Origin of the sequence: Baaleninema simplex PCC 7105 (assembly GCF_000332355.1) — a bacterium.
GTDB classification, from domain to species: Bacteria; Cyanobacteriota; Cyanobacteriia; order Cyanobacteriales; family Geitlerinemataceae; genus Baaleninema; species Baaleninema simplex.
Window position 1 is genome coordinate 1,906,272 of the sequence record NZ_KB235958.1, and the last position, 57,671, is coordinate 1,963,942.

The 57,671-nt window shown below is 52.0% G+C and carries 41 protein-coding genes and 1 pseudogene (1 of these 42 only partly in view); 19 read left to right on the forward strand and 23 right to left on the reverse strand.

Going from position 1 to position 57,671, the window contains the following annotated elements; translation table 11 throughout:
- Positions 1-258: pseudogene (locus GEI7105_RS37100) on the forward strand (ISKra4 family transposase); the annotation flags it as partial.
- 173 nt (positions 259-431) lie between these two features.
- On the opposite strand, the gene GEI7105_RS0110590 reads toward GEI7105_RS37100, so the two are convergent.
- Positions 432-3,839 (reverse strand): ATP-binding protein, encoded by a 3,408-nt coding sequence (locus GEI7105_RS0110590; RefSeq protein ID WP_017660438.1) that lies wholly within the window; start codon positions 3,837-3,839, stop codon positions 432-434.
- A 187-nt stretch (positions 3,840-4,026) separates the two neighbouring features.
- Between GEI7105_RS0110590 and GEI7105_RS0110595 the strand changes: the two genes are divergently transcribed.
- The 5 genes from GEI7105_RS0110595 (at position 4,027) to ybiA (ending at position 12,314) form a co-directional block, all read left to right on the forward strand.
- Positions 4,027-5,199 (forward strand): pyridoxal phosphate-dependent aminotransferase, encoded by a 1,173-nt coding sequence (locus GEI7105_RS0110595; RefSeq protein WP_026097574.1) that lies wholly within the window; start codon positions 4,027-4,029, stop codon positions 5,197-5,199.
- 302 nt (positions 5,200-5,501) lie between these two features.
- Positions 5,502-7,940 (forward strand): Calx-beta domain-containing protein, encoded by a 2,439-nt coding sequence (locus tag GEI7105_RS0110600; protein WP_017660440.1) that lies wholly within the window; start codon positions 5,502-5,504, stop codon positions 7,938-7,940.
- 306 nt (positions 7,941-8,246) lie between these two features.
- Positions 8,247-8,936 carry a Crp/Fnr family transcriptional regulator gene (locus GEI7105_RS0110610; RefSeq protein ID WP_035492940.1) on the forward strand — a complete coding sequence of 230 codons (690 nt, stop codon included), beginning with the start codon at positions 8,247-8,249 and terminating at the stop codon, positions 8,934-8,936.
- 418 nt (positions 8,937-9,354) lie between these two features.
- A complete protein-coding gene (locus tag GEI7105_RS0110615) occupies positions 9,355-11,157 on the forward strand; it encodes a M61 family metallopeptidase (protein ID WP_017660443.1) in 1,803 nt (600 codons plus the stop codon).
- 665 nt (positions 11,158-11,822) lie between these two features.
- Positions 11,823-12,314, forward strand: coding sequence for a riboflavin biosynthesis intermediates N-glycosidase (gene ybiA, locus GEI7105_RS0110620; protein WP_017660444.1), 492 nt, complete (start codon positions 11,823-11,825; stop codon positions 12,312-12,314).
- A gap of 45 nt (positions 12,315-12,359) precedes the next feature.
- Here ybiA and GEI7105_RS0110625 read toward each other — a convergent pair whose 3' ends face one another.
- Positions 12,360-13,397: an RNA-guided endonuclease InsQ/TnpB family protein gene (locus GEI7105_RS0110625; RefSeq protein WP_245555398.1), complete on the reverse strand. Its 1,038-nt coding sequence runs from the start codon at positions 13,395-13,397 to the stop codon at positions 12,360-12,362.
- A 215-nt stretch (positions 13,398-13,612) separates the two neighbouring features.
- Between GEI7105_RS0110625 and GEI7105_RS0110630 the strand changes: the two genes are divergently transcribed.
- Positions 13,613-14,332, forward strand: a complete 720-nt coding sequence (locus GEI7105_RS0110630) for a response regulator (RefSeq protein WP_017660446.1) — start codon at positions 13,613-13,615, stop codon at positions 14,330-14,332.
- Between the two features lie 49 nt (positions 14,333-14,381).
- On the opposite strand, the gene GEI7105_RS0110635 is transcribed toward GEI7105_RS0110630, so the two are convergent.
- The 4 genes from GEI7105_RS0110635 to GEI7105_RS0110655 all read right to left on the reverse strand — a co-directional run bounded on the left by GEI7105_RS0110635 (position 14,382) and on the right by GEI7105_RS0110655 (position 24,438).
- The gene (locus tag GEI7105_RS0110635) at positions 14,382-19,841 is read right to left on the reverse strand and encodes a trifunctional serine/threonine-protein kinase/ATP-binding protein/sensor histidine kinase (protein ID WP_017660447.1); all 5,460 of its coding nucleotides are present in this window, start codon (positions 19,839-19,841) and stop codon (positions 14,382-14,384) included.
- A 1,142-nt stretch (positions 19,842-20,983) separates the two neighbouring features.
- Positions 20,984-22,384, reverse strand: coding sequence for a (Fe-S)-binding protein (locus GEI7105_RS0110645; protein WP_017660449.1), 1,401 nt, complete (start codon positions 22,382-22,384; stop codon positions 20,984-20,986).
- Positions 22,385-22,581: 197 nt separating this feature from the next.
- Positions 22,582-23,067 (reverse strand): hypothetical protein, encoded by a 486-nt coding sequence (locus tag GEI7105_RS0110650; protein WP_017660450.1) that lies wholly within the window; start codon positions 23,065-23,067, stop codon positions 22,582-22,584.
- A gap of 51 nt (positions 23,068-23,118) precedes the next feature.
- Entirely contained in the window at positions 23,119-24,438 is a 1,320-nt protein-coding gene (locus GEI7105_RS0110655) for an FAD-binding oxidoreductase (RefSeq protein WP_017660451.1), read from the reverse strand.
- 33 nt (positions 24,439-24,471) lie between these two features.
- Here GEI7105_RS0110655 and hppD point away from each other — a divergent pair, with 33 nt between their 5' ends.
- Both hppD and GEI7105_RS0110665 read left to right on the forward strand, forming a co-directional pair.
- A complete protein-coding gene (gene hppD / locus GEI7105_RS0110660) occupies positions 24,472-25,524 on the forward strand; it encodes a 4-hydroxyphenylpyruvate dioxygenase (protein ID WP_017660452.1) in 1,053 nt (350 codons plus the stop codon).
- Between the two features lie 309 nt (positions 25,525-25,833).
- Entirely contained in the window at positions 25,834-27,828 is a 1,995-nt protein-coding gene (locus GEI7105_RS0110665) for a potassium channel family protein (protein ID WP_017660453.1), read from the forward strand.
- A 283-nt stretch (positions 27,829-28,111) separates the two neighbouring features.
- On the opposite strand, the gene GEI7105_RS0110670 is transcribed toward GEI7105_RS0110665, so the two are convergent.
- From GEI7105_RS0110670 to tyrS, 3 genes are all read right to left on the reverse strand, one after another.
- Positions 28,112-29,902 carry a DMT family transporter gene (locus tag GEI7105_RS0110670; RefSeq protein ID WP_017660454.1) on the reverse strand — a complete coding sequence of 597 codons (1,791 nt, stop codon included), beginning with the start codon at positions 29,900-29,902 and terminating at the stop codon, positions 28,112-28,114.
- Between the two features lie 453 nt (positions 29,903-30,355).
- Positions 30,356-31,321, reverse strand: coding sequence for a thermonuclease family protein (locus GEI7105_RS0110680; RefSeq protein WP_017660456.1), 966 nt, complete (start codon positions 31,319-31,321; stop codon positions 30,356-30,358).
- Between the two features lie 22 nt (positions 31,322-31,343).
- Positions 31,344-32,555: a tyrosine--tRNA ligase gene (tyrS, locus tag GEI7105_RS0110685; protein WP_017660457.1), complete on the reverse strand. Its 1,212-nt coding sequence runs from the start codon at positions 32,553-32,555 to the stop codon at positions 31,344-31,346.
- Between the two features lie 285 nt (positions 32,556-32,840).
- On the opposite strand from tyrS, the gene GEI7105_RS0110690 reads away from it, so the two are divergent.
- Positions 32,841-34,763, forward strand: a complete 1,923-nt coding sequence (locus GEI7105_RS0110690; protein ID WP_017660458.1) for a transglycosylase domain-containing protein — start codon at positions 32,841-32,843, stop codon at positions 34,761-34,763.
- Positions 34,764-34,787: 24 nt separating this feature from the next.
- Here GEI7105_RS0110690 and GEI7105_RS0110695 read toward each other — a convergent pair whose 3' ends face one another.
- Complete coding sequence (locus tag GEI7105_RS0110695) at positions 34,788-35,114, reverse strand: DUF1825 family protein (protein ID WP_017660459.1); 327 nt, start codon at positions 35,112-35,114, stop codon at positions 34,788-34,790.
- A gap of 282 nt (positions 35,115-35,396) precedes the next feature.
- On the opposite strand from GEI7105_RS0110695, the gene tsaB reads away from it, so the two are divergent.
- Positions 35,397-36,038, forward strand: a complete 642-nt coding sequence (tsaB, locus tag GEI7105_RS0110700; RefSeq protein ID WP_017660460.1) for a tRNA (adenosine(37)-N6)-threonylcarbamoyltransferase complex dimerization subunit type 1 TsaB — start codon at positions 35,397-35,399, stop codon at positions 36,036-36,038.
- A 9-nt stretch (positions 36,039-36,047) separates the two neighbouring features.
- Here tsaB and GEI7105_RS0110705 read toward each other — a convergent pair whose 3' ends face one another.
- The 3 genes from GEI7105_RS0110705 to GEI7105_RS0110715 form a co-directional block, all read right to left on the reverse strand.
- On the reverse strand, positions 36,048-36,533 hold the full coding sequence (locus GEI7105_RS0110705; RefSeq protein WP_017660461.1) for a VOC family protein: 486 nt from the start codon (positions 36,531-36,533) through the stop codon (positions 36,048-36,050).
- Between the two features lie 61 nt (positions 36,534-36,594).
- Positions 36,595-37,782 (reverse strand): TRC40/GET3/ArsA family transport-energizing ATPase, encoded by a 1,188-nt coding sequence (locus tag GEI7105_RS0110710; RefSeq protein WP_026097577.1) that lies wholly within the window; start codon positions 37,780-37,782, stop codon positions 36,595-36,597.
- A gap of 77 nt (positions 37,783-37,859) precedes the next feature.
- Positions 37,860-38,246 carry a C6orf136 family protein gene (locus tag GEI7105_RS0110715; RefSeq protein WP_017660463.1) on the reverse strand — a complete coding sequence of 129 codons (387 nt, stop codon included), beginning with the start codon at positions 38,244-38,246 and terminating at the stop codon, positions 37,860-37,862.
- Positions 38,247-38,626: 380 nt separating this feature from the next.
- Here GEI7105_RS0110715 and GEI7105_RS0110725 point away from each other — a divergent pair, with 380 nt between their 5' ends.
- Positions 38,627-39,226 carry a peroxiredoxin gene (locus tag GEI7105_RS0110725; protein ID WP_017660465.1) on the forward strand — a complete coding sequence of 200 codons (600 nt, stop codon included), beginning with the start codon at positions 38,627-38,629 and terminating at the stop codon, positions 39,224-39,226.
- Positions 39,227-39,796: 570 nt separating this feature from the next.
- Positions 39,797-39,964, forward strand: coding sequence for a hypothetical protein (locus GEI7105_RS38375; RefSeq protein ID WP_158413189.1), 168 nt, complete (start codon positions 39,797-39,799; stop codon positions 39,962-39,964).
- Positions 39,965-39,979: 15 nt separating this feature from the next.
- Here the strand turns inward: GEI7105_RS38375 and GEI7105_RS34755 are convergent, their stop codons facing one another.
- Both GEI7105_RS34755 and lepB read right to left on the reverse strand, forming a co-directional pair.
- A complete protein-coding gene (locus tag GEI7105_RS34755; RefSeq protein WP_342662820.1) occupies positions 39,980-40,111 on the reverse strand; it encodes a transposase in 132 nt (43 codons plus the stop codon).
- Positions 40,112-40,132: 21 nt separating this feature from the next.
- Entirely contained in the window at positions 40,133-40,720 is a 588-nt protein-coding gene (lepB, locus tag GEI7105_RS0110730) for a signal peptidase I (RefSeq protein ID WP_017660466.1), read from the reverse strand.
- Between the two features lie 113 nt (positions 40,721-40,833).
- Here lepB and GEI7105_RS0110735 point away from each other — a divergent pair, with 113 nt between their 5' ends.
- Entirely contained in the window at positions 40,834-42,153 is a 1,320-nt protein-coding gene (locus tag GEI7105_RS0110735) for a dihydroorotase (RefSeq protein ID WP_017660467.1), read from the forward strand.
- 157 nt (positions 42,154-42,310) lie between these two features.
- Here GEI7105_RS0110735 and GEI7105_RS29995 read toward each other — a convergent pair whose 3' ends face one another.
- The 3 genes from GEI7105_RS29995 to GEI7105_RS0110745 all read right to left on the reverse strand — a co-directional run bounded on the left by GEI7105_RS29995 (position 42,311) and on the right by GEI7105_RS0110745 (position 43,565).
- On the reverse strand, positions 42,311-42,589 hold the full coding sequence (locus tag GEI7105_RS29995) for a hypothetical protein (protein WP_017660468.1): 279 nt from the start codon (positions 42,587-42,589) through the stop codon (positions 42,311-42,313).
- A 171-nt stretch (positions 42,590-42,760) separates the two neighbouring features.
- On the reverse strand, positions 42,761-43,285 hold the full coding sequence (locus GEI7105_RS30000) for a hypothetical protein (protein ID WP_144053751.1): 525 nt from the start codon (positions 43,283-43,285) through the stop codon (positions 42,761-42,763).
- A 91-nt stretch (positions 43,286-43,376) separates the two neighbouring features.
- The gene (locus GEI7105_RS0110745) at positions 43,377-43,565 is read right to left on the reverse strand and encodes a hypothetical protein (RefSeq protein ID WP_017659702.1); all 189 of its coding nucleotides are present in this window, start codon (positions 43,563-43,565) and stop codon (positions 43,377-43,379) included.
- 404 nt (positions 43,566-43,969) lie between these two features.
- On the opposite strand from GEI7105_RS0110745, the gene GEI7105_RS0110750 reads away from it, so the two are divergent.
- From GEI7105_RS0110750 to GEI7105_RS0110770, 5 genes are all read left to right on the forward strand, one after another.
- Entirely contained in the window at positions 43,970-45,145 is a 1,176-nt protein-coding gene (locus GEI7105_RS0110750; RefSeq protein ID WP_017660470.1) for a response regulator, read from the forward strand.
- Between the two features lie 354 nt (positions 45,146-45,499).
- Complete coding sequence (locus GEI7105_RS0110755; protein ID WP_017660471.1) at positions 45,500-45,865, forward strand: response regulator transcription factor; 366 nt, start codon at positions 45,500-45,502, stop codon at positions 45,863-45,865.
- Positions 45,866-45,918: 53 nt separating this feature from the next.
- Positions 45,919-46,476, forward strand: coding sequence for a chemotaxis protein CheW (locus GEI7105_RS0110760; protein ID WP_017660472.1), 558 nt, complete (start codon positions 45,919-45,921; stop codon positions 46,474-46,476).
- Positions 46,477-46,779: 303 nt separating this feature from the next.
- Positions 46,780-50,322: a GAF domain-containing protein gene (locus GEI7105_RS0110765; protein WP_017660473.1), complete on the forward strand. Its 3,543-nt coding sequence runs from the start codon at positions 46,780-46,782 to the stop codon at positions 50,320-50,322.
- Between the two features lie 280 nt (positions 50,323-50,602).
- Positions 50,603-54,244 carry a hybrid sensor histidine kinase/response regulator gene (locus tag GEI7105_RS0110770; protein WP_017660474.1) on the forward strand — a complete coding sequence of 1,214 codons (3,642 nt, stop codon included), beginning with the start codon at positions 50,603-50,605 and terminating at the stop codon, positions 54,242-54,244.
- 115 nt (positions 54,245-54,359) lie between these two features.
- On the opposite strand, the gene GEI7105_RS38380 is transcribed toward GEI7105_RS0110770, so the two are convergent.
- The 5 genes from GEI7105_RS38380 to GEI7105_RS0110795 form a co-directional block, all read right to left on the reverse strand.
- Entirely contained in the window at positions 54,360-55,025 is a 666-nt protein-coding gene (locus GEI7105_RS38380; protein WP_017660475.1) for a hypothetical protein, read from the reverse strand.
- A 51-nt stretch (positions 55,026-55,076) separates the two neighbouring features.
- Complete coding sequence (locus tag GEI7105_RS0110780) at positions 55,077-55,421, reverse strand: HepT-like ribonuclease domain-containing protein (protein WP_017660476.1); 345 nt, start codon at positions 55,419-55,421, stop codon at positions 55,077-55,079.
- Entirely contained in the window at positions 55,418-55,708 is a 291-nt protein-coding gene (locus GEI7105_RS0110785; RefSeq protein WP_017660477.1) for a nucleotidyltransferase family protein, read from the reverse strand. Before GEI7105_RS0110785 ends, GEI7105_RS0110780 begins: the two co-directional genes overlap by 4 nt.
- Before the next feature lie 75 nt (positions 55,709-55,783).
- Positions 55,784-56,707, reverse strand: a complete 924-nt coding sequence (locus GEI7105_RS0110790) for a DUF4351 domain-containing protein (RefSeq protein ID WP_017660478.1) — start codon at positions 56,705-56,707, stop codon at positions 55,784-55,786.
- A gap of 207 nt (positions 56,708-56,914) precedes the next feature.
- On the reverse strand, positions 56,915-57,671 hold the 3' portion of the coding sequence (locus GEI7105_RS0110795; RefSeq protein WP_144053753.1) for a hypothetical protein. The gene runs 674 nt beyond the window's last position; 757 of the gene's 1,431 nt are visible here — the last part of the coding sequence; its start codon lies beyond the right edge, outside the window — the gene reads right to left on this strand; it ends in the stop codon at positions 56,915-56,917.

The following is a 57,671-nucleotide window of genomic DNA, read 5'->3' on the forward strand; positions in this document are numbered from 1 at the left end:
GTCGCTGGCTCAGTTCGAGGATTGGTCACACCCGCGCGTCACCAAGTTGGTGGCTTACGTGCAAAACATCGACACCGCATCGTCAACTACAGCTATTACCAGTGTGAAGGGATTTCTATCGGCTCTGGAGCCATTGAATCGACGGTCAAGCAGATTGGTCGGCGTCTCAAGATTTCCGGCGCTCAGTGGGAACGTCAGAACGTTCCACAAGTCCTCAAGCAACGCTGTGCTTATCTCAATGGAGACTTTTACGCCTAACACTTGCAAAACTGGGATGCACCCTCGACTGAGCGCTCGCCGAACGTCCTTCGGCACCTCCCCTTACTAAGGGGAGGATGGGTGGGGTTCCGGGTGCAAAAGTGAGATGCACCCTTCCCGTTCCCTGCTCCCGATTTTGTTACACAACTGATTTAGGGTTGCTATATCCCCCTTTAACTCAGATTAAACTTTTGACTGTGACAGCGTTGCATATAAATTTTAGTCACAGTATCGTTAGGATTGCGCTGCAAACAGTCAGCAAACAGTTTTTCAGCTTCTTCGTATTGTTTCAACTCAAACAATACTAACGCCTGCTCGAAATGAGTTCTCGTTTTAGATTTACTCTCACGAATTCCGGGGGGATCGGCATCGAACACTTCAAAAACTGGCGTCCGATCGCTTTTTCCTTTAACCGCTACGCGATCGATGAGTCGGATATGATAATCTTGAGAAGACTGTAACCTGCAAAACGTGCGATCGGTAATTAACAAAGACACTCCGTACAATTTCGTCAATCCTTCGACGCGAGACGCTAAATTAACGGCATCGCTAATCGCCGTACTGTCCATCCGTTTCTGTCCGCCTACCGTTCCCAACATTAACATTCCAGTATTAATCCCGATACCAATTTTTAACGACGGACGTTCGGGACGTTGTCGCGTTTTATTATATCGATTGAGCCGTTTCAACATACTAATCCCCCCTCGAACGGCATCGTCAGCACTTCCTTGAAACAATGCCATTATCGCATCGCCAATATATTTATCGATAAATCCATTATTTTCTAAAATTGCCGGTTCCATGCGCGATAAATAACCGTTGATAAATTTAAAATTATCCTCCGGCGTCATATCTTCGCTCAACCGAGTAAAATCGCGAATATCGGAAAACAACACTGACATTTCTTGACGTACCGTATCGCCGAGCTTAACCTCTAAAATACTTTCTTTATTGAGCAATTTTAAAAATTGATGGGGAACGAATTTCGCATAGGCCATACTTAAATGAGATAGGCGCAAGTGAGTTTGCAGGCGAGCGAGGAGTTCCTTTTTATTGATCGGTTTAGTCAAATAGTCGTTCGCCCCTAAATTGAGTCCTTGAACGATATCTTCTGCTTGCGTTTTCGCTGTAAGCATCAAAATGGGGAGTTCGTGTGCGGAGTATTTTTCCCGTAGCTTTGCCGTCACCTCGTAGCCCGTCATTTTGGGCATCATGACATCGAGCAGGATCAAATCGGGTTTTAAACCGTTTTCGATCGATTTAAGGGCTTCGAGACCGTTGGAGGCTTGGGTAATTTGATAGTGTTCTGGGGAGAGGTGATTGATGAGAACCTGAAGGTTGATCGGTTCGTCGTCCACGATGAGAATACTAAAGCGTCGTTCGGGTCGGGGGAGATCGGTTCTCAAGCTCTGTCCGTAACGGTCGATCTCGATCGCCCCGTTCAGCGGCCGTTCGACAAAAGACCGATCTGTTGCGTCGAGATCGAGGGTTTGGGGTAACGCCAACACCGGAAGCAAACAGGAAGACGAATCCTCGCGGCGTTCCTGAGCTTGGCGATCGGCTACCGGAAGGGTAAACGTAAATTGCGAGCCTTTCCCCGCAATCGATTTGACAGAGATCGTCCCCCCGTGCAGTTCCACGAGTTGCTTCGTCACCGCCAACCCCAGCCCCGTTCCCCCATATTCGCGAGCGGTAGAACCGTCGGCTTGCTCGAAGGACTCGAAAATGCGATCGAGTTGTTCCTCCTTCATTCCGATTCCCGTATCGGAAACAGTCACGGCTAAATGGGTCGCTTCCTCAGCGGTACTGTTGGGGACGCACTCGGCGGAAATCCCCACAAATCCCTCATCGGTGAATTTAATCGCGTTACCGACGAGGTTGTAGAGAATTTGCTGCAAGCGGTTTTCGTCAGCGTAAGCCAGCGGGAGCTGGGGAGAAATGGCGTTGACGAGTTGGACGTTTTTCCGCGTCACCAGCGACTGACAGAGACTGAGAATGGCTTCGGCAATTTCGCGCACGCCGACGGGTTTGCGTTGCAGTTCGATCTCTTTGTGTTTGAGTTTGGAAAAGTCGAGAATATCGTTGACTAACGCCGTTAACCGATAGCAACTTTGGACGATCAGGGTGAGGTTTTTCTGTTGCGTGGGGTTGAGGGGGCCGGTAACGCCGTCGAGCATCGATTCGGCGATACCGATGGTGCCGTTGAGGGGGGTTCGTAGTTCGTGGGAGGTATTGGCGAGAAATTCGTCTTTGAGGCGATCGAGTCGTTCCATTTGCTCGTTCTTCGCTTGTAGGGAGGCGAAGGAGGCTTGGAGTTGTTGCGCCATGCGATCGAACGATCGCCCCAGTTCGCCGATTTCGTCCGCTCGCTTGAGAGTTCGGCGATCGTGGGTTTGTGCGTCCCAATTCCCCTGAGAGAGAGACTTGGCCGACTGGTTGAGGCGTTGGATCGGTCGAACCACCCATCGCGCCGTCACGATACCGATTCCCGTCGAGACTCCGAGGGCGATCGCGCAGAGGACGATGGTATTGCGGGTGTTGGCGTGGATGCGAGCCATAAAGTCCGACTCGGGAACCGCCACCACGATCGCCCAGTTCAACCCCCACTCGTCGCGAAACGGCGTCACCTGTACTAACTGTCGGTTTCCGTTCCAGTCAAAGGTGCGTTGGATGCGGGTGTCGATCGCCTCGAAGCTGCCGAATTCCGTCAGTAAGTAGGTAGCCGTGGCGCTGACGAGGCCGTTTTGGCTGGCCGTGGCGTACAGGCGTTCGGGGGTGTCGCCTTTTTGCGAAAAGGGTTGTTCGTCGACGGAGGTGGCGACGAGTTGTCCGTGGCGATCGACAATAAATGTCTGGCCGGTTTGTCCGATGTCGAGGGTGCGTAAAAAGTTGCTGATGTCGAGCAGCGAGATATCGACAGCGAACACGCCGAGGAGTTCGTCGTCGTCGTACAGGGGTAACGCTGCCGGAAGTGCTAAGTTCGGATAGGGAGCTGCCCAAACGTAAATTTCTCCCCAAATGGCGGTTTCGGCGTTGACGGCGTCGACGTACCACGGCCGCGTCAGCAAGTCGTACCCCGGAACGGCCGAGAGCTGTTCTCCTCGGTTTCCCCCGCCGTCGGTGGCGTAAGTGTAGAAATTATCGTCGTTCGGGGTTTTCCGGCCTGAGGTGCCAATGCGAATCGAGCCGTCGGGGACGCGCTCGACGCCGCTAAACTCTCCTTTGGGGTTGCCGAAGTAAACATAGGTGACGTTGTCGAACAGGCGAATCCGCTGGGCGAGGTGGCGATCGAGTTGGGATAAGTTTTGTAAGTCTAGCTGTCCTAATTGAAAGGCTTGGGCGTTAAGCTGGTTGATGAGATGGGGCGCTTCGAGGTAGCGATCGAGCCGTTCTTCGATGCGATCGGTCAGCTCGTCTCGCAACTGGGTCGAGATGTCGTCGATGGCTTTTTGACCGTTGCGAAACGATAAATATCCCGTCAGTCCCACCGCCGCGAAAATTTGGAGGGCGAAGGGGACGATTAAAACCGTTCGTAACGGAATGCGATGTGAAATTTCGTTAGCCAAGCGGCGCAAAACCATATCGGCGAACGTTCCCTCCTACCCTCATCCCCTGCTCCGACGATTGTATGGGTGTTTTTCCCATCATCGCTTCAATGGTGGAGGATGTCACCGTCGTCTGACCGAAAGGATACTCTTCGATCGAGACGTTAGCGGTAAAATTCCCCTAATTACCACTTGCAGGGTATTCAACAGCGTATTAATCTCGATGAAAATATCAGCACGAGTCGGTCAAGTTCCTCCTTCGATGACCCTGGCGATTTCCGCCAAAGCGAAAGCTATGAAAGCCCAGGGGATCGATGTGTGCAGCTTCAGTGCGGGAGAACCGGATTTCGGAACGCCCCAACACGTCGTCGAAGCAGCCAAACGGGCGCTGGACGAGGGGAAAACTCGCTACGGACCGGTTGCTGGGGAACCGCAACTGCGCCAGGCGATCGCCTATAAGTTACAGACGGAAAATCAACTCGATTACGCCGCCGAAAACGTTCAGGTGACGAACGGGGGGAAACAATCGCTGTTCAATGCGATTTTAGCGCTCGTCGATCCCGGTGACGAGGTTATCGTTCCCGCTCCCTACTGGGTGAGTTACCCGGAAATGGTGAAGCTGGCGCAAGGGGTTCCGGTTATCGTGTCCACCACAGCCCAGACGCAGTTTAAGATTACGCCGGAACGGTTGAAAGCGGCGATTAGTCCGAAAACGAAGCTGTTCGTCCTCAATTCTCCCTCGAACCCGACGGGGGTGGTGTATACGCCGGACGAAATTCGCGCTTTGGCGGAGGTGGTTCTCGAGGCGGGAATTTGGGTGATTTCAGATGAGATTTACGAGAAAATTCTTTACGATGGTGCCGAGCATTTGAGCATCGGTTCGGTCAGTCCGCAAGTGCGCGATCGCACGATTACGAGTAACGGCTTCGCCAAAGCGTTTTCGATGACGGGATGGCGCGTGGGGTATTTGGCGGCGCCGGTGGAGTTGATTAAAGCCACGAGTACGCTACAAAGTCACAGTACTTCCAATGTTTGCACCTTCGCTCAGTACGGGGCGATCGCGGCGTTGCAATCTCCCGAGTCCCCCGGATGTATCGAGGAGATGCGATCGAGTTTTGCCAAACGTCGCGCTTACGTTCTCGATCGTATCCACAGTATTCCCGGTTTGAGCGCTCCGACTCCGAACGGCGCGTTCTACGTGTTTGTGGATATCGCCAGTATGGGGTTGTCGTCTCTGGAGTTTTGCGATCGCTTGCTCGAAGAGTATCACGTGGCAGCAGTACCCGGCATTGCCTTCGGAACCGATACCTGTTTGCGATTGTCTTACGCGACGGAGATGTCCGCGATCGAAAAAGGGATGGATCGGTTAGAAAAGTTCGTGCGATCGCTCCAATAGTGTTGGAAATCGCAACCTCGCAACGCGGGTAGAGGCGTGCAGTTCGGGCGTCTCTACTCCCCCCTCGCGACGCCGTCTTAACTTATTGTTTTAAAGTTGGAAATTTGGAACCCCAGTCGCTCTAAACTCGTCAGAAACAAACAAGCGATCGCTCCCCTCTTGCCCTCCACAGACAGGAGGTTTCTCGTTCGTGCGATCGAACCGGAGACACGCTCTCAATTTTGGTATAGTCTTTAACAGATAGGGCAGCATCTCCACGACGCGCGATCGTACATTTCTAACCCTTAGCGAGTCAGAGGACTATGGCCGTCATCCAAGACACCCTTTCCGCCGGTGGCAACTTCCTCCCCGGAACCTCAGAAGACGACATCATCTCCGGTTTAGACGGAGACGATACCCTTCTCGGCCTCGATGGCGACGATCTCCTCCGAGGAGACCTCGACAACGACAGCCTCGACGGAGGCGACGGCGACGACATCCTTCGCGGCGGAAGCGGACAAGATACCCTCCTCGGACAAGACGGAGACGATATCCTCAGCGGTGATGGCGGACGCGATCTGATTTTTACAGGGGACGGCGATGACATCGTCCTCCTGCAACCGTTTTTCGACCCCGACGACGAACCGACCGACCAAACGATCGACGTCGATCCGCGTTTAGAAAACTTCGATGTGGTTCTCGATTTCGATCCCGATCGCGATCGCCTCGGAATCGTCGGAGATCTGACCGCTGACGACTTAGAACTGATTCCCCCCGACGACGATAACTTCGCAACGGTCGTGCGCGTCCGAGACACGCAAGAAATCCTCGTGCGCCTGCTGTCTGAAGACGAGGTGTCCGGGCCTATCGACGAAACCCTGGTCGTCAAACTCGATGTGGTGGAATTCGCCGACTCGACGTTTCGGGTCACAGAAGACGGAACGGCCGTGATGGCGGTAACGTTGACGCGCAACATCAGCAGCGGAAACACGATCGGAGTCACGGTCACGCCGAGTGCGGACTCGGCGACGATGGGAGATTTCGACCCGTCTCCGATCGCGGTCTTTTTCGACCCCACGGAAACCACCAAAATCGTCGAGATTCCCATTATCGACGACGACATTATCGAAGAGACGGAAACCCTCAATTTGACCTTGAGCGATCCCCTCGGCGGCGCGAGTTTGGGAGACCGTCAGACGGCGGTGTTGGAGATTGCCGACAACGACATCGTCGTTCAGTTTCAAGAGACAATTTTTCCCACCCAGGAGGAAAACGAAGGGGTCGAGGTAACGCTGTTGCGATCGGGGGTTACAGAAGTTCCCGTGAATCTGGTCGTTCAGGTGACAGACGGAACGGGGACGTTTCCCGACGATTTTCCGCTGCAACAGATTCCCGTCGAATTCGAGGCGGGTGAAACGAAAAAAACCGTCACCGTTCCTATTATCGACGATGACATTCCCGAACCCCTCGAAACAGTCAACCTGCAACTGGTAGATTTGCCAGAAAACGTGACCGCCGGAAGCGACGATCGCGCTCAAATTGTCATTACCGATGACGATACGCTATTAGCATTTTCCGAGTCGATTTTCGAGGTCAACGAAGACGGAACGGCCGTGATGGCGGTAACGGTGGTGCGATCGGGAAATTTAGACAAAACCTCGACGGCGACCGTGGTTCTCAACGACGGAACGGCAACGTTTCCCGCTGATTACGACAATACGCCGATCGAAATTAGCTTCGCCCCCAACGAAACCGAGAAAACCATCAACGTTCCGATTTCTGAAGACATTGAAGTCGAAAGTGCTGAAACCATCAACCTCGCCCTGACAAACCCCAGTGCGGGAACGATGCTGGGAACCCAAGCTACGGCGATTTTGGTGGTGTTCGATAACGATACGGAACCCCCCGAACCCCCCGAACCTCCCGAACCTCCCGAAGCAGCGGGAACTCTAGTTTTCGGCAGTTCCAACTTTTTCGTCGCCGAAGATGGAAACACCTTTGCCGAAATTCAGATTTTGCGGGAAGGGGGCAGTACTGGAGCAGTCAGCGTCACGCTCGTCGCACGGGATGGAACGGCTGAAAGCCCTGGAGATTTCGATCCGACGCCGATTCAGGTGACGTTCGCCGATGGGGAAACCGAACAAATCGCGCGATTGCCGATTTCGGACGATTTGCTCGTCGAACCCCCCGAAACGGTAATCTTGGAACTGACCGACCCGACCAACGGGGCGATGTTGGGAGACGAAGATTCGGCAACGCTGACGATCGATCGCAGCGATTTACCGAGTTTGTTGAACTTTGAGGGAATCGATAATTTAACGTCGGTGGGAAATTTTTACGGCGATCGCGGCATTTCGTTTTCAGAGAACGCCTTGGGGATTATGAGTGCCTGCGGTTTGAAAAAAATGGGTGTCGATGACGGGTTCGGCGGTAATTTCGAGGAAGCCCCCAGCGGCGTGACTGCTTTGACTTACGGAGAAGGAGAGGCGATCGTCGTCGATGTCGCCCAAGGGTTTACGGGACAGGTGGCGTTATCCTACGCGTCACCGTTCCGCGACCACACGATCGCCATTTTCGACGGGGCGAACGGAACGGGAAACCAACTGGCAACGGCAACGTTAGAACCGACGACCCCAGGGGAGTTTCCCCAAGCGTACGATGTCTTTGAAACGGCTGTCGTTCCGTTTTCAGGGGTGGCGAGATCGATTGCGATCGGTTCTCAAAGCAACAAGCTCGTCCTCGATGACCTATTCCTGGGGTGATGCTTTACAGTCACCAGTCACCAGTCACCAGTCACCAGTGAAGAGTTAAGAGTTAAGACAGTTTCTTGCTTGTCCCCCCTACTCCCTTGCTCCCCCTCTCCCCTGCTCCCCCTCTCCCCCCTCTCCCCCCTCTCCCCCTCTCCCCCTCTCCCCCTCCCCCGTTCCCCGAAGAATCTAACAGAGTTGCTCTCGATCGCGGTTCGTCGCATTATCATCAAGTAGGGGTTGAGGTTTTTCGATCGCCGGGAGACATCCCTGGCATCTGTTGCAGTGACCCCTGATATTGGCTATCTCTCGATCGAGTTCATGCAAAGCGAAGCCTTTAGCGAGCTGTTCCCCCTGTTCAACGCGGCAAATCCCGAAACGGTCGATTGGCTGCTGTCAGTGGCTGACGAACACGAGTATCCCCCTGGTCGTGCCGTGTTGATGGAAGACGCCTGGGGGAACGCTGTTTATTTTGTCATGTCGGGTTGGGTGAAAGTCCGACGCCTCTCTGGAGAAGATGCCGTGACTCTCGCCGTTCTCGGACAGGGCGACTTCTTCGGCGAAATGGCGATTTTGGACGAATCACCGCGATCGAGCGACGCGATCGCCCTCTCCAGTGTGAAGTTACTCAGCGTTTCGGCGCAACGCTTCATTCAAACACTGTTTAAGGACGCGCAATTACATCACCGGATGTTGCAGTTGATGGTGCGTCGCCTGCGTCAAACCAACGCGCGTTTTCAAATACGGAACCGTCCTCCAGCCATTAAGTTAGCCCGAACCTTGGTCTCTCTGGCTGAAAGCTACGGCGAAGCGACGGAAAAGGGAACCAAAATTTACAACCTCGATTTGAAAGATTTGGCAGACGTGGCCGACATTACGGCCGACGACGCCCGTAAAATTATGGAAAAGCTCGTCAGCAAGGGTTGGGTCGAAATCGACGAAGCCAGCCAAGCGATGTATTTGGTCAACCTCAAGCAACTTACCCACCTCGCCGGACATATGGGCAATTGAGGTGTCGAGCGGATGGGGAGCCAGGGAGAGGGGGAGAAGGGGAGAGGGGGAGCAGGGGAGAAACAGTTATCTGTTTGCTGTCTTCACTGTTGCCTGTTGCCTGTTCCCCGTTCCCTGTCTTCACTGGTGACTGGTGACTGGTGACTGTCTTCACTGTTCCCCGTTCCCTGTCTTCACTGGTGACTGGTGACTGGTGACTGTCTTCACTGTTCCCCGTTCCCTGTCTTCACTGGTGACTGGTGACTGGTGACTGTCTTCACTGTTCCCCGTTCCCTGTCTTCACTGGTGACTGGTGACTGGTGACTGTAAAAAGCCTCTTCGCCGTAAAACCCGATCTACCCTAGAAGGAAGGCAACGTCAGCTTGCTTGTGGTGGGTTGGCGGCGTTGCCGGTACAGTGATGAGAGTATAGAGCGATCGTGACTCAAGTAATTCCGATTCGACCGAACACTTCCGAAACCACTCCAAACGCGATCTTGCGGTACACCGTGGCGATGTCCAAACCCGAATCTCATCTGTTTGAGATTCGCTTGCAGGTGTCGCAATGGCAGGCGAAACACTTAGATTTGACGTTTCCGGTATGGACGCCAGGATCGTATTTAGTACGAGAATACGCTCGCAACGTACAGGATTTTGCCGCGCAAACCCCAGAAGGCACGACACTGGCTTGGCGTAAAGTCTCGAAACACCAGTGGCAAATCGAAACGGATACCACGGAAGAGATTGTGGTGTCTTATCGGTTGTTCGCCAACGAACTGACGGTTCGTACCAACCATCTCGACGGAACGCACGGGTATTTTAACGGGGCGGCGACGTTCTTTTTTATACCAGGATTTGAGGATCGACCCATTGAAGTGGCGATCGCACTTCCTCATTCCGATTGGCAAATTGCCACGACACTTTCTCCGGTTCCCGAGGTCGAAAATACGTTTGTTGCGGAGGATTTCGACACGTTAGTCGATAGTCCGTTTGAAATCGGCATTCAAGAACGCCGCGAGTTCGAGATTTTTGGTAAATCCCACGAACTGGTGGTTTGGGGACGGGGTAACCTCGATCTCGATCGCCTGGTCGAAGAAATCGATCGCATCGTGCGCGTCGAAGCTCAACTGTTTGGCGGTTTGCCGTACGATCGCTATCTCTTTATTTTACACCTATCCGGCAGCGGTTTCGGTGGCTTAGAACACAAAAATTCCTGTTCTTTAAACTACCCTCGACTGGGGTTCCAAAAAGCCGATTCTTACAATCGTTTTCTGCAACTGGTCGCTCACGAGTTCTTCCATTTGTGGAACGTCAAACGCATTCGTCCCAAAGCGTTAGAACGTTTTGACTACACTGCCGAAAACTATACGCCATCTCTGTGGTTCTGCGAAGGCGTTACGAGCTATTACGATATGCTACTGCCGTTGTGGGCGAACCTTTACGATGCGAAATCGTTTTTGAAGATTTTCTCGAAAGATGTTACCCGATTTTTTACAACGCCGGGGCGTTTCGTACAACCCCTATCTGAATCGAGTTGGGACGCTTGGATCAAGCTGTATCGACGCGATGCCAACAGCGACAATTCACAAATTTCCTATTATTTGAAAGGGGAACTCGTGTCGTTGATGTTGGATTTGACGATTCGCCAAAAGAGCGACAACACTCGCTCGATCGACGATGTTATGAAACAGGTTTGGCAGCAGTTTGGAAAAGATGAAATTGGCTATACCCCAGAACAGCTTCAAGAGGCGTTCGAGTTAGTTGCCGGTTGCCAGTTAGACAACTTTTTCGATCGCTATATTCATGGAACTGAAGAATTGCCTCTAGCTGAGTTTCTCGAACCTTTCGGGTTGAGTTTAAAAACGGATACTGACAAACAACCGCCGTTTTGGGGTGTGCGAGTCAGTGGAAACGGGAACGGAAACGGGAACGGTACGACGATTCAATTTGTGGAAATCGACTCTCCCGCACAACAGGCGGGATTGGATGCTGGTGACGAACTACTGGCGATCGATGGTTTCCGCGTCAGTTCCGATGCGATCGCCGATCGCTTGAAAGACTATAAGCCTGGGGATACGATTTCAGTCAGCGTTTTCCATCAAGACGAACTGAAAACGGTATCTGTCACCCTCGCCAAACCTCAGCCAAGTAACTATCGCGTAGTTCCGGTGAAAAATCCGACGTTGACGCAGGCGAAAAACTTCCAAGCGTGGCTGGGAGCCGATATTACGACGGTTTCGTAAAAAAGGTAAATCATACGGAATCCGTTGGGTGCATCTCAAAAATGTAAATTCATCGAATTGGGCGCACTCAATTTCCAGATCCCCGGCATCTCCAAGATGCCGGGGATCTTATACCGGAAGTGCTAATCGGGAATTTTGCCACCCCAAACTGATGTTTTTGCAAAAGTGAGATGCACCCAACACGAAGCTCCGGGTAGGTTGGACTTCGGCAACGCTGCCGTCCATGGGTGGAACGAAGTGGAACCCAACAACCGCTCGTCCGAGCAGGTCAGCTTGTCTCCGATGAATTGACATTTTTGAGATGTACCCAATCCGTTTCCGATAAGCTAGGTGTCAAGAAGTCTTCACCACATCCCTCTAACCCCCCTTACAAAGGGAGGCTAAGGGGGGATGGAGGGACTGGTCGGATCGCTCAAAACCAGTATTTGGCTACCTCGATTAATTCAAGCTTATTGAGTCCTCGACTCCGCTCGGACTCAACGACGTTCGGTGAGCGCTCAGTCGAGCCGCTGAGCGGAGTCGAAGCGTTGAGAAAAAGGCTCTACTATCGAGAACCGAGAACGAGATTTGAAGGGGTTCGGGCGGTGAGGATGTCAAAGGCAGTCGTGTACACTGAGAGCGGATGGATTTGGGTAGTCGATCGCGGATTTCCTCATCTAGACGACATGACCATTTATTTTTATAAAGTCGATCGCGAATACGGTTGTTTTTCCAATTTTTCGCCTCACAGCATCGAATTGGAGGGGCGCGTTTGGCGAACGGTCGAGCATTACTACCAAGCTCACAAGTACGTGGGAACGAAGGACGAATCGGTCGTGGAGGAGATTCGCACGGCTGAAACGGCAGAAGAAGCGGCGCGATTGGGGCGCGATCGCTCGCGTCGGTGTCGCTGTGATTGGGACGAGGTCAAAACGACCGTCATGTACGAAGCGGTACGCACGAAGTTTCTCACCCACGAGGACGTGAGACAAATCCTGCTCGAGACGGGAGACGAGCGGTTAGTCGAAGATTCCCCCGTCGATTATTTTTGGGGCTGCGGTGCCGATCGCACGGGAGAAAACCATTTGGGTAAAATCTTGATGAGCGTTCGCGAGGAATTACGACAACAGCGCGATCGCGGAGAACGTCCGTCATTGCCCTCGAAACAACAGCGGTAACTATTCCCACCGAATCGCCTAACGGCTATAGCGGGGGCTTTATCCCTAACCCGTACCTGCCGGGAACAAACTCAGTTGCCCTTCTAACTGGCAAGCGTAGGTCGAGATTTCAGGCTGAGTTACAACAGCCCCCAGTTGAGCGATATTTAACGCTCCGTTTACATCAGCATCATGTTCAAAGCCACAAAAGCCACACTTAAACCGCTTGCCGTTGCGATAGGATTTACCTCGTTCGGGGTGAACGTGGTGGCATCGAGAACAAGCTTGAGAAGTATAGCGAGGATCGACAGTAACAACCTCGACTCCTGCGATGTTTGCCTTGTACTCGGTAAACAATTGCAATTGGTGGAACGCCCATCGGTGAATTTCGGTTCGGGTCTTTTTCCTGAGCTTGACGTTCAGTCGAATCCCCGTCAAATCCTCGAAGGCAATTACAGACTCGGTAGCTTTGGCTTCTCGAACGAGTTCCTTGCTGATGTTGTGATTGACCCAACTTTGAAACCTCGATTCACGCCCAGAGAGCCTTCTCAAGAGGCGTTTCGCCCCTTTCGTGCGTTTGGCTTGAATCGAGGCTCGAACACGAACGTACTTTTCGCGAGTCGCCCTCAATTTCTCTCCCTCCCAGGATTTCCCGGTGGAGGTGGTGGCGATATCTCGCAATCCCCGATCGACTCCCAAAACCTTGGGGGTTCTCCCCTTCGGTTGGGTGAGGACTTCCACAACGATGTTGATGTAGTAATCCCCTTGTCGGGTTTTCTTCAGCGTTGCACTGGTGGGGCTTTGACCTCGCAACAGCGCAATTTGATAGCCACCCATCTTGAGATCGAAGTTGACTCGTCCCGACTTCAGTGTTACACAGACCTGTTGTTTGGACTCGATATATTTGAACGTCCGAACGTCGAGACCGACGCTGGTGGGGCGAAACTTGTGGATTTGTTGGGTGGCTTTTCGTTGATTGACAACGCGGCGAATTGCCTGACAAACGTGATTGGCTTTGAGTTCGGTGGCTTCTCGAACTGGCTTATACGTCAGGTGATGCAGCTTGGTCGTGTTCCAGACATTGTGTTCTTTAGCTGTTTGCAATATTTGGTTGCAAGCCTCAGCAAAGCCCACCAGAGTCTCATCGATCTTTTCGGTCAACTCGGCTGGAACTATCAGCTTGCATTTAACCGTTATTGCTTGAGTCATGTTCCCATTTTAATTCATCCAAAAAACGGTGTAAACCTAACATTGGAGGCGGCACTTCCTCCCACCGCTAACCCTTACGGGTATAGCGGGGGTCTCCGTGCCGAAGAAAGATGAAAATTTTAATTGTTGAAGACGATTGGGAGATCGCTCGATTGCTGCAACAAACCCTCGAACCCGAAGGGTTTTCTTGTCATCTGGCCGGTGACGGTTGGGCGGCGATCGATGCGTTTCGCCAACAACAACCGGATTTAATCGTGTTGGATTTGATGTTGCCGGGGTTGGATGGATTGGAAGTGTGCGCCCGCATCCGACAGCAAACCGGTATCAAAGATCCCTATATTTTAATGTTGACGGCCAAAGGCGAAGAGATCGATCGCGTCATTGGGTTATCGACTGGAGCCGACGACTATCTCGTCAAACCCTTTAGCCCTCGGGAGTTAGTCGCGAGAGTTCGAGCGTTATTGCGCCGTAGTTTGCGCCAGGGAGGACAAGAACAGGAGCGGATTCATCAGAGCGCCTCTTTTACGGTCAATCTCGATCGCCGAACGGCTCACCGCCATCTCGATCGCGACGGAGAAGAACCCTTAGATTTAACGGCCTTGGAATTTAATTTGTTGGCAACGTTGATGAGCTATCCGGGGCGCGTCTGGAGTCGGGCGCAGTTGATCGATCGCCTCTGGGGAGAAGATTTTTTTGGAGACGAGCGAGTCGTCGATACCCACGTGGCGCGATTGCGAAAGAAAGTCGAAGCCGATCCGACTCACCCTCAGTTTATCAAAACCGTCGTCGGCGTCGGCTATAAATTCACCGATGCACCATCAGACCCCTAAGTAATGTCCCGCGATGTCGTCTGTCGTGGCAAGGACGAGTCGGCAGTTTTCAAGAGCTGGCGTTTGACAGTTTCCGTTGTCGCACGGGAACCTGAATTTGAAATTCCGTTCCGCCATCGGGTCTCGAGATGCAGGAAATTTTTCCGCCGTGTTTGTCGACAATAATTTGATAGCTAATTGACAGCCCCAACCCCGTACCCGAACCGACGGGTTTGGTGGTGAAGAACGGGTCGAACAAACGGCTGCGAACGGTTTCGGTCATTCCCGGTCCGTTGTCGGCGATCGCGACCTCGACCCAATCGCGATCGATGGCAGCGGTGCGAATCCAGATCGTACTGGGGTTCTGCTCGATTTGCGATCGCACGAGATCGCGATCGCGGCTTTCTAGCACGTCGATGGCATTGTCAATAATATTGAGGAACGCTTGGTTGAGTTCTCCGGCATAGCATTCGACCAGGGGTAAGTTGCCGTATTCTTCGACCGTGCGAATTTCGGGGCGATCGGGTTTCTCCACCAGGCGATCGTGCAACACGAACAGCGTACTCTTGAGACCTTCATGCAAGTCGACCGGCTTTAAGCTCGCTTCCTGCAAGCGAGAGAAGTTGCGGAGGGACAAGACAATTTGACGAATGCGATCGGCACCCGTCTGCATCGAACGCACCAAATCGTGTAGGTCGCGCTCTAAAAAGTCCAACTCGACGCGATCGAGTTCTATTTGAATTTTGGGGGTTGGATTGGGATATTCTTCCCGATACAGCTGAATCAAATTTAACAGATCTCGACTGTATTCTTCGGCGTGGATTAAGTTCCCATGAATGAAGCTAATCGGGTTGTTGATCTCGTGCGCGACCCCCGCAACTAAATTTCCCAAACTCGACATTTTTTCGGTTTGAATCAATTGCATTTGAGTTTTCTTGAGTTCGGAGAGCGTCTGTTCGAGTTGAGTCGATTGTTCCTTCAAACGTTGATTTTTTTGAATCAACTCTAGGGTGCGATCTTCCACCTTCTGCTCTAAGGTGCTGTTGTACTCTTCGAGTTGAGATTTCGTCCGTTTGAGATCTTCTGTCGTCGCTTCTACATTGGCATAGAGCAGAGCGTTTTCTAAGGAGATCGCGATCTGTGAAGACAGGAGGTTGAGAATTTCGAGTTGTTCGGCTTTAAACGCTCCGATGGTGAGATTGTTTTCTAAATAAAGCAGACCGATAAATTTCCCTTGATTCACGATCGGCGTACAGAGAACTGATTTCGGTTGCGTCCGTACCATATAGGGATCGCTAGCAAATTTGCTATCGCGGGTCGCGTCGTTCAAAACGACCCCTTCTTTCGTTCGCGCGACGTAATTGAGGACAGACAAAGGCAACGGCAGCTCTGAATTCGTCGAAAGAGACGGCAACAATAACACTTCGTCTTTATCTAAATTTCCCGTCGCTTCGATGCGGAGCTGACCGTCCTTTTCTAACAGTAAACAGCTCGTTTGGGCGGCGGCATTTTCCATCACGATTCTGAGCAGTTTATCGAGCAACTGACTCAGGACGATCTCGCCAGCGAGGGCTTGTGAGGCTTTGACGACGGTAATTAAATCGAGAACGTTGACGTTTTCGCTGGCCGAGGTGGAGGTGGCCGTCGAGAGTCGTTCGGCGATCGTTGCCGGTACGACCCGTGAAATTAAGTGGGGAACGGTCGCCTCGAGACGGTTCGCTTTGACCGTCGCGCCCCAGCGAATATAGCCGTAGTAGGCTTCTGTGAAGTAGGTACGAGCCACTTTCTCGCGATCGCAGGCGAGATAGAACTCTGCCGCTCGTTCGTTCGCGAGGGATTCTTCTTGGACGAATCCTCCATCGATCGCTCCCCGAACGGCGCGATCGTAATACTCCATCGCCTCGAGGGTTTGCCCCAACACCCGAGCTTTTTCGGCTTCGACCAATAGATATTTATGCTGGTAGTTTTCGGGAGCGTGAAACGCCCAATTTTTCAGTTTTTCCTGGTTCGACGCCACGAGATCGAGAATGTCTCGTCGTTCGGGCGACTCTTGGCGGGGACATTGTGCTAAGAGAATTAAGGAATAGTAGAAGTGATGGACGGGCGTGTGCATCAAACCCAGCAAAAAGCCGGAGTAGCGATCGGACAGGCGAGCCATGTCTAACGCTGCCTCGTAGTCGTTGAGGGAGTACAGCAGCATGGCTTTGGCGAGATAGACCGTAAACAGCAAAGCGCCGTTATTCGTCTCGACGAACTTTGGAAGCATCGCGTCTTCGTCAAAACTTTTTCCCGCGAGGCGTTGGGGATTTTCGGTGTCGCCGGTTAAGTTCAGCACCCACTGACGCCAGATGGCAATGTAGGAACTGAAATAGGGTTGGTTGAGGTCTATCAGTAAGTCGATGTAATGCTGCTGCTGTTGTTGCACCACCTCCAGAGATTCGCCCATGAATAAGGGGTAGATCGAGGCATACATGGCAGCGTATCCGGCGTATTCGATGTCGCCGGTTTCGAGTCCGATCTGAACGGCTTCTTTTAAGGGTTCGAGGGTCGCTCCGACTGGCTCTTTCCAATGGCGGATGTGGGCGTTGAACAGTTCGTAGATCTTGCACTGATACTCTCGGGTCTCGAAGCGATCGAGAATTTCGATGGCCAAGCGACCGAACTGATAGCCTTTTTCGATGTCGCCTAACGCACCGCACAGCATGAGTCCGTAAAAGGCATAGGCATAGGCTGCCAGGGGAGAATTGCCGTATTGGACGCACAAGCAAACCATTTTCTGGGCGATCGCCGGTAACAGGTCCGCAGCGGCGACGTAAGCCGGTGGCATGGCGTTCATCAAGGTCTGCAAAGCGGCTAGCTTCACCGGGTCTTTCATCTCTGGCAGGTCGCTCGAAGCGTTCGGACTCAGATCGTCGGCGGAGGCGGACGTTAAAGGTTCTCCCAACATCTCGAGAACGAACAGAGCCACGTCCAACGCTGCCTGCATCTGGTTCTGGGAAATATGAGATTGAATTTGGATCTGGTAAACCTCGACTTTATCGAGTAACGTCTTGGCACGTTGCTGGACGACTTCAGCTAGCTGGGTGGCGCGATCGAAGCGTGCGCTGAGATATTCTACTTCGACGGCTTCGACGTATAACTTCAGCGTCAGGTCGTACAGGGTATCCCAACTGTCGGGGGCGAGCAACTCTACCCCCAGGGTTAAATATTTGGCAGCCGTTTCGTAGGCGGTGGAGATTTTCGCTTTGTGTCCGGCGATCGCGTTGAGTCGGGCTAGATTGTCTTTTTCGGAGCGATCGACGATCGACTCGACACCGAGGTTGAGGTGATTGACGATCTCGAAAATGTTTTCTTCGATCTCTTGGGGTGGGGTATGTCGTAACAACAGCCGACCGACTTTGAGATGGATCGCTTTCTTGTCGGCCTCGGAGATCGAGCTATAGGTCGCCTGCTGCACGCGATCGTGCAAAAATCGATAGGTAATCTGGTATTCGCCGTCCGTCCAGTTCGGCGTTTTGTCTAGCTCGTCGAGCAGGAACACGTTATAAGCGTCGCTGGTGGGGAGAACGAGTTCTTCTTGAAGGGCGTCTTGCAACTCGGAAGCGGTCTGGAACGGAGATTTTTCGTTGACGATCGCCAAAACGTTCAAGTCGAAGGTATTGCCGATACAGGCGGCCAATTTCAGGACGTGCTGCGTGGTGTCGCCGAGCTTTTGAATTTTGCTCACCATCAGTTCCACGACGTTGTCGGTGACGTCGCGGGTTCGGATCTGTTCGTTGTCCCACCGCCAGCATCCCCCGGTGGCGTCGAAGGTTAAAAGCTCCTCTTGGTATAAAGAAATTAGTAACTGAGTTAAGAAAAAGGGATTGCCTGCGGTTTTGTTGAAGACTAACTCAGCCAGCGATCGCGATTTTTCCACCGGGCAGTGCAATGTATCGGCCACGAGCCGTTCGGTGCAAGTTCTATCTAATGGTTGTATGTTAAGGTCGCTGACGCGAGTGCCGTTGTTTCGGACGTTCTCTAAGGTGGTTGTTAAAAGATGGGTGGCACCGACTTCGTTATTCCGGTAGGCTCCCACCACCAGCAACGACTGATGGCTGAACTCCGTCGCGAAGATTTCGAGCGATTTTAACGTCGCCGAATCTGCCCATTGCAAATCGTCTAAAAAGATGACGAGGGGATGGTCTTTCTGTGCGAAAACTTCGATAAATTTCCGAAAAACTAGGTTGAAGCGATTTTGCGTTTCGATCGTTCCCAGCGATAAGACTTCTGCTTGTTTGCCGACGATCGATTCGACTTCGGGGATCGCGTCTATAATAACTTGACCGTTCGTCCCCAAGGCATCTAGAAGTTTTTGCCGCCAAACGGCGATCTTTTCTGCACTCTCGGTCAGCAGTTGTCGGATTAAGTCTTGGAATGCCTGAATGAGAGACGCGTAGGGAACGTTTTTCCGGTACTGGTCGCATTTACCGGAAATAAAGTATCCGCCCCGCTGGACGATCGGCTTGTGAATTTCGTGAATGAGTGCGGTTTTACCAATACCGGAGTAGCCGGAGACGAGGACGAGTTCGGTGGTTGCCCGACAAACTCGCTCGAAAGCAGAGGTGAGGATTGCAATTTCTCGCTCCCGGCCGTAGAGTTTTTGCGGGATTTGAAATTTTGCAGAAACATCGTACTGACCGAGGGTAAACTTGCTAACGATCCCCGAGGTTTGTAGTTGCGTCAAGCAGGTAGTTAAATCGGCTCGAATGCCATAAGCACTTTGATATCGGTCTTCTGCGATTTTCTCCAACAACTTCATGACGATGTCAGAGACGGCTACGGGAACGGTCGGATCGATCCCGTGAGGTGGAACGGGCTTTTTCGCCATGTGGCAATATACCAATTCCATGGGATCGGAGGCTGAAAATGGCAATCGACCCGTTAAGAGTTCGTAGAACGTCGCACCCAAGGAATAAAAATCTGTACGGTAGTCGATCGCGCGATTCATCCGACCGGTTTGTTCGGGCGACATATAGGCGAGCGTGCCTTCGAGGAGGTTGGGATTGCGGACGGATTGACTTTCTCGCGAGAGGGAAGAGGCGATCGAAAAATCGGTCAGCTTCGTCTGGCCGGTTTGGGGATTAAAAATAATGTTGAGGGGTTTTATATCTTTGTGAATGACGTTTTTTTCGTGGAGTTTGCCGAGCGTATCGACAAGCTGAGCGACGATCTTCAAGACAGCGATCGTGTCGAGTTTGTTTTGAATAATAAAATCACCCAGCGAAATGCCACCGATGTCTTCTAAAACTAAGGTCAATCCGTTATATTTTTCGAGTCCGTAGCAATGAATGATGCCGTCAATTTTTAAGTTTTTTGTAATTTCGCATTCGTGTCGAATTTTAGCAACTTCTTTAGGGGTTGGATAGTTAGTTCTTAAAACCTTGAGGATGACTGGCTTGCCATCTGAATTTCTCTGAGCGCGATAGACAATATTTTTTTGGCTTTCGTAGAGTTGCTCTACAATGTGATAGCCTGTAATGGAGAGCATGATGTACCTTCCTTCTCGTAAGTTTAGAGTCAGATGAGATGACTCGATTTTCAGTTGTCAGTATGGAAGTGTCAGTATGGAAGTAAGCCACCTTATTTTTTGAGCGATACGCTTTAAATTCTTACCCGCACGTCGCTCGATCGAGTTTACAGTTCGATGTAAGACGTAGATTTCTGGCTGATTTGCTGAGTTTCACTGAGGACTTCAGCGATTCAAAAGAAACGACAAGTTTCAATTTTTTTCTAGATAAATCTAGATTTTATTAACATACTCGGCTTACAACAGGGCTAAGTTGCGATAGGACGCGCCCGGAACGAACCTCGGACTTTAAGCGTTTCTTGAGACAACGAAGTGTTCGATCGAGAGCCGAACTGGTGATGCTTTTGCCACTGACTTATCATTTTTGTAAGTCAGCGGAACGGCAAATACCAGCCCTTAACGATCGAATTCAGGCTTTATTCCATTATAAAACAGAGGAAGAGGACAAGTGAATCGAAGTTTTTACGGAATTTTAACTGATTTTATCCCCGTGAATTCACTAGAAAATAGGCGATGACAGCGTAAACTTCTCTGTATAGAAAGCGTTTCTGCTGCTAATCGACAGAAAAATGTATCAGTTTATACAATTTAGATTAGTTTTTATATTGGTATTTTTAACTATTTTTTAAGCTTATTTATACTTATTTATACTTATATAATTAAATATTTCATTATATTCGATCTATTTATGTTCCCGTCCGATCTGACACACTTGACAGAAATTTAAATTAAGTACAGCCTTTTATATCATAAACAAAAAGTGCTTTAAAAGCAAGATTCAAAAAATCAAAAAACAGACACTCGCCGTCCAAAACCCTGGACTTTCATCCAGACACAGAAAAATTCAACCAAAATCAATCTTCTTTTGGGGATACGATCTCCAATAAGAGCTTCTGAAATCGACGTAAAATCAAGAGTTGCAGGATTTATCGAGAAAATCGTGAGAAGCTCAACCCCCTCCGATCGTCGTCGGCGATCGCCGACATCGAATCAGTTTCCCCAACATTGGGTCAGTTCGATCGCAGGATCGGGATATCGCTTGCTGCGGCGATCGCCGATCGAGAAGATGGACTTCACCGATGGCGATCCCGTCGCCGCCAAAACTAAACCCCCAACATCTCGCCCCGAATCGACAAATCCAGCAGTTCGATCGGGTGGCGTAATGGAATCTCGCGACCTTGCAAAGCCAAATTCTTCTGAATTTGCAACGAACACCCCGGATTCGCCGACGCAATTAACGACGCTCCCGTATTCGCTAAATTCTCGACCTTTTGCTGTCCCAACTCGTCAGCCACTTCTGGCTGCAACATATTATAAACTCCCGCACTCCCACAACATAACGCCGCGTCTAAGGGTTCTCGTAACGTAACGTTGGGAATTTGACGCAAGAGTTCTCGTGGTTGAGAACTAATTTTTTGACCGTGGATGAGATGACACGCATCTTGATAGACGATCGCTAACTCTTCATCCGCAATCGGATGCAACTTCGTCGTCAAGCCCACCGCCGCTAAAAACTCGTTAACGTCTCTCACTTTGTTCGTAAAAGCTTCAGCTTTCTCTCGGTAAACCGGATCGTCTTGCAAAATATGACCGTATTCCTTTAACGTATGACCGCAACCCGCCGCATTAATAATGACGAAATCGACGTTCGTTTCCTCAAAACTGTCGATGTTTTGACGGGCGAGTTCTTGGGCTTGGGCTTCTTGTCCCTGGTGAGCGGGTAACGCCCCACAACAGCCCTGAGATTTGGGAATGACGATTTCGCAACCGTTGGCGGTGAGAACGCGGGCTGTGGCTTCGTTAACGGGATTAAAAAACAATTGTTGGACGCAACCGAGCAGCATTCCTACGCGATAGCGTTTTTCGCCTCGGGCGGGGATGATATCGGGAAAGTTGGGTTTAAAGGCGTCGGGGGTAATTTGCGGAAGAATCGACTCCATCGCCCCCAGTCGCGGAAACCAGCGGTTGAGGAATCCCGTCGATCGCATAAATTTCTGCAATCCTAACTTTTGATACGCCATCAGAGGATACAACAGCGGACGCAGGCGATCGGGGTAGGGAAATAGGTTAAAAATAAGGCTGCGAATCAGGCGATCGCCGATCGATCGCGGGACGTTGCGTTCGACTTGCGGACGAGTAGCGGCGATGAGTTTGTCGTATTCAACGCCAGAAGGACAGGTGGTGACACAAGCCAGACACCCCAAACAGGAGTCGAAATGTTGAACCGTAGCGGGTTCGAGTTCGGCTTCGCCGTTGTGAATCGCATCCATTAAGTAAATACGTCCTCGAGGCGAATCCATCTCTTTTCCGATGACGCGGTAACTCGGACAAGTCGCCAGACAAAAGCCGCAGTGAACGCAGGTGTCGATGAGTTCCGGTTTGGGGGGATTTTGGGGATCGAATCCGTCTTTCGGGAGTTCGCCGAGATGGGGGTTTTGTTGGAGGAAATTACTATTTTTAGCAGGGATGCGGTTGGTTTCAGTGGGGTTCGGTTGAGTTTGCATATTTAGGGTGAGGATGCGATCGAACGGTTTTGAAGAAAATTTATCGAAAACGAGCCTCGTAACAGAAAGACGGAGTCTTCGAGGTCTTTGAGAAAGTCGGTTCGGACTCCGTCTGGCTGCGAGAGAACGCTTAAGCTTTTACTGGTGGGGAGGTTGGCGGTATTCAGCCCTCACCTCTCCCGCCCAGAGGAGCGTTATCACGAACTTTTGTCTTGAGAAGTTTCTGAAGTCGTTTCTAAAGGAGTTTTTACGGTTGTCTCGTCGGACTCGGAACTTTCGGAACTGGTGACAGTCACCGTTTCGTTAGCTGGAAGGGGTTCGATCTCCTGAATCGGTTGGGGATCGTTTTCGATTCCTAACTGTTCTTTAGCCCGATCGATCGCGAAAGCGGTTCCCGACGAACTCGCCGACAGGAGGGCTTTTCCTGCTTCGTTAAACAGATTTTCGTGGTTGCGTTTTTCTTGATTTTCATACCAAACCTTAGCGTTTCGCCCGATTTGGGTAGCGTATCCCCATCCCCAGACGAAAATGAGAAATACTAAGCAGAACATCATCCACAACAACAGGGCGGTTTCTTTAATGATGTTCCAAGTCAGTTGGAAGGCTTTGGAGTAAGTTTCGCCGGTGTTGGGGGAAAAGACGAGTTCTCCCACAGTGGCGAATTGGGTTTTGAGTTTATTCATCGATTAAAGCTCCATGCAGTATCGATCGACAGTAATATTTCAACGATAAATCTAAACGATAAACCGTTTCGGACTCAATCGGTTCTGAGGATCGAACTTGGCTTTAATTTGCTGCATGGCGGTTTGGGCGTTTCCGACATAGCCCCAAACGTCGAGTTGGCGTTTGAGAGATTGGGGGGCTTCGAGAATTGTCAGGAAGCCGCTGTTGTTTTGGAGGTGGTGTCGCAGGTTCAGCAAGTTCGAGGTTGTCGCCAGCGGCGTGGGAACGCGAACTCGCCCTAAACCGCATCCGGCGTGAACCACAGCGATCGCCTCTCCGCGAAATTGTTCGTCGAGATACTGCAACGCAGCCACGGCTGAGGTGGGTCGTATTCCTATTTTCGCGAGAACTCGAGTTTCGGGAGCGTCGGTTTCAATCAGAATTCGCGATCGCTCCCATAAGTCGGTTTCTGATTTCGCTTCGGCGTCGTCGCGGTAACTTGTCGCCGTCAACCCCAGGGTTTCGCCGAGTTCTCGAACGCGATCGATCTGCTGTTGGACACTTTCGGCGACGCTTTGGAAGCGAACCAACACCCCGAAACCGCTTCCCAATTCCAAGGATTTGACAATTCCCGGTGACAGGAGATCGATCGCCGTGGGAACTAACGCCGAAGTTAAAATCGTTTTTGTGACATTGGCGATCGCCTCAGCCTCTCCACAGAGGGCGATGGTTGCAGAAGTTTCGGGAATCGGATACAAGCGAAACGTTAGCTGTGTCGCGATCGCCAAAGTTCCGTAAGAACCCGTCAGAAGTTTCATCAAATCGTAGCCAGCGACGTTTTTCACCACTCGCCCCCCCGCTTTGACGATTTCCCCATCCGATCGCACAAAGGAAATCCCAATCAGGCGATCGCGAACGCTGTTATATCGCTGTCGCCAACTTCCCATATCCCCCGTGGCGACGATTCCCCCGAGGGTAGCGTCGTCGGGATAACTCGGATCGAGGGCGAGAAATTGTTGAGATTGCGCCAAAATTGAATTGAGATGGCGTAACGTCGCTCCGGCTTCGACGGTGAGGGTGAGATCGCCGACTGCGTGTTCGACGATGCGATCGAGCCGTTTCGTACTGACCACCACCTCGACATCTTCGACGACGCCGCCCCAGTGCAGTTTACTCCCGTTTCCCATCGGTAACACCCGCCAACCCTGGCGATGACACGTCGCCATCACCGTCGCTAACGTCTCTGAGGTTTTGGGATAAACAATACAAGCAGGTGGATTCCCAGCGATCGCCCGTTGGAGACGCTGACGGGAAGTTTCCTCGAGAGTTTCCCAAGTACAAACGCTGTCTTTGTCGAGGAGTCGTTCGAGTTCCGGTGTAATTTCGCCCATTCCCTACCGAGTCTGTCGAGTTGTTATAGAAATATGGTACAGATCGACCACGTCCACTTCTACGTTGAAGATGCAAAAGCCGTTCGCGAGGATTTCGTCAAACGCCTGGGATTTCTCGCTGTGGGGGAACAGACGACAGACGACACCCACACGGAAATTCTGCAAACGGGGGGTTTGCGGTTTTTACTCTCGTCACCGCTGAACGAAACCAGTTCGGTCGCCGCGTATTTAAAACAACATCCCCCAGGAGTTGCTGATGTAGCGTTTCGGGTTCGGGATTTAGAAAAAATTCTCGATCGCACGACGCGATCGCCTCGCCCGCTTTCCCGATTTCCCGTTCTCGAATCGCCCACCGTCAAACACGAAGAACGTCGCAGCCAAATCGCCGCCTGGGGTTCGTTGCGTCATACGTTAATCGAAGGATACTGTGAAGTTGAAACCTCTGAAGCGGGGACGTTTGAGGCGATCGATCATCTGGTTCTCAACGTCGAAGCGATCGCGTTTTCCCAAGCCGTCAACTGGTATCGAGACATTTTCGGATTTGTCCCCAAACAGCAATTTTCTATCGCTACCGATCGCTCGTCGCTGCATTCCCAAGTTATGGTACATCCCGAAACGGGGGTTCAGCTTCCCATCAACGAACCCACCTCGGAAAATTCCCAAATTCAAGAGTTTTTAGAGTTCAATCGAGGTGCAGGACTTCAACATATTGCTTTAAAAACCCCTGATATTTTGAAAACCGTTTCTCGGATGCGTCGAGCGGGGGTCGATTTTTTAGAAGTTCCTGACACTTACTTCGATCGCGTTTGTCGAAAACCGGGGTTTAATTTAGATTTTGAGGAGTTCGAGCATATTCGACAACAAGAAATTCTCGTCGATTGGACACCGTCTAAAAAGCCTGCTTTTTTACTTCAGACGTTTACGAAGCCCATTTTTCCTGAGCCGACATTTTTCTTTGAAGTGATTGAAAGACGTATGGGAATTTATGATGACGAAAAACGGGAAGCCAAAGGATTTGGCGAAGGTAATTTTAAAGCATTATTCGAGGCGATCGAGCGTCAGCAACTTCAGCGTGATTTCGAGTAAAGTGCGTTAGGCAAAGATAGAATTTAATACAAGCCATAAAAGATAATTTTCACCGCAAAAAAACAATTTAACAGAGGAATTTTAAAAACATAAATTATATCAAATTGGAGTCTCTGAATTGAATTGAGCTGTTGTTGGGTTTCGCGATCGCTTCACCCCTGGGCGGCAGCGTTGCTGAAGTCCAACCTACCCCAGACTCATGTTTTTACATCCATTGAGATGCACCCAACACGTTACCCTTCCTCGATCGATCGCCGGCCACCAATGCCATAATCAGATCGACGATCGACCCGCTTTTAATTTCGGCTGATGTCGGACGATGCACTCCCCGAACTCGACCTTTTCCTCGTGTGTGGCTTGGGAAGCATGGGACAACAGTGTGTCGTAGCACTCAAAGACTTCGGTGTGCGCGTTATCGGAATCGAACTCACGCAACCGAGTTACTGGGACATCCCCAACCTGCCCGAGTTGCTCGACGATCTCATTATCGGCGATTGTCGTCAGAACCACGTGTTCGAGCAAGCCCAAATCCACCGCTGTCGCGCCGTTCTCCTCGTCACCAGCGACGAAGCCATCAACATCGAAACCGCCCTCGCCGTGCGTCGCCTCAACCCCCACACTCGTCTCGTGGTGCGATCGGCGAAAGACACCCTCAACCAACTTTTGCAGCGACAACTGGGTAACTTCATCGCCCTCGAACCGACGCAACTTCCCGTGACAGCCTTCGCCTTAGCTGCCCTTTCCGCCAAAACTTTAGGCTTTTTCAACCTCGACGGAACCTGGCTGCGGGTGGTACGCCGCAAAATCGAACCGTCTCATTCCTGGTGCGGGCGCAGTCTCCACGAACTCAACAGCCGGACTCAACGGATGTTAGCCCATTCGGGCAACTGGCAAGATACCGCCGAACCGTTCCACTGCTGGCATCCCGAAACCGAGATTTGTCCTTCAGACGTAGTGGTGTACGTCGAAACCACCGATCGCTGGACGTTTCGCCGCCCCAGAAACCGAAAGAGCGATCGCCTCGAGTCTCCCTGGCGTCGCTTCTACCCCCACGCACTCAAACGCCTGTGGGTCAAAATTTGGTCGAATCCCAGCGATCGCGCGTGGCGAGTGGCGATCGTCTGCGGAATCACCGTGTTCGCCTTGTTGGGAATCGGAACGGTACTGTTTCATCGCTACTATCCCGAAACCACTTGGATGTCAGCATTTTACGCCACGGCGATCCTGCTTCTGGGGGGCTATTCCGACTTATTCGGCGACTTTACCCCCCTCCCGTTCGACATTCCCCACTGGTTGCAATCCTTCGGACTTCTACTCACCTTAGCGGGAACGGCGTTCGTGGGGGTACTCTACGCTCTCCTCACCCAAGCCCTACTCTCGGCGCGATTTCAGTTTCCCCAACAACGCCCGCCCCTTCCGACGCGGGATTTCATCGTTATCGTCGGTTTGGGACGCGTGGGGCAGCGAGTCGCAGCTCTGTTACAGTCGTTCCAACAGGCGATCGTCGGCGTTGCCTTCAACACCGATCTCGATCCCCAAATCCTCCCCCAAATTCCCCTGTTAATCGGTTCCCCTCGGGAAGTGCTACCGAACGTCAACTTCGCCGACGCCCAAAGCGTTCTGGTGTTAACCGACGAAGAAATTACCAACACTGAAGTCGCCCTTATCGCCCGAGAAGCCAATCCGAAAGTCCGTTTAGCTATTCGCACCCAACACCAACGTCTCAGCGAAGATTTAGCGCAGTTGTTTCCCACCGCCCAAATTATCTGTGCTTACGCTGTCGCTGCCGAAGCCTTTGCTGGGGCAGCGTTCGGGGAGAAGATTCTCAGTTTGCTGCGTCTTAACGATACGACGGTGTTGGTGACGGAGTATCGAGTCGAAGCTAGGGATACTCTCAACGGGTTGATGTTGGCGGATGTCGCCTACGGGTATGGGGTGGTTCCGTTACTGCACCAGCGATTCCGAGGTTCGTCGAAGTTGATGCCCCTCGACGATATCGTGTTGGAAGTGGGCGATCGCCTGGTCGTGTTAGCCACTAGCGAAGGCTTGCGCCGCGTCGAATACGGCGATCGCTCTCGATTCGATCGCAACACCCGGATTCGCGTCACTCGCGCCATTACTCCCGATAGTGCCTTTGAAGGGGCTAACGCCATTTCCCGCATCGCCGGGTACAGTCTCAAAGAGGCGCGAGAGATCTTCGATCGCCTCCCAACAACCCTACCGACGCCCCTCTATTCCCATCAAGCCTGGCGCTTACTCCGCGCCTTGTATCAAGCCAGAGTGGACGCCCAGATCGTCAGGTGAATCGAGGACTCAAGCTTGCCTCCGATCCCGGAGATCCCCGGCATCTTGGAGATGCCGGGGATCTGGCCTGAGTTCTTTAACAGATTTTATGTCTTTTGTCAATCCCCGATCTCGAAAAGTTTTCTGTACCACTGAGGGCTTAGCGGTGCAGAAAACTCAGAAGGGTCGTAGGAAAGGGTCGTAGTAGACCTCTACATTTGGTGTGGGTAAGGCTTAATCGCGTAAGTCCAGATCGGTTAACTGTTTTCATGGGTGAGTCGCGACCGATCGCTGCTGACTGCGGCTATTTCTTCGAGAGGAATATTCGCTCCAAACTCAATCCCACGACCCCCGCCGTCACGATAAACATTCCAACAATTTGGTCGATGGCGAGTTCTTCGCCGATGATAATCAAGCCAAACAGTGCCGTTAAGGCCGGGCCGACTGCACCGACGATCGAGGCTAACGCAGCACCAGCATACTTGATCGCGAAGTTGTTGAGGACGTAACTCACCAGCGTCAGCGCCCCAAGCCAAATCCCACCGCCAATTAACGCAGTGAAATTGTCTTGCGGAACTTCGATACCCCAGTTGGCGATCGCCGCGACGAACAGTCCCAAGAACGAAAAGACGAACACCGTCGAAAAATTCGCCCAGCTAAAGGGAATCGGGTGTAACTGTTTCCCACATAGCTGCGTCAGCAATACGTATCCGGCAAAGGCGATCCCGGAACCGACTGCGGTAAAACTCCCCAGCAAAAACCCGCTTTCACTGAGACCGGCACTCGAAAAAACGCTGAAGAAGTCGGGAACCGTCGTAATACTCCCGAACAAAATCACTGCCATGATGACGCTGCGAATGGCTGTAGGTTTGGCGCCAAAGAACACCCACGCCCCGAGAACGGTGGCTACGGGGAAAATAAAGAATAGAGTAATCGCCACTGCCGTCGGGATGTTACCGATGGCAATGTAAATCAAGACTTGGGACAAAAACAGAGCAAAACCGCTTCCGGCCACTTGAGATTGCAGCTTACGGTTTTCCGGCCGTAAAAACTGCTGGATATCTTGCCACCATTGCGGATAAAGCTGATTCGCCAAGATGGGCATGAGCAACACCACAACCACCATGCGGAGAAACAGAATCAGCATGGAGTTGCCCAAGCTCGGCGTAATAATGCCGCCCCAGTCAAACAGTCCGAAAATCGTCCGTTCGCTGAGAATGACTTTGATGCTGATGTTAAACAGCGACAGAACGGCAGCATAGGCCAGTGCCAGCAACAAACCCGTTCGGACTTGAGAGGGAGCCGTGGGTGCAGTCGGTGGCTTGTCTCGAGGAGGGGGGGCAACTTCTGCGTCTACCTCGGTAACGGGAGAGTCAACCTCACCGCGATCGCTCCGGGTCGGCGCTGTTTGACCGTCACTAGACGGGGGAGTGGGGGACGGGGAAACAACGGAACTGCCTTGAGGCAGCGACACAGAACCGTTTGCCGGTTGGGGAAGTGGCGGTACGCGAATCGCTTCGTCTCGGAGTTCGTGACTCAGACGACTGACGAGGGTGTCGAGAATGGCTTCCCCTTGTTGTTGCAAGGTGTGGAGGCGATCGAGATGTTGGCAGAGATCGCTGCGGTAGCTGTCGAGTTCTTGACGCAGTCCGCTGTAGCTGCGGTGGAAGCTGAGATCGACGGAGTCGCGCAATCGGTCGGTTTGAGAGTTCGGCGGCGGATCGACCGTCGCCAGACGCTGTCTCACCAGTTCTTCGACTCGTGAAGAGAGTTGGTCTTCGAGGTTTCCCGCCACCAATTGCGCCAGTTGCCGCACCCACGCCTGACGGTCTTCTTCGGTTTCCAGTCCTCGAGTCGGTTCTGAACTTGAAGGGGGAACTTCAGGGGCAAGCTGTTGTTGCCGGGTTTCGAGATCGGAAATATCGCTCAGCAGTCGTGTTTTTTCCGATTGGAGACGGGTGACGTCTCGCGTTAGCTGAACGATCAGATCTTGCTGGAGATGCTTGAGATCTTGGGTCAGTGCCGCCAAGAGAGTTTCGACGGTGCGATCGTTGACGGTCTCTCCGTTGGTCAATTGTGGTTCCCTTTGCTCCATCAGTGTTTACCCTATAGTCGTAAAGGCGATCGATCGGACGACGGCTCGACAGCAGCGCGGCTACCCCGAGCGCGGGTGGTACGGTTCCCTAGCCATGATAAACGCTTCGCTGCGTTGCTTCTAGCGAGCGGCTGGGGAGATGAGGAGATCGGGAGATGGGGAGATGGGGAAAAACCGTCAACTGCCCACTGTCCTCACTGTTCGCTGTTCGCTGTTCACTGTAAAAGGGGAACGCAACAGCAACCAACTCGTTTTTAGGGAATTGACGGAAAAACCCGCATCTTCTCGAGGAAGGCGCGGGTTTGTGGCGTTTTGCAGTTTTGAAACGAGATTGATGAAATAGAGTTTACTAAATCAGTTTGTTAAATTTTGTTTTAAATTCAGCTTTCAAGCCAGTTTCTACATTCTAAACGCAAAATGTAAAGAAATTTATCAAGCCTAGTTTACAATTCTTTATGAGACAGATTGCTGGGGATAATCGATCGCCCGATCGCCGCGAGGATCGGACTCGGCCAACAGTGGCGGCACGTCGGACAGTTGCGAGAGTTCCCGCAACACGATCTGAGGCAGGCCGCGGTGCATGGTCACGCGACCGCGTATGTAAGCATAGCCGCGCCCCCGTCCGGCATAGCGAGAGACGATCGCGCGGACTAACATCGGGCCGTCAGAACTCGAAGCCGTCGGAATCCATAACTTCAAGGGAAACAATCGCGATCCGGTAAACACGATCGCCCCCCCTTCGACGCGCTTGCGGATGCCCCCCTGCAAATCGCAAAAGACCCAAATATCGCGATGGGTGTCGATGGCGTCGAGAAGCTGGGGATAGTCCAGTTGAATCGAAATTGCCGTGCTTTGAGAACCGAGGCGTCGGAACTCGTCGATAATCGAGGCGCGATACGCCCACCACGCCACCAAACTGCTGTAATTGCGCGACGCTCCGTTTTCGTTCACGTCTGGGTTCCAAATCCCCCGTTGATGAATTTGGGCGTCGAATTCAGCCTGAGTGAAGGCGCGATCGTACAGTCGCGATCGCCCATACTTCGTAAAATACGGACTCCAGCCTTCTTCAATCAAATACAGGTTGTAGAGACTGTCGCCTCGGTGGACGTAACACACCAAACGGCTACAGTTACCGCGATGCGCCTCCAAACAGACCTCCGGGGGATCGTCGGTATCGAATTCCAAATCCACGCGACACAACTGGCCGTTGGGCTGCGTAAAATAATCCCGCGCCAGTTTCGCCGAGGCCAACCCCGCCTCCGTTACCGGTTTTGCCGTTTCCGGGGACGGATGGGGCGTACTTTCTTCCGTATCGACGCAAATCAAACGCACGAACTCTTGTCGGCCGTCGATACGAACTTCGATCGTATCGCCATCGACCACTTGCGTTACTTGGACATTGTGGATTCGAGTTCCCACTGTAACCGTTCCAATGTCGCGCTTATTTCACCAAGCGCACGAACTTCTTCTTCCCGACTTGCAACACTTTCCCGTCGAGTTGCGCGATCGCCTCGAACGATAGGTTAACGTCAGAGATGCGATCGCCGTCTAACCGAACCGCGCCCCCTTGAATTTGACGCCGCCCTTCTCCACTACTTTTACACAAGCCGCTGGCGCTCAAAATATAAAAGAGCTTGGCGGGAAACTCCACTTCAGCCAAGGAAAACTCGGGAACGGCTTCTTCAGTTCCCGACGTACTGCCGCCCACGAGGGACATCGCCGCCTGTTGCGCCTCCTTGGCCGCTTCTTCTCCGTGATACTGCGACACGATATCGATCGCGAGAAACTTCTGCCGTTCTCGGGGATTTTCCGGCAACCGATCTAACGGAAGTTTCGTCAACAACTCGAAATACTGCTCGATTTGCGCGTCCGGCGTTTTTTCTAACTTCGAGTACATCGACAGAGCGTCCTCTTTCAACCCGACGTAATTGTTCAACGACTTGGACATTTTCTGCGTTCCGTCGGTGCCGATGAGAATCGGAAGCAGCAAGCCGAACTGGGGCTTTTTCCCAAAATGCCGCAACAAATCCCGTCCGACAGCCAGGTTGAATTTTTGATCGGTTCCCCCGAGTTCGACATCTGCCGCGATCGCCACCGAATCGTATCCCTGCATCAACGGATAGAAAAACTCGTGTAAGTAAATGGGATTGCCTTTCTCGTAACGTTGGGCGAACCCCTCTTTCGCCAACATTTGCCCGACGGTCATCGTCCCCAGCAACTCAAGGGTTTTCGCTAAATCCAACTCCGAGAGCCATTCCGAGTTATAGCGAATTTCCAACCGTCCCGGCGTGTCGAAATCCAAAATCGGCCGCAGTTGTTCGAGGTAGGTATTCGCGTTGTGTCGCACTTCCTCAGAGGTGAGTTGGCGACGAACCTCTGATTTCCCCGTTGGGTCGCCGATGCGAGCGGTAAAATCGCCAATAATGACGACAGCGGTATGGCCGGCGTCCTGAAACGCCCGCAACTTGCGAAACGGGATACTGTGACCGAGGTGTAAGTCAGATCCCGTGGGGTCGATGCCCAATTTGACCCGCAACGGGCGATCGGTTTTCGCTAAAAGGGCTTCGAGATTTTCGGTTGCGTCGTCGGAGTCGGGAACGTGGGGAAAAATTTCCTCCGTTCCCCGGTACAACCAAGACAGGTCGGAAGTCATAGTGGGTCTGGTGTGGGTGCAGCTATTCAAAACACGGCGATCGCACAGCCGAAGCGATCGCTTAGAATTGAGTTCGTTATCATAACAGATTAACTCTGTCAGACGGGCATCGTGTTTTAGAGAAACAGCTCGCCCGTCGTTTGTCCGAGGGATTCGACAGCGAGATCGATCTCAGTTTCGCCTCTCGAGCGATCGGCGAAACTATAGTGTAAAGTATGTCCAGTTCCAAGCTGTCGGTCTCGCGATCGTCGAACGAAGTACGTCCGTGGAGGAGGGAAAACCGCCGTGTCAACGAACGCTGTTCGAGAAAAAAAACCGCAAATTCCCGTGCGGCTTTTCCAATTCGTCCAATCGGTGGGAAAGGTAACGGCGAGTACCCTATTGGGAACCACGTTGTTAGGCAGTTCTGTCGTTGCTGGCGGACTGGTGGGGTTGGCGATCAGTTTCCGCAACCTTCCCGACGTGCGGGTGCTGCGTAGCTATATGCCCACGGAAACCAGTCACGTCTACGACGTTAACGGAGAACTACTCTACAGCATTCACGACGAAGCCAACCGGGAAGTCATCCCCCTCAACCAGATTTCTGATAACTTGAAACTGGCAGTTCTCGGCATCGAAGACAGTCATTTCTACATTCACCAAGGCATCAACCCCGGTGCTGTGTTGCGGGCGTTTTTAGCGAACTTGGAATCGGGAGAAACTGTCGAAGGGGCGTCTACCCTAACGATGCAGTTGGTGAAGAACCTGTTTCTGACGCCGGAACAGACGTTTAGCCGGAAAGTGGCCGAAGCGGTTCTCGCGATTCGTATCGAACAAATTCTCGAGAAAAACGAACTGCTCGAGCTGTATTTGAACCAAGTGTACTGGGGTCACAACCTGTACGGTGCCGAAACGGCCGCACAAAGCTTTTTCAACAAGTCGGCGCGCGATTTGACGTTGGCGGAAGCGTCGATGATGGCGGGGTTGATTCAAGCCCCCGAAGAGTTCAGTCCTTTTACGAATTACAAGTTAGCCAAGCAGCGTCAGGCGATCGTTCTCAACCGTTTGGTCGAACTCAAGTGGATTACGCCGCAAGAGGCGCAGGACGCCAAACAGCAACCGCTTCGCTTGGGACAAATTACTTCGTTCCAGACCAGCAAAGCGCCTTACGTCACGGAAGCGGTGGTCAAGGAACTCACAGAGCGGTTCGGACGCGATGCCCTGCTCAAAGGTGGAATGCGCGTTCAAACCACGGTCGATCTGAAAATGCAGCGCATGGCGGAACGCACGGTGCGGGATTGGCACCAGCGGCTGTACGAACAAGGGCTGTATTACAGTTACGAAGAAGGCCAGATGGCCTTGGTGGCAGTCGATCCGAGGACGCATTTCGTGAAGGCGATCGTTGGTGGGTACGATTACGACGCCAGCCAGTTCAACCGCGCCACGCAAGCTCGCCGCCAACCGGGATCGTCGTTTAAGCCCTTCGTGTACTATACGGCCTTCGCGACGGGGAATTACGGGCCGGAGTCCCCCGTGAACGACAGTCCGGTGAAGTATCCCGACGGGGATGGATACTATATTCCTCAAAACTATGGGGGCAGTTTTTCGGGAACGGTCAGTATTCGCAAGGCGATCGAGGTTTCGCTCAACATTCCGGCAGTCAAAATCGGTCAGGAAGTTGGGTTGAATAAGGTCATTGAAATCTGTCGGGTTCTGGGAATTGAAAGCCCCATCGATCCGGTGATTTCGCTGCCGCTGGGATCGGTGGATTTGACGCCGTTAGAGATGGCGGCGGCTTACGCCACGTTCGCCAGTAACGGCTGGCAGTCGGAGACGACCCTCATCGCTCAGGTGACCGACAGTGCGGGCAATATTATGCTCGATAACACGCCGAAACCGAGTTTGGTTCTCGATCCTTGGGCGACGGCTTCGCTGAATAGCACGCTGCAAGGCGTCATCGAGCAAGGCACGGCGACTAATGCGAAGATCGGACGACCTGCTGCTGGGAAAACTGGAACCACGTCTTCGGAACGAGATATTTGGTTCGTCGGTTACGTGCCACAACTGGCGGTTGCAGTGTGGGCGGGGAACGATAACAACGCCCCCCTCGGCTACGGTGCAACGGGTGGCGGGTTCGTCGCTCCGGTGTGGCGGGATTTCATGCAGCAAGCGCTGGCGAACGAGCCGGTGGTGGAGTTCAAGTCTCCGACAGAGTTCGATCGCCCCTAAAGCAGTCCTCGAGAGGACGAGTGTTTAATTCGGATTTTTTTCGAGTTCGGTTTTCATCCGTTCGAGGGTTTCGTGCATCCGATCGAACATTTGTTGGGGCGTAATTCCGAACTGGTTGAGTTGGGTGTTGAGCTGTTGTACGGTCATTTGAGCCATGAAGTCTTCTGACAGCTCGAATCGCTTCATGAAAACGCGATAGCGCTCCATCATTTCTTCCATGCGATCGATATACTGCTTTTTGCCTTCTCGATCGAATTTGCCGTATTTACTGCCGAGTTGTACGAGGGCTTGATAGTCCTCAAACAATTGTTTGGCCTCTTGTTGTACGATTTCTGAATCGAAAAAACCCATTGCAAACGTCCTGTTTGAAATTGCCAATTTAAACGAGTCGAAACTGACTGCCTCTGGACTCGAAACTCAGTAAAAAATTGAAGGTCGGCTCGAGCAAACCGTTCGGTTTTCGATCGCGACCGACAGGGTACGAGCTACTCTTATTTTATGACAGTTTAAAGACTCCGTTCCAATGTTAGGAGGTTGGGAAAACCCAACCCCGACAACTCGCACGAAAACTCTCGTGCGATAACGAAGACTGAGATAACGAGAACTGGAAACAGGATACCTGACGATCGCAGAATGACCCAAGACTACGGTTTCGCTTTACATACCACCACCGCACGACTCGGTTTGGCCGTTGACAACTTTCGCGGTGACAGCCGCTGCCAAACCTGGGATCTCGGCCGGGGACTGTCAACTCACTTACACGTCACCCTGGCGGAGTTTCTCCCGCCTCAAACTTGGCTCGATATTGGGTTCGTAGCTGTAGCGAAAGGCCCCGGTAGCTTTACGGGGACGCGCATCGGTGTCGTCACGGCCAGAACGCTCGCCCAGCAGTTAGAAATCCCGCTGTTCGGCATTTCGACGCTGGCGGCGGTGGCGCGATCGCACGGTATGACGCACCCTGATGTGGGGGAGGCGATTCATTTAGCCGTCCAACTGAACGCCGCCCGAGAACAACTGTTTACGGGGATTTATCGCGTCGAACCTTCTGGCGAGACGGCAGTTTTTCAAAGCGATCGCGTCTCGACCGCCGATGCGTGGCAACAGACCCTCGACAACTTGAAGACGCCCTACACCCTCGTTAAAGCTGACGAAACGACCCTCGCTCGCTCGACCGACAGTGTTCTCGCTCTGGCTTATCTCGAATACCGACAGGGGAAACGCCCTCATTGGTCGGACGTGGTTCCGTTTTACGGACAGCATCCCGTGCGATCGTAAGTTTTTTTCTCATGACTCTTCGACGGCGGGATCGCAGCGAATTTCGATGAGAAAGCCGTCGGGATCGTAAAAGTACACGCCACGTCCCGTTGGGCGACTCACCGGCCCGTGAGAAATGGGGACGTGGTGCTGACGCAAGACTTCCACCGCGCGATCGAAGTACTTTGGATGAATATCAAAGCCGATATGGTTCGCCCGAGTAAATTCGCGCGTCGGATCGGGATCGGGAGGCGACAGTTCTGGTTCTGCAAACAAATCCAGAATCAGACCGTCTGGAGTCACGAAGTTCGCGACTTTACCCGATTTCGACAAGCTTCTAAGCGTCGCCGGAATTTCGTTTCCCGTCAACTCGCGCAGTCCCAGCATTTCACCGTAAAACCACCGCGAGGCTTGGATGTCTTTCACGTTGAGGGCTACGTGATGGACGCGCCGCAGCGTACCCGGAAGTAGCGTGGGTTTCGCAACATTTTTCGTAACATTTACAGAGGATTTCATGACCCATTACCGACCGTTCTGCTCTACTTCTAGTCTACTCTGAATGTCCGTCAGACGAGTCTCAAACACGAGCAGCTTCAGTAAACTTAATTTTGAGATAGTCGTCCTCCATTTTTGCACCCGAGGGTTGGAGCGCAGCTAAGGCTTGTGGCAATACTAGATTTCGGCGATGGTTGCCGATCCGAACGTTGAGTTCGTCTCCCGTCTTCGACAGTTGAATTTTGTCTTTCGGCGTACCGGGAAGATACAGTTCTAAGCAGTAATAGTCGGGTTTCTGGACGACTCGAATTGTATTTTCTCGGTAGTAAACTTGACTGGGATCTTCATCGCCATAAAGCGTATTTTTCAGACGTTCTAAGGCTTCGAGTCCGCACATTTCTTGAGAATAAAGCGGCACTTCTTTGACGGGGAGCGGGTTGAAATTTTGGTGGATTTCTGCTTTATACTGCTGCTGTTGTTCTTTCCACTGTTGGAAAAACGGATCGTTGACGCTGTCGGGCAAAATTCGGTTGGCAATTACCAAATCCGTCGCGACGTTGTACAGGCTCAAATAGGCGTGGGCGCGAAGAGATTCTTTGATGACCATACGTTCGGGGTTCATCACCAAACGTACTGTGGTTTTGTTGGAGTCGGTGAGGACTTTTTCGAGTTCTTCGATTTGTTGGTAAAACTCGTAAGGGGCGTCCATCACTTCTTTGTCGGGGAGAGAAAAGCCAGCGATGGGTTTGAACAGCGGTTCGACGAGGGGACGCAGCGCGACGGAAATTCCCTGTAGCGGCTTGTAAAACCGTCTCATGTACCACCCGCCGACTTCGGGAATGCTCAACAGACGTAATGCGGTTCCGGTCGGAGCTGAATCGACGATCAGCACGTCGTACTCGCCTTCGTCGTAGTGGCGTTTCATTCGGACTAACCCGAAAATTTCATCCATTCCGGGGAGAATAGCCAGTTCTTCGGCTTGGACGCCTTCGAGTCCGCGAGCTTGTAAGACTTGGGTGATGTAGCGTTGAACGGCACCCCAGTTATCGGCCAGTTCGACCAAGGCGTCGAGTTCGGCACCCCACAGGTTATCTCTCACCGGACGCGGTTCGTGGCTCAGTTCCATGTCGAAACTGTCAGCCAGGGAATGGGCGGGGTCGGTACTGAGTACGAGGGTTTTGTATCCGAGTTCGGCGCAGCGCAATCCCGTTGCGGCGGCGACTGAGGTTTTCCCGACGCCACCTTTCCCTGTCATGAGTATGATTCGCATCGTCCGGTTCCTTTTGTGAGAATCGCTACATACTTCTTTACTCTAGCGGTTTTCTTGGGATTCGGTAATGCAACGAATTACGGTTTTCCGATGGGGAAGTGTTGCTTGACGACATCCCATTTGGAGCAGTTCCAGTAGTCGATGTGGCTGATGATTTTTCCGGTGTCGTCGAGTTGGAGTTCGCTCCAGCCGGGGATGGAGATGCGGGGATTCCAGGGAAGCGGTGAGTTCCAGTGAAGCGTCCAGCGGGTTTCGATGCGGTTGTCGGTGCGATCGCTACTGTGTAAGTCCAGTCGTATGTTTTTGAACCACGTGCGGATGAAGTCGATGTTCTGGCGGTAGCGATCGCGTCCGCGAAACTGGTTGAGGGGATCTCGGAAGTATACGTCCTCTGCGTAGATGTCGTAGGTTTGGTGTTCGGGGAAGTTTTGGTAGTCCCGTTTGACGATTTCGAGGATGTCCATAGTTAGAAGTTACGGTGGAGGCGATCGCTCTCAACCCGGTCGAGCGATCGAGAGGGGTTACTGAGATAGACAGTCGGGTTTCGCGGTGCGTGCGACCCAAACCCTCGAGTTGGGTCTGCTGGGATCTTAACCTGGAGCGATCGCGAACTCGGCTCGATTTTGTGTCGGGTCAAATCCTCGTTAAACTAGCTGGCGAGGATAGACAGAGACCGAGCTAGCCCGACGAGCCTCGGGCGATCGCTTGAAAAAATATCTCAAAATCGTTATGACTATGATAGAGTTGTAACAGTTCGTAACTCACAGTCGTCACGAACAGGACGCGCGATCGCCAGTGCGATCGCAGCCGTCACGGTCTGGAGAAATAATAGGAGAAAATATCAATGACTCAAGAAGGATGCCTGCGCGTCGGTCAAGCCGCCCCCGATTTCAGCGCGACGGCGGTGGTCGATCGAGAATTCAAAACCATTAAACTGTCTGACTATCGCGGCAAATACGTCGTTTTGTTCTTCTATCCTTTAGATTTCACCTTCGTCTGTCCGACGGAAATCACGGCGTTCAGCGATCGCTACGAAGATTTCAGCAAGCTGAATACTGAAGTGCTGGGTGTTTCCTGCGACAGCGAATTCTCCCACCTGGCTTGGATTCAAACCGACCGCAAATCCGGCGGTGTCGGCGACCTCAACTATCCTTTAGTGTCCGACTTCAAAAAAGAAATCAGCTCGGCCTACAACGTCCTCGACCCCGATGCAGGTGTGGCGCTGCGCGGTCTGTTTATCATCGACAAAGACGGTATCGTCCAACACGCCACCATCAACAACCTGGCCTTCGGTCGGAACGTGGACGAAACCCTGCGGACACTGCAAGCCATTCAGTACGTCCAAGAACACCCGGACGAAGTTTGCCCGGCCGGTTGGACTCCCGGCGAACGGACGATGAAACCCGATCCCGTGGCTTCTAAAGAGTACTTCGCCGCGATCTAGTTCGACGGTTTCAACGCGAACTGCGCGAAACTCCTCGAGAGTGAGAAACCCCAACGCGACCCGTTATCGAAAATTTTGGGTCTAAAACCCCGCCCCTTCGACTTAGCTCAGGGCAAGCCTTCTAGGGCGGCTTTACAGTACAATAGACGTGAATGGTTAAACTGGCTAACGAAACCCAAGTTAGTAAGTTTGCCTAAAACTCCAATTGAATTGGAATTTTGGCGGTGGGACACACCGTTACAGCCTGTGAAGCGAGTGTAAGACTTGAAGGATCTCGATCCGGAGAGCAACTGCGAAAAACTCGAGAGAGAAGGAAGCAGGAACCCAAATCGCGAGGCTTCGCCGTGAGCGTCAGCCGAACGGTTTGGGAATCACCGTCCTTCCAGGGCGGTGAGGATGTCAAAAGCCTGAAAACGGTGGCGCTTTCCTGACGCATCGGGAAAACGCGACGGACGACCTCGGTTTCAGAAAGTGAGCAAGTTACGCTCGTTCTCCTTTCCGCGAGTCAACCCCCCCAAGGCGGGAGTTCGGATAAAAGGTGACACCATTCGATTTTCGAGAATCGGCGAAATGAAGATCGTCGTTCACCGCCCGTTTCCCGATGGGTTTGTTCCTCGAACCTGTACGGTCGTCAAGAAGGCTGATGGTTGGTACGTGGGGATTACGCTCAAGGACGGCATCGTTCCCGATCTATCTCCCCCTTTGCCCCCCTTCCCAAGGGGAGGTGGGGGGGGATAATCGCTACACATGGGGTCAATGCCTGACGACCTGAGTTGACAGTTTGTGCAAGAAATCTGAGCGTGTATCGGCGATTTGGTTGTGTAGCTTAGTCATATGGAGTCTAGTTTTGTTTCTCCACTTTGACCCCTTCTGTTGACGTGCCAACTCACGTACCGTTAACTAACCCTACGAATCGGGGGCTTCCCCTTCGATGGGTACTTCTAATTCGTCATACTCCGGTTTCGGGCCGATTTGTCCCAAACGATGCGGCGGCCAGAATCGCGCCACCGCACGCCCGATAATCAAATCCCGAGGGACGAAGCCCCAATAATGACTGTCGTAACTGTTATTGCGGTTGTCCCCCAACACCAAATACTGATCGGCGGGAACATAAACCGGGCCGTACACGTAATCCGGGGCGGCGGCGATATAGTTTTCCTCGAGGGGTTCGTCGTCTATATAAACGATACCGTTGCGAACCTCGATCTTTTCTCCCGGTAAGCCGATCACCCGCTTGATGAACGCATCCTTAAACTTATGCTTGAGGGTTTCGGTGGGGTTAAACACTACAATGTCCCCCCGTTGGATGTCGCGGAAGTGATAGCCGATTTTATCCACGATCAGGCGATCGTTGATTTGCAACGTCGGTAACATCGACCCCGAGGGGATATACCGGGCTTCGGCAACGAAAGTCCGAATTCCCAAAGCCAGAACTGCGCTGATGCCGAAGGTTTTTAACGCCTCTGTCCAAGGGTTTTCTGCGTGACGAGTCATATTAAGTCGTGTCGGGTTGAGGAAACGAAACTACGGCGCTAGACTTGAGCCTACCGTCCAGTATACTCTGACCCATACGAGTGCTGCTGAGGTCGAAATCGATCGCTAACATTATGGCTAATATTACCCCGCTTCTGATTCGCAACGCCCGCGTCCTGCTGCCGGGCGATCGCTTCGAGGAAACTGACGTTTATTTAGAAAACGGGCGCATTTCCCGCATCGAACCGAACATCACCGCTACAGACAACGTTCGTGTTATCGATGCGGCGGGATTGACGCTGTTACCGGGAGTTATCGACCCGCAAGTGCATTTCCGCGAACCGGGGTTGGAATATAAGGAAGACCTGTTTACCGCCAGTTGTGCCTGTGCTAAGGGTGGCGTCACCTCGTTTCTGGAGATGCCCAACACGAAACCCCTCACTTCAACGCAAACGGCACTCGACCAAAAGTTAAAACTGGCCTCCGAGAAATGTTTGGTCAACTATGGCTTTTTCATCGGGGCGACGCCAGAAAACTTACCGGATTTGCGCGAAGCCAACCCCACCTGCGGCATTAAGATTTTTATGGGGTCGATGAAAGGTCCGCTGCTGGTAGACGACGAAGCGGCCTTAGATGCCATTTTCAGCCAGGGCGATCGCCTCATTGCCGTTCATGCCGAAGATCGAACCCGCATCGAGGAACGCCGCAAGCTGTTTGAAGGACGACACGATCCGGCGGTTCACACGGAAATTCAAGACAACGAAGCGGCTCTCATTGCCACGAAACGGGCGTTGCGTCTGTCTAAAAAATATCAACGTCGCCTCCACATCCTTCATCTGTCTACGGGAGAGGAAGCGGAACTGCTGCGTCAAGACAAACCGGAGTGGGTGACGGCGGAAGTCACGCCCCAACACCTCGTTTTAAACGTGAGTGCTTACGAAACCCTGGGGGCGAAAGCGCAGATGAATCCGCCGCTGAAGTACCCTCGCGATAACGAGATTTTATGGCAGGCGTTGCACGATGGCGTTATCGATTTTATTGCCACCGACCACGCCCCCCATACTTTAGAGGAGAAATCCCGCCAGTATCCCGATACCCCCTCGGGGATGCCGGGGGTGGAAACCTCGCTTCCGGTGATGTTGACTCAGGCGATGGCGGGACGCTGTACCGTCGAACAGGTGTCGCGGTGGATGTCTGCCAATCCAGCGAAGGGATACGGCATCCCCAATAAAGGAGCGATCGAAGTGGGATACGACGCCGATGTGGTGTTGGTGGATTTGGAGAATTACGCCCCGGTATTGGCGGAGAACTTAGCCACGAAGTGCGGTTGGAGTCCCTTTGAAGGATGGGAGTTGACTGGGTGGCCGCAATATACCATCGTCGGCGGTCAGGTGGTGTTCGATCGCGGCGTTCTCGACACGACGGTTCGAGGCAAAGCATTAACTTTTGTGTAGATATTTGTCGCGTTTTCCCGTCTTGTTAATTTTTGTAGCCAAGTCGGGAAACTTTATAACAAATTGTTACGAATATCTCGTCAGATTTACGAGGTTTGACGGTGGAAATTGAGGGCTAAACCTGGGAGCATCTATTTTAAGTAATGAGTAAAAATACTTAAGCCAACTCGCGATTGAGATAAGCACAGCGTAAACGCAACATGGGATTGACATTCTCTCGATTCCACTGCGCTCCGGAAATCTTCATTCTCAAACCAATGCGTTTAATAGTCGATTCAACTTCCCCCGAACCAATGACCTGGCCGTTTTCCTGGCGTTGGGCATAATTCGGTAAGCGATGAGAATGGCGCTCTATATAGTTGAGGAAGTTGACCACTTCTGGAGTACGCCACTGGCCGAACTCGGCCCCCGCGGCTTCGACCTCACCCTGCCACAAATGCTCTCGTACCGCTTCTAACCCACATTCCGCACTTCAATTTGTAGTATGTTCGGTTAATCTGTCAAAGTTTTATGTAGAAAGCCTTATCAAAATCGTAGGTAAAAATACATACTACACAAGTTATTGAAAATTAATTTCAACAACGAAGGCTGTAATGTCCTTTTTTCGTTAAAAATCTTGTTGTAGTATGTTTGTGGTGCGGAATGTGGGTTCTAAACGTTGGTTTGAACCCCCAACCCGATGCAGATTTTCTATCAAGTGATACCAGTCGAGGATTTCCTGGCGTTGGGATTCCTTGAGGCAATCACGAGCCAAATTCCAGACACCGGGATGACCGTCGGCCACGACACTCACCGACTCAGCCCTTGGCTGTTGGCGTACCCAGTCGGCCAATTGAGCGTTGTCTTGAAAGACGGCGGCACAAACCTGTCCGTGTAGAGCAATGGCTTTGTAGTCGCGCCAGAGACTTTCTTGTCCTTTAGGGGTGCGTAGTCGCACCTTGCCACCATCAACACTCATTTCCCTCACCGAGTCTTGGCTTTGGCTCAATGACAGTGCGTTTTGGCGGGCTTGGCGATGCTGAGTGCCGTGAGAAACCTTGACCCCAGTCAGGACTTCGATATCGACTTCAGCGTTAGCGAAGGATTCGTTGGCACAAAGGAGCAACGAACAACGTTCTAGATGAGGACTCACTCGTGTGCGGGGCTTAACCTTTAAGCGTTTGGCTTGATTACTGGTTAGGGAGACTTCTCCAATACAGCTCCTAATTTTTCGTTCTCGTCCGCTACGAGTCTGGCTGCTTTGGGCAAAAAAATAGGGCCAGTTCCGGGCCAAGGGTTTCGAGCCAGTGGTCGCGCAGGCTCAGCTCGATGCTCTCGAAGTCTTGGACTTTCTCTTTAGGGGTATTTTGGTACAGGATATCGGCGATCGTCTCGGCAGCTTGTTTGAGTTTTTGACGTTCTTCTGGGGTCATTGACGACTGGGGAATGCTTTCCTCTCTATTCTCGAACCTCTGTCAATGCGTATTTCTACTCATTGCCTTAACTAGATGCTCCCCTAAACCTCCGTAAAACCACCGTTTTTTATTGCGGCTTTCTCGGAAAACAACCTGAAGTTGGATGCGTAAGTGTATTGAATTTTATAAAGAGAGGAGGTGGAATGGGGATCGCCCTATTGTGAGGAGAAGAGAAGAATCGGGGTATAATACAAGCTAGATAAGAACAGAACAAAAGTCGGTCTATCTTTCTTTTCAGATTCTTCTGAGCTGAAAAGTTACTCATCCTGTTGATAAAGACAAATTTAAACGAACCCAGGCAGGATTTAACCGATCGAGTCAGCGATACAAAAAGATTTTTTTAGAAAGTTCGGTAAGGCGGCATGACAGTGACGGTGGCCAAACAACAAACTGCGACGCGCTTAATTCCCCAGCTCGCGCTTCAATCGCAACAGCAACTGACGGGTCAACTCGACATCCAAGCTAACAATGGCGAGGGGTGGAGCCTGTTTTTTTGCGTGGGACGTCCGATCTGGGCAACCTGTAACTCTCGCCCCGTGCGTTGTTTGCAGCGACAGCTCCAGCGTCATAGCCCACAGGTTGAGTTCGACAATCTCGCCATTCGCGATACCGACGATCGCTTTTTCTGCTGGAACTATAAAGTGATTTGGGTGCTGTACAAGCACCAATGTATTTCTAAAGATATGGCGGTCGCGATTATCGAAAATTCCGTGACTGATGTGTTATTCGATATTCTGCAGGCCGAGCGCCAAGGGACTTTAACCTTTAACGCGACACCTCGCGAAGCCCTAACTATGCTGAGAATGCAAATTGTGGCGCTCAATCTCAAAAATGCTCTAAAAAAAGCAAAACAGGCATTTCAAGCTTGGAGCGAAGCGGGATTAGCCCCAGTGTCTCCGAACTATCGCCCGATTCTCAAAGACTTAGAACAATTACAAGCCCATACTTCTGTAAAAATTTATCAACAGCTCGTCAGAAAAATTGACGGCGAGCAGACGTTACGCGAACTGGCCGACTCGCTCGAGATCGATTGTCTGCGATTGACGAGATCGCTGCGCCCCTATCTTCAAAAAGGTTGGATCGGACTGCAAAAAGCATCTGACATCCCACGGCCGAGCCAACCCAACAAACCGCCATCTCACCGGAAGGCGGCCGAACGTCGCCAACCGCCGCTCGTGGCTTGTGTAGACGACAGCCCGCAAGTCTGCAAGCAGCTCGAAGCGATTTTGACGGAAGCGGGATATCGTTTCCTCGGGATTACCGACTCGGTACAAGCCCTACCGATCCTGCTCGAACACCGACCGGATCTCATTTTTCTCGATTTAGTGATGCCAGTTGCTAACGGATACGAAGTCTGTACCCAACTGCGGCGGATGTCACAATTCCAGAAAACGCCGATCGCGATTTTGACGGGGAACGACGGCGTCGTCGATCGCGTGCGAGCCAAAATGGTGAAAGCGAGCGACTTTCTCTCGAAACCCATTAACGCTGAAAAAGTCCTCGAAACGGTCAAGCGATTGCTGGCTGTGACGGCGTGAGAGAGCGGAGCCGGGGAGAGGGGGAGAGGGGGAGAGGGGGAGAAACTATTAACTGTTCCCTGTTCCCTATTCCCTGTTCCCTGTTTGCTGTCTTCCCTATTCCCTGTTCCCTGTTCCCTGTTCCCTATCTTCACTGGTGACTGGTGACTGGTGACTGGTGACTGGTGACTGTCTTCACTGGTGACTGAAACACTGCTCGTCTCCTCCCCTCTTTATCTCCTCGTGCGGGCAACCCGTTTTTTGCTAACTTAGACATGACATCGATCGCGCGATCGGCTTTAAAATTTACCCCGCGCGACATCGATCGTCCTCACTCGTGCCGTTATCATTCACCACAAGATCGGGTTTATCTAAATGAGTACCATTTTAGTCGTAGAAGACGGAATTACCGATCGCGAAGCGATTAACCGATACCTCAAACAAAACGGTTTCAACGTCATTAACGCAGAAAGCGGCGAAGAAGCCTTAGAAAAACTCAACAGTAACAAACCCGATGCGATCGTAATCGACGTGATTTTACCGGGGCAAAGTGGTTTCGAGTTGTGTCGAGAACTCAAAACCGATCCGAAAACGAAAAACATTCCCGTCATCATTTGCTCGAGCAAAAATACAGACGTCGATAAAACCTGGGGAAATATGCTCGGTGCCGACGCCTACATCACGAAACCCGTTGACGAAACCCTCTTGCTTCAAACCGTGCGCCAATCGATCGCCGCTTGAGCCGTACGGCGGTTTTCCCTTACTGACGACCTTCCGAGACGACGAACCGCTCTATGTCTGCCCCATCCCGTCCTCCCAGTCCCCTCGAACCCCGTCTCGAACCCTCCCCCGCCCTCGTCGAGCCGACACCCAACACCCAAAAATTCCTGCAATTCGGTCTCGGCGATCGCGATCGCGCCCTCGTTCGCGTCGATCTCGTCGCTGAAATCGTCACCGTTCGCCTACCGGAAATCCTGCCCGTTCCCCAAATGCGCTCCTGTATTCTGGGGGTGTATAACTGGCGTGGCGAAATGTTGTGGATCGTCGATCTCGGCGAACTCCTCGGTTACGCGCCTCGAGTGCCTAAGCCTCACCGAGACACGAACCCGAGGCAACCGTCCGACACGGCGATCGCGATCGTCGTCGAATGGGAAGACAGCACCATCGGCTTCGTCGTTCCCCAGGTTCTCGACCTCGAAACCTACGACCTGACTCACCGACACGCACCCGATTCTCAACTGTTTCCCCCGACCGTAATGCCTTACCTACAAGGCTTTTTTATCGACTCCAACGGCGATATCGTCATCGTTCTCGACATCGCCGAAGTCCTGCGCGTCCTTCAGGGGAAATGAGGAGACGAGCAGTGTTTCAGTCACCAGTGAAGACAGTCACCAGTCACCAGTCACCAGTGAAGATAGGGAACAGGGAACAGGGAATAGGGAAGACAGCAAACAGGGAACAGGGAATAGGGAAGACAGCAAACAGGGAACAGGGAATAGGGAACAGGCAACAGTTAATAGTTTTTCCCCTTCTCCCCCTCTCCCTCTCTCCCCTTCTCCCCCTCTCCCTCTCTCCCCCTCTCCCCTTCTCCCCCTCTCCCTCTCTCCCCCTCTCCCTCCTAGACCCCAAACCGAAACCGCGATCGAGGTAATCGTATGACCCGTTCAGATGCCCTGCGTAGCGAGTCTACCCCGCTCGAACAACAGCTCAAAGCCATCCGCCAGCAAGTGGCGTCCGTCACCGACCGACTGCACCAAACCGAATCCCTCGAGGAAGCGCTTCTGGCCGCCGTCACCCAACTGCGACAGATGTTCCAGTGCGATCGCGTCGTGGTGTACCGCTTGCTGTCTCGCGGTATCGACGCGTTCGTTCCGCCAAGCTTCGATGGTAGCCTCGCGTCCCCAGACGGAACGAGTACGTTGCCGTTTGCCAACGGGAACGGAACCGCTAACGGCCGGACGACCTCTGCCGCCGCAACCGACGGTAGATCCCCGTTCGGGGTCGTCATAGCCGAATCAGTCGGACGGGGATGGACGCCAGCCTTGGGCGATCGCTTGCACGTGGCAGCCTTTGGCTTCGACGATCTCGACGAATACCTCAGCCATCCGTTCGTCTCCATTCCCGATGTCGAACGAACCAACCTCACCCCTCACCAACGACAACTGCTCGGACGCTATCAAACCCAAGCCAGCCTCAACGTCCCCTTAAAAATCGGCAAACGGTTGTGGGGCGCGATCTCTGCCAGTCAGTGCGATCGCCCCTACAACTGGTCGGAACGGGAAATCGCCGTCATCAAACAGGTGGCCGGAGAACTGACGGTGATGTTGCAAGAATTCGATCGCGACGAAAAACACGAACGCCAAACTGAAAGCGATCGAGCGGTTTCGGAAGTTCTCGAAACTCTCCGCGAATCGTTTGAGAAAGTCCAAGACCGCGATCGCAGCGTGTCCCGCGTCATCGAACGCATTCGTCAATCCCTCGACATCGATACTATTTTCCGCACCACCACGAAAGAAGTGCGGTTGCTCCTCGAGTGCGATCGCGTGGCCGTGTACCAGTTCAACCCGGACTTCAGCGGTAGTTTCGTGGCCGAATCCGTCACCTCCGGCTGGGTGAAACTCGTCGGTCCCGACGTCCAACCCGTTTGGAAAGACACTTATCTCGAAGAAAACCAAGGGGGACGCTACGCCAACCACGAAACCTACGCTGTCAGCGACATCTACGAAGCCGGACACGATCCCTGTCACGTCGAACTCCTCGAACAGTTCGAGTGTCGCGCCTATACCCTGGTTCCGATCTTTCAAGGGGAAAAACTCTGGGGAATCCTAGCCGCCTACCAAAACGACGGCCCTCGCAACTGGCAACCGACCGAAGTAGATTTGCTGCAACGGATCGCCGACCAACTCGGGGTTGCACTGCTACAAGCCGAAACCGTCGATCGCCTGCGGTTGCAATCCGATAAAGTGGCCAAAGCTGCCGAGCGCGATCGCACCGTGGCTCGAGCCATCGATCGCATTCGCCAATCCCTCGATATCGACAGCATCTTCAACGTCACCACGAAAGAAGTGCGGTTGCTCCTCGAGTGCGATCGCGTGGCCGTGTACCAGTTTAACCCCGACTTCAGCGGTCAGTTCGTCGCCGAGTCCGTGACCCCCGGTTGGGTGAAACTCGTCGGTCCCGAGGTCGAGCGCGTCTGGAAAGACACCTACCTCGAAGAAAACCAGGGAGGACGCTACGCCTACCGCGAAACCTACGCCGTCAGCGACATCTACGAAGCCGGACACGATCCCTGTCACGTCGAACTCCTCGAACAGTTCGAGGCGCGAGCTTACACCCTAGTTCCCATTTTTCAAGGGGAAAAACTCTGGGGAATTCTAGCCGCTTACCAAAACGACGGACCGCGAGCTTGGGAAGAGGAAGAAGTCGATTTGCTCGCTCGCATCGCCGACCAGCTTGGCGTGGCGTTGCAACAAGCCGAAACCCTCGACGAACTGCGGTTTCAGTCCGAAAAAGTCGCCAAAGCTGCCGAGCGCGATCGCGCTGTGGCTCGAGCCATCGATCGCATCCGTCAATCCCTCGACCTCGACAGCATTTTCAGCACCACCACGACAGAAATCCGACAACTGCTCAAAACCGATCGCGTGTGCGTGTATCGCTTCAATGCCGATTGGAGCGGTCGTTTTATCGCCGAATCGGTCGGCGGTGGCTGGGTTCCCCTCGTCAAACGCCAGGAAGACGTTCCCGGTTTGCAGCAAAATGTCAGTGACTGCGAGGGGATGGGGGGCTTGATTCAAAGTCAACGCGATCGCGACGAGACTTCGGCGTTGACGCCAACGTCCCAGACCTTAGAGGTCAAAGATACCTATCTTCAAGATACCCAAGGGGGACGGTTCCAACAGGAAGAGTCTTTTTCTGTCGCTGATATTTACCAAGCCGGGTTTACCTCCTGTTACTTGGAAATTCTCGAACAATACCAATGTCGCGCCTACGCGATCGTTCCCATTTTCCAAGGTGCGAAACTGTGGGGACTCCTGGCTGCGTATCAAAACGACGGACCGCGAGAGTGGGAAGATAGCGAAGTGACTCTGTTGGCGCAAATTGGGATTCAGTTAGGGGTGGCGATTCAACAGAGCGAATACCTACAACAGCTCGAAGAACAGTCGAAACAGCTCGAAGCCGCCGCACAACGGGACAAAGCGGCCAAAGAGCAATTGCAAAAACGGGCGTTAGAACTGTTGATGGCGGTGCGGCCGGCGCTCGATGGGGATTTGACGGTTCGGATTCCCGTCACGGAAGACGAAATGGGAACCCTCGCCGATTCGTTTAACAATACCCTGCAAAGTTTGCGGAAAATCGTCGTTCAGGTGCAAGCGGCGGCGGAAAAAGTGGTGTTGACTTCCTCGAGTAGTGACGAGTCGTTGATGGCCTTGTCCAGTCAAGCACGCGCTCAGTTCGAGGAGATTACCAAAGCCCTCGATCGCATTCAAGAGGTGGTGAACTTTACCCAAACCACCGCCGATAACGCCCAACAAGTCGAAACCGCCCTCGATCTCGCCAATCAGACCCTCGGTGCCGGAGACGACGCCATGAACCGCACCGTCGAAGGGATTGCAGATATCCGTAAAACGGTGGCGGCGGCGGCTAAAGGGATCGAACGCCTAACGCAATCGTCCCAAAACATCGCCAAAGTGGTGAGTTTGATTAACAACTTCGCCACCCAAACTAACTTGTTAGCACTCAACGCGGCGATCGAAGCCACGCGAGCTGGAGAGTACGGACGCGGGTTCGCTGTGGTCGCCGACGAAGTGCGATCGCTGGCGCGTCAGTCCGCCGACGCGACGACGGAAATCGAGAAGTTGGTGCAGGAGATTCAAGACGAAACCAAAGACGTGACCCTGGCGATGGAAATGGCCTCGGAGCAAGTCACGCGGGGAACCAACCTCGTCGGCGAAACCCGACAAACTCTCAACGACATCGTGGCGGCGACGGCTCAAATCAGCGAATTGCTGGAGGGAATTACCCACGCTACGCAGGTTCAAACGGAACAGGCGCAGTCGGTGACGGAGATGATGCGCGGAATTGCATCGATCGCCAACCAAACCTCGGAAAACTCGATCGAAATCTCCGATCGCTTTAAAGAAGCTCTGACCACTGCTCAAGAGCTGCAAGCCAGCGCCGGACGGTTTAAGGTGAGTTGAGGAGAAGAGGAGAAGAGGGGGAGAGGAGAAGAGGGGGAGAGGGGGAGAGGGGGAGAAAGGGAGAAGGGGAAGGTGCGTGACGCGGTAACAGCCCATTCAACTGACTTCGACAACATTTTCCGGCCGCGTCACACACCCTACCAACTGTTGCCTGTTCCCTATTCCCTGTTCCCTGTTTGCTGTCTTCACTGGTGACTGGTGACTGGTGACTGGTGACTGTCTTCACTGTTCCCTATCAATTCGCCGTATATCATAAATTTACTCGAAAGTCAAGAGTAAAATGAAAAAAGCCATCCGAGACCAAGGTTACGTTTACTTCCTCAGTGAAGCCCCCGAACTCTTGCAAACCGTCGAGGATGGCTTGCTGAAGGTTCACGAGGGAAATCGCGTTCAGAACGTTCACAGTCTGATGCGGGCGGCGCACACGCTGAAGGGGGCGGCGGCGAACGTGGGCTTAGACAGTCTGAAAACCATCGCTCACTCGATGGAAGATGCGTTTAAAGCGTTGTACGACGAATCGATCGCCATCGATACGGAACTCGAACGGCTGCTGTTTGAAGGGTACGAGTGTTTGCGGGTGCGGTTGAGGGCGGAACTGTCGGATACTGAGATCGATGAAGACGCACTGCTCGATCGCGCCGCTGATGTATTCGCCCGCATGAAGGACAAACTCGGCGACGCCTTCGGACAACAGGATTACGTTCCCACCTCCGCCGAGTTGGGATTCGACATCGCTCGCTCGATTTTCGAGTTGGGGGTGCAGCAGCGTCTCGAGGAACTCGAAACCGCCTTGGACACTGGGGAGCGCGATCGCGTCGAGGAGGTTTTGCGATCGAGTGCGGAGGTGTTCTCGGGTTTGGGGGAATCTCTCTCGCTTCCAGGGTGGAGCGCGATCGCTACCACGGTTCTGGCCGCCCTCAACAACCCCGATCGCGCCGATCGCATCCTCGATATCGGAGCGGCGGCTTTGGCCGATTATCGTCGCGGACAACAAGAGGTTCTCGGGGGCGATCTCGATACGGGAGGCGTACCCACGCAACTCAACGCTCTCCTCAACGAGAATTCCGTTCCGGTTGAACCTGCATCTGCAACCGTCGAACCCCCCGCGATCGAAACCGCCCTCGACATCGAACTCGAACAGTTTCGGGCGTTTCTCAACAACAAACGGTACGGAAAACCCGTCAAAGGTGCGCTTCAAGAGTTTTTTATCGACGCCATTCGTGCTTTTGCGAAGTGGTTCGCTCGAGAAAACGCCGTTCCTTTAGCGAACGTCTGTTTTGAGCTAATCGTTCCCAAACTTCCGGCGAAACGCGCCAACCACAAAGCCACGGTGGTTCGTACCGCCTCGAATATCAAAAAACAGAGCGATCGCTTTCTCGAGTTTATTGCAGAAGACAGCGACAGCGAGAGTCTCTGTCTGTATCGTCAGTGGACGCTGTTTTCCGTCATCGTCGCCGTGGCGAAATTTCAGTACGCCAGCGACACCCAAAAACCCAAAACCTACGACGACGTTCTGTTAGTCAAAGCCTTACGCCGCATTTCCAACCACATCGGCCAGCAGTATAACCAACTTCCCCCCGTCCGACGTTCCGAGCGCAACTGGCTCGAATCTCCCCATTTGGCGAAATTGGACGTCCCACTCGATCGCGATCCCGACGAGGATTTACTCGAACAGGTTTGGGGTTCGGACGACGAGGTGGAGACAGAAGAAACGAACGACACGGAAGCCACGGAAGAAACCTCGCCAAACCTCTCGGAACGAGAATCTCTCCCAGCGGCGAACGAGGAAAAGGGAATCGCCCCGAACCGCGAACCTCCCGTGGAATCGTTGCAAGAACAAGTCAGTGAAGGGGAATTTTTCGATGAAGACCCCCCACCCTCGCCAGAGGAAGAGGCTGCACCCAAACGTCCCAAAGCCGAAACCCGACAACTCGTCAGCGTCGATATTAAAGGCTTAGAACGACTCAACCACCGTCTCGGGGAGTTATTGGTCGATCGCAACCGTCAGGCTCTCGAGGAAGAACATCTGCAACAGCGAACCGGCGAAATGCGATCGTACCTGCAACAACACCAAAAAACCATGAACCAACTGCTCGAATGGTCCGAGCGCATGGTTTCGACCCTCGGTCACGCCGCCGATAACTTTCAGAGTCGTTCTTCCCTGGCTCTCCCCCTGTCGTCTCCCTTCGTCGGCGATCGCGAACTGGAATTCGACAGTTTCGCCGACTTGCATCTACTGTTAAAAACAGCCGTCGGTGAAGCTCGCATCCTCGACACGCTGACCGAGGACGTTCGCAGCCACACTCGCGAGTTAGCTCAATTGATGGAAAAACAACAGCAACTTCTCTCCGTCATGCAAGACGATTTAGTAGACGTGCGAATGTTGCCCCTTGGGGAAATCCTACAACGGTTCCCCTTGATGGTGCAGCAGCTTTCGAGAATGCAAAACAAGCGGGTCGAACTCAAACTCAGCGGAACGGATTTACTCGTCGAACAGAGTATCGCTCAGAAGCTCTACGACCCCCTGTTACACTTGGTTCGCAACGCTTTCGACCACGGGCTCGAATCTCCCGAAGAACGCCTCAAACTCGGGAAACCGGAAGTCGGAACGATCGAAATTCGCGCCTACAACCAAGGGGTGCAAACCACCATCGAGGTACGGGACGACGGACGGGGGTTAAATCTGGACTGGATTCGCCGCAAAGCCGTCGAAGGTAAGTTTTTAAGCGAGGCGGAAGCCAACCGCATTGTCTCGACCGATCGCTTAGAGGTGTTGTTCGAGCCGGGATTTTCCACCGCCGATCGCGTCAGCGAAATTTCGGGACGTGGCGTTGGATTGGACGTGGTGCGATCGCAAATTCAGAGTCTGAAAGGGAAAATCGCCGTGGAGTCGGAACCGGGACGGGGGACGGTGTTCGCGTTGCAAATTCCTCTGTCGCTGACGATCGCGAAGTTGTTGGTGGTGCAAGCGGGAGGATCGGCTTATGCGTTGTTATTGGATTCGGTCGAAAAAATCGTCATGCCCCCACCCGATCGCCTCAAACACTTTGAAAATCATAAGGTATTGCATCTAGAAGGGGAAGGGGAAACCAGCAGCATGGTTTCGGTGCGCCAACTGGCGGACTTAATGCACTATAGCTCGTCTTTGGCGAAACCAACCGAGGAACCGCGTCAAACGAAACTGTCCATTTCTCGGGATATTAGCGCCCCGATTTTGCTGTTGCGTCAAGGGGGAAAGCAGCTTGGATTGGAGGTCGATCGCATTCTGGGAGAACAAGAGTTAGTGATTCGTCCCCTCGGACGAGCGATCGCGCCGCCACCTTACGTTTACGGGTGTAGCATTCTCAGCGACAGTCGTTTGGCGTTGGTGGTAGATGGTGGTGCGTTTGCAACCCCAGAGCGAACCTCTTTCGCCGAGCGATCGTCGTCTGGGATGTCCTTTGGTGGGAGTTCTGAGCGTCCTCTTCCCGCGCAACCTACCAACAGCTTACCGCAAGCCTCCGCTGTTTCTGAGGTTCCCGCGACGCCACCGACGACCCTCCTCATTGTGGACGATTCGATTAACCTACGCCACACCCTCACCTCTACCCTCGTCAAAGCGGGGTATCAGGTGGTACAGGCTCGCGACGGACAAGAGGCGATCGAGCAACTGCAACAACATCCTGACGTGCGTTTGGTGGTGTGCGACGTAGAAATGCCTCGGATGAACGGGTTTGAGTTTCTCAGTTACTGTCGTCAAGATAGTCACTTATCCAAGGTTCCCATCGTCATGCTCACGTCTCACAGCAGTCCGAAATACCGCCAAATCGCCAGCGAACTCGGCGCGACGGCGTATCTGACTAAACCGTTTTCGGAGTCGGAAATGCTGTCGTCGCTGAAGGAAATCGTCGGTTCGGAAGCGGAGGGGAGACCAGAGGTTTGAGGTGCTTCAATCTTTTAGGGTTAAGGGTGCATCTCAAAAATGTAAATCCATAGGAGAGAATAAGGGTTTCAGCCTCCGATCCTCATGTTTTTGCAAAACTGAGATGCACCCAGGGTTAAAAGCCATTTTCCCCATATTGACGCAACAGAGCGTTATAACTTTGAGGATTATAACGCTTCCAAACTTCTTTGGCTTGTTGGGGATCGTCACGAAGCTCTTGTTCTCCATCTGGCAGTTCAAAATTATAGTACGCTCCGGTTTGATAGCAAGTTGCGATCGTTTTTATCGCCGTAGCTAGACTGTCATATGCCAAAAAGATGCTGTCTTGAATATATATAGAAATTAAAGGGGAAGCTTCACGTCGATCGCTCTTTCCCAAAATACAAATATGGTCGAATTCATCCAGTGTAAAAATAGGAAGAAGATAATTGTTGAGAATACCTGAGTGTTCTATCCAAATTTCATTTTCATATCGGATTCGATAAAGTAAAATATCGTCAACCCATTCAGAAATCTCTTCGCGAATAGCAAAAGCAACAGATAAGGAGTTAAAGGTATAGCCGGGGAATAATTGTGCAGCGAAAAAATCATCATCAAACGTCATGCCATCATGCCACTGATATAAGTCATAAAATTCAGATGGCAAGAGAAACGGTACGGGTTTTAAATAATCTTCAAGTTCCTCACGATCGAATCCGTCTTGTAATTCTGAATAATAATCAGGCTGATTAGACTTCAGCCATTTTTTAATTATTTTGAGGTTATTTTTAAATTCAGACATAACTGTTATTGTTCTTGAGGGACGAAATTGTTTGATTTAATGTTAAAATAATTAAATATTGCGTTCAAACGTCAATAATATATTCAGAATTTGTCGTTTCAATTTTGGTAAATTGTGTTCGACGACATTCCAAACTTCATTTAAATCAATTCCAGTATAATCGTGAATTAAGACATCTCGAAATCCGGAAATTATTCGCCAAGAATTTTTTGGATAACGTTGTCTCAATTCTGAAAAAAGTCGTTTGACCGCTTCTCCTATAACTTCAAAATTGCGAATGACACCATCTTGAATCAAAGAAGATTGAAAAAAATTTGATTTTCCTCCTTGCATGTAAATTTCAACTCGATCGATGCGATCGTAGATATCTTGTAAATAAATTCGATCGTCCCTCATAGAGGAATTGCCTGATTTAAGATGCGTTCTCGAAAATACTCCCGCAATCCTTTCACTGTTGCGACATCGACTTTTCGACCTAAAAGGTCTTCTAAATCTTGAATCAAGCCAATTCGGTCTAACAAACTGCGATCGCCATCCATTTCGACGAGAAAATCAATATCGCTATCTTCTCGTTCTTCTCCCCGTGCTACCGATCCAAATATTCGCACGTTCGACGCACCATGTCGAGCCGCAAGGCTTAAAATTTCTTCTCGTTTGAGTTGTAGAAGTTCTCGAACGTTCATCAACCTGAATTTGAAATATAAATTTGATGCAATTTGACCGACTAAGTTTCTCGCCGAAACCCGGTTTTTGAACGCTTACGATTCAGACTCGGGATATTGGGACAACCAAGCGATTAAATCGGCTTCTGTCTCGAAATCAAGTAAGGCTTCTCCTAACGCTTCAACGTCGTCAATGGGAAGTTGACGGATGCGATCGCGCCACTGAGAATCTACCCCTCCCAAACGGCGATCGAGTTGACGCAGGACTAACGCTTTTTCTCGCTCGCGTCCTTGTTCGATACCGCGTTCCATCCAACTGGTGACAATTTCCATGGTTCGTTCCTCTTCTAACAAATCGAACTGTTCTAACTCTGCTTCAAACTGGGATTCCTCCACCGCGTTCAACCGCAGATAGGTATCCACAAAACCTGAAATCAACGCTGTTTTCGCCGGATCTAACCGCAACGTCACCAACAACCGCAAGCATTCGGCTTTGACTTTGGGTCGATCGATCTCTGCAATTTGCATTTTCGCCATCAACGCCGCCGCGACGGGGTTCGGTTGTCGCAGAAAGTCTCGCCAGTTGAGACGGTTCAGTTGTACGACCCGATATCGAAATTTTAAGACTTCTCCGTCAAGAAATGCCACAGTGTACGTATCTGGTTCGGGACGTTTCGGGATGTCGTAGGACAGTAAGGCGATGGGATAGACGGGTAAACCGTATATTTCGTCTAAACGAGCGAAATAGCGGAACATCCGACGAGCAAACCCGGTTTGCGCCGAGGCTTGGGCTTCGGTGTGAATCAGGAAAAAGCTGTCCTGTTGGCGGAATTTGGCCCGAACTAATACGTCGATTTCCCGGCGTTCCCCGGAGGTGATGTCGGTGAAGACTTCTTGCGGAAGGAAGGTAATGGAGTCTCTGTCCACGGCTTCGGCGATCGCTGGGAAGAAGAGATCGAGAAATTCCCAGAAGAAGGTGGATAATAGGGTTTTGAAGAGTCTGTCGTGGTCGATGTCCACAATCTATCGGTCTCCTGAATTGCGATAATCCCTTTTTCGATCGACGCGAATTAAAGCATTCAAGTAGTATTTTATTTTTTGTGTTTTTATTATAACATAATTTTTATTGTAAAAAATCAAAAATCGATAATTTTAAGATCGATTATATTGAAAACTTAACGATCTGGAATTTATATTTATTGGTCGTTTTTTTGAAATTAATAAATTTTATGAATTGCGTTTCCATAGTTGTAAGAGTAGCCACGTCACCAAACTGCCACCAATTCCAATAAAAAGACTCAAAAGAAAAGCCGGATCGAGCAAGATATTAGAAATCGTGAGTTCTCGAGTTTGCTGTGCGTTGGGTGGTTGAGTCGTCGCGACTGTCACCGCCAGCGCACTGGTGGCTAAGCCGACACTGGCAATTCCAATCGTGATATTGAGCTTACGATCGCTCTTCGTTTGTTCGATTTGAATGATACCTTCGATATTGCGAATAAGGTTTTCGAGTAACGTTAAACCGCTGGATAAATTGTCGCGATCGAGTTCGATTTGCTGACGAAAAACTTCGGGATTCCAAGCATTATTAATTTTAGAATCCCAGCAAATTTTTAACGATTCTTGTCGCTGCTCGTGATTTGCCAAATTAATCGATATTGTCTGACGTTGCGCGTCCATCAGAATGAGTTTTCTCGCGTATTCAGACTGATGTAACGATAAATCAGTTAACTCTCGCTTGAGAAGGTTGAGTGAAAATTGCTTGTTTTGAATGCGTTCGTGAATCTGTTCGTAGCGATTTTTAATGCTACTATAACGTTTTTTGAGTTGATGCTTGAGTTGATGACTTTGCCAAGTTGCCCAAACAATTTTATTGCGGTATTCAAACCAGCGCAGGAAGTCGAGACAACGCCGAGACATTCGATCGGCAATTTCTTCAACTTCTAAATCGGGGGGAAATAAAAGCAAAACGACGTGAGGGAATGCT

Bases quoted from the DNA above. Each gene is read 5' to 3' on its own strand.
- GEI7105_RS0110590 (WP_017660438.1), bottom strand. From the start codon at position 3,839: ATGGTTTTGCGCCGCTTGGCTAACGAAATTTCACATCGCATTCCGTTA.
- GEI7105_RS0110595 (WP_026097574.1), top strand. From the start codon at position 4,027: ATGAAAATATCAGCACGAGTCGGTCAAGTTCCTCCTTCGATGACCCTG.
- GEI7105_RS0110600 (WP_017660440.1), top strand. From the start codon at position 5,502: ATGGCCGTCATCCAAGACACCCTTTCCGCCGGTGGCAACTTCCTCCCC.
- GEI7105_RS0110610 (WP_035492940.1), top strand. From the start codon at position 8,247: ATGCAAAGCGAAGCCTTTAGCGAGCTGTTCCCCCTGTTCAACGCGGCA.
- ybiA (WP_017660444.1), top strand. From the start codon at position 11,823: ATGACCATTTATTTTTATAAAGTCGATCGCGAATACGGTTGTTTTTCC.
- GEI7105_RS0110630 (WP_017660446.1), top strand. From the start codon at position 13,613: ATGAAAATTTTAATTGTTGAAGACGATTGGGAGATCGCTCGATTGCTG.
- GEI7105_RS0110635 (WP_017660447.1), bottom strand. From the start codon at position 19,841: ATGCTCTCCATTACAGGCTATCACATTGTAGAGCAACTCTACGAAAGC.
- GEI7105_RS0110645 (WP_017660449.1), bottom strand. From the start codon at position 22,384: ATGCAAACTCAACCGAACCCCACTGAAACCAACCGCATCCCTGCTAAA.
- GEI7105_RS0110650 (WP_017660450.1), bottom strand. From the start codon at position 23,067: ATGAATAAACTCAAAACCCAATTCGCCACTGTGGGAGAACTCGTCTTT.
- GEI7105_RS0110655 (WP_017660451.1), bottom strand. From the start codon at position 24,438: ATGGGCGAAATTACACCGGAACTCGAACGACTCCTCGACAAAGACAGC.
- hppD (WP_017660452.1), top strand. From the start codon at position 24,472: ATGGTACAGATCGACCACGTCCACTTCTACGTTGAAGATGCAAAAGCC.
- GEI7105_RS0110665 (WP_017660453.1), top strand. From the start codon at position 25,834: ATGTCGGACGATGCACTCCCCGAACTCGACCTTTTCCTCGTGTGTGGC.
- GEI7105_RS0110670 (WP_017660454.1), bottom strand. From the start codon at position 29,902: ATGGAGCAAAGGGAACCACAATTGACCAACGGAGAGACCGTCAACGAT.
- tyrS (WP_017660457.1), bottom strand. From the start codon at position 32,555: ATGACTTCCGACCTGTCTTGGTTGTACCGGGGAACGGAGGAAATTTTT.
- GEI7105_RS0110695 (WP_017660459.1), bottom strand. From the start codon at position 35,114: ATGGGTTTTTTCGATTCAGAAATCGTACAACAAGAGGCCAAACAATTG.
- tsaB (WP_017660460.1), top strand. From the start codon at position 35,397: ATGACCCAAGACTACGGTTTCGCTTTACATACCACCACCGCACGACTC.
- GEI7105_RS0110705 (WP_017660461.1), bottom strand. From the start codon at position 36,533: ATGAAATCCTCTGTAAATGTTACGAAAAATGTTGCGAAACCCACGCTA.
- GEI7105_RS0110710 (WP_026097577.1), bottom strand. From the start codon at position 37,782: ATGCGAATCATACTCATGACAGGGAAAGGTGGCGTCGGGAAAACCTCA.
- GEI7105_RS0110715 (WP_017660463.1), bottom strand. From the start codon at position 38,246: ATGGACATCCTCGAAATCGTCAAACGGGACTACCAAAACTTCCCCGAA.
- GEI7105_RS0110725 (WP_017660465.1), top strand. From the start codon at position 38,627: ATGACTCAAGAAGGATGCCTGCGCGTCGGTCAAGCCGCCCCCGATTTC.
- GEI7105_RS38375 (WP_158413189.1), top strand. From the start codon at position 39,797: ATGAAGATCGTCGTTCACCGCCCGTTTCCCGATGGGTTTGTTCCTCGA.
- lepB (WP_017660466.1), bottom strand. From the start codon at position 40,720: ATGACTCGTCACGCAGAAAACCCTTGGACAGAGGCGTTAAAAACCTTC.
- GEI7105_RS0110735 (WP_017660467.1), top strand. From the start codon at position 40,834: ATGGCTAATATTACCCCGCTTCTGATTCGCAACGCCCGCGTCCTGCTG.
- GEI7105_RS0110745 (WP_017659702.1), bottom strand. From the start codon at position 43,565: ATGACCCCAGAAGAACGTCAAAAACTCAAACAAGCTGCCGAGACGATC.
- GEI7105_RS0110750 (WP_017660470.1), top strand. From the start codon at position 43,970: ATGACAGTGACGGTGGCCAAACAACAAACTGCGACGCGCTTAATTCCC.
- GEI7105_RS0110755 (WP_017660471.1), top strand. From the start codon at position 45,500: ATGAGTACCATTTTAGTCGTAGAAGACGGAATTACCGATCGCGAAGCG.
- GEI7105_RS0110760 (WP_017660472.1), top strand. From the start codon at position 45,919: ATGTCTGCCCCATCCCGTCCTCCCAGTCCCCTCGAACCCCGTCTCGAA.
- GEI7105_RS0110765 (WP_017660473.1), top strand. From the start codon at position 46,780: ATGACCCGTTCAGATGCCCTGCGTAGCGAGTCTACCCCGCTCGAACAA.
- GEI7105_RS0110770 (WP_017660474.1), top strand. From the start codon at position 50,603: ATGAAAAAAGCCATCCGAGACCAAGGTTACGTTTACTTCCTCAGTGAA.
- GEI7105_RS38380 (WP_017660475.1), bottom strand. From the start codon at position 55,025: ATGTCTGAATTTAAAAATAACCTCAAAATAATTAAAAAATGGCTGAAG.
- GEI7105_RS0110780 (WP_017660476.1), bottom strand. From the start codon at position 55,421: ATGAGGGACGATCGAATTTATTTACAAGATATCTACGATCGCATCGAT.
- GEI7105_RS0110785 (WP_017660477.1), bottom strand. From the start codon at position 55,708: ATGAACGTTCGAGAACTTCTACAACTCAAACGAGAAGAAATTTTAAGC.